At 67.9% G+C, this 55819-nt stretch carries 54 protein-coding genes, 4 tRNA genes and 2 pseudogenes (1 of these 60 cut by a window edge); 14 read left to right on the top strand and 46 right to left on the bottom strand.

The genetic code is table 11. The features are described 5' to 3' along the window. The 18 genes from rplR to rpsJ all read right to left on the bottom strand — a co-directional run. Nucleotides 1-275 carry the 5' portion of a 50S ribosomal protein L18 gene (gene rplR, locus ACIPJI_RS07030; RefSeq protein WP_005313533.1) on the bottom strand. 109 nt of this gene lie to the left of the window's left edge, so only the first 275 of its 384 coding nucleotides appear in the window; its start codon is at nt 273-275; its stop codon lies beyond the left edge, outside the window. Nucleotides 276-278: 3 nt separating this feature from the next. Continuing rightward, nucleotides 279-818 (bottom strand): 50S ribosomal protein L6, encoded by a 540-nt coding sequence (rplF, locus tag ACIPJI_RS07025; RefSeq protein ID WP_005313535.1) that lies wholly within the window; start codon nt 816-818, stop codon nt 279-281. 21 nt (nt 819-839) lie between these two features. Next, nucleotides 840-1238, bottom strand: coding sequence for a 30S ribosomal protein S8 (rpsH, locus tag ACIPJI_RS07020; RefSeq protein ID WP_005313538.1), 399 nt, complete (start codon nt 1236-1238; stop codon nt 840-842). A gap of 209 nt (nt 1239-1447) precedes the next feature. Further along, nucleotides 1448-1633: a type Z 30S ribosomal protein S14 gene (locus tag ACIPJI_RS07015; protein ID WP_003956452.1), complete on the bottom strand. Its 186-nt coding sequence runs from the start codon at nt 1631-1633 to the stop codon at nt 1448-1450. A 5-nt stretch (nt 1634-1638) separates the two neighbouring features. Further along, the gene (rplE, locus tag ACIPJI_RS07010) at nt 1639-2196 is read right to left on the bottom strand and encodes a 50S ribosomal protein L5 (RefSeq protein WP_018847497.1); all 558 of its coding nucleotides are present in this window, start codon (nt 2194-2196) and stop codon (nt 1639-1641) included. Then, on the bottom strand, nt 2196-2519 hold the full coding sequence (gene rplX, locus ACIPJI_RS07005; RefSeq protein WP_159688581.1) for a 50S ribosomal protein L24: 324 nt from the start codon (nt 2517-2519) through the stop codon (nt 2196-2198). The genes rplE and rplX overlap by 1 nt, the downstream gene beginning before the upstream one ends. Nucleotides 2520-2521: 2 nt before the next feature. Then, nucleotides 2522-2890, bottom strand: coding sequence for a 50S ribosomal protein L14 (rplN, locus tag ACIPJI_RS07000; RefSeq protein ID WP_003956455.1), 369 nt, complete (start codon nt 2888-2890; stop codon nt 2522-2524). 108 nt (nt 2891-2998) lie between these two features. Next, nucleotides 2999-3283 carry a 30S ribosomal protein S17 gene (rpsQ, locus tag ACIPJI_RS06995; protein ID WP_005313575.1) on the bottom strand — a complete coding sequence of 95 codons (285 nt, stop codon included), beginning with the start codon at nt 3281-3283 and terminating at the stop codon, nt 2999-3001. Further along, nucleotides 3283-3507 (bottom strand): 50S ribosomal protein L29, encoded by a 225-nt coding sequence (gene rpmC, locus ACIPJI_RS06990; protein WP_017949657.1) that lies wholly within the window; start codon nt 3505-3507, stop codon nt 3283-3285. The genes rpsQ and rpmC overlap by 1 nt, the downstream gene beginning before the upstream one ends. Further along, on the bottom strand, nt 3507-3926 hold the full coding sequence (gene rplP, locus ACIPJI_RS06985; protein ID WP_005313579.1) for a 50S ribosomal protein L16: 420 nt from the start codon (nt 3924-3926) through the stop codon (nt 3507-3509). Before rplP ends, rpmC begins: the two co-directional genes overlap by 1 nt. Before the next feature lie 5 nt (nt 3927-3931). After that, the gene (gene rpsC, locus ACIPJI_RS06980; RefSeq protein WP_005313583.1) at nt 3932-4762 is read right to left on the bottom strand and encodes a 30S ribosomal protein S3; all 831 of its coding nucleotides are present in this window, start codon (nt 4760-4762) and stop codon (nt 3932-3934) included. After that, a complete protein-coding gene (rplV, locus tag ACIPJI_RS06975) occupies nt 4762-5109 on the bottom strand; it encodes a 50S ribosomal protein L22 (RefSeq protein WP_004571827.1) in 348 nt (115 codons plus the stop codon). Before rplV ends, rpsC begins: the two co-directional genes overlap by 1 nt. Nucleotides 5110-5152: 43 nt before the next feature. Then, complete coding sequence (rpsS, locus tag ACIPJI_RS06970; protein ID WP_003956461.1) at nt 5153-5434, bottom strand: 30S ribosomal protein S19; 282 nt, start codon at nt 5432-5434, stop codon at nt 5153-5155. Between the two features lie 12 nt (nt 5435-5446). Further along, the gene (gene rplB, locus ACIPJI_RS06965; protein WP_005313586.1) at nt 5447-6283 is read right to left on the bottom strand and encodes a 50S ribosomal protein L2; all 837 of its coding nucleotides are present in this window, start codon (nt 6281-6283) and stop codon (nt 5447-5449) included. A gap of 52 nt (nt 6284-6335) precedes the next feature. After that, nucleotides 6336-6659 (bottom strand): 50S ribosomal protein L23, encoded by a 324-nt coding sequence (gene rplW / locus ACIPJI_RS06960; protein WP_005313587.1) that lies wholly within the window; start codon nt 6657-6659, stop codon nt 6336-6338. After that, nucleotides 6659-7309 carry a 50S ribosomal protein L4 gene (gene rplD / locus ACIPJI_RS06955; RefSeq protein WP_037773993.1) on the bottom strand — a complete coding sequence of 217 codons (651 nt, stop codon included), beginning with the start codon at nt 7307-7309 and terminating at the stop codon, nt 6659-6661. The genes rplW and rplD overlap by 1 nt, the downstream gene beginning before the upstream one ends. A gap of 5 nt (nt 7310-7314) precedes the next feature. Next, nucleotides 7315-7959, bottom strand: coding sequence for a 50S ribosomal protein L3 (rplC, locus tag ACIPJI_RS06950; protein WP_005313592.1), 645 nt, complete (start codon nt 7957-7959; stop codon nt 7315-7317). Between the two features lie 14 nt (nt 7960-7973). Beyond that, the gene (gene rpsJ / locus ACIPJI_RS06945) at nt 7974-8282 is read right to left on the bottom strand and encodes a 30S ribosomal protein S10 (protein ID WP_003948644.1); all 309 of its coding nucleotides are present in this window, start codon (nt 8280-8282) and stop codon (nt 7974-7976) included. A 564-nt stretch (nt 8283-8846) separates the two neighbouring features. On the opposite strand from rpsJ, the gene ACIPJI_RS06940 reads away from it, so the two are divergent. The 3 genes from ACIPJI_RS06940 (at nt 8847) to ACIPJI_RS06930 (ending at nt 15624) form a co-directional block, all read left to right on the top strand. Continuing rightward, on the top strand, nt 8847-10487 hold the full coding sequence (locus ACIPJI_RS06940) for an RNA ligase family protein (protein ID WP_402244902.1): 1641 nt from the start codon (nt 8847-8849) through the stop codon (nt 10485-10487). A 3-nt stretch (nt 10488-10490) separates the two neighbouring features. Next, nucleotides 10491-13244, top strand: a complete 2754-nt coding sequence (locus tag ACIPJI_RS06935) for a poly(A) polymerase (RefSeq protein WP_402244900.1) — start codon at nt 10491-10493, stop codon at nt 13242-13244. Between the two features lie 229 nt (nt 13245-13473). Continuing rightward, nucleotides 13474-15624 (top strand): PIG-L family deacetylase, encoded by a 2151-nt coding sequence (locus ACIPJI_RS06930; RefSeq protein WP_402244898.1) that lies wholly within the window; start codon nt 13474-13476, stop codon nt 15622-15624. A 119-nt stretch (nt 15625-15743) separates the two neighbouring features. Here the strand turns inward: ACIPJI_RS06930 and tuf are convergent, their stop codons facing one another. The 14 genes from tuf to ACIPJI_RS06860 form a co-directional block, all read right to left on the bottom strand. Then, nucleotides 15744-16937, bottom strand: coding sequence for an elongation factor Tu (tuf, locus tag ACIPJI_RS06925; protein ID WP_005313609.1), 1194 nt, complete (start codon nt 16935-16937; stop codon nt 15744-15746). A gap of 154 nt (nt 16938-17091) precedes the next feature. Continuing rightward, nucleotides 17092-19218: an elongation factor G gene (fusA, locus tag ACIPJI_RS06920; RefSeq protein ID WP_356620550.1), complete on the bottom strand. Its 2127-nt coding sequence runs from the start codon at nt 19216-19218 to the stop codon at nt 17092-17094. A gap of 38 nt (nt 19219-19256) precedes the next feature. After that, nucleotides 19257-19727, bottom strand: a complete 471-nt coding sequence (gene rpsG, locus ACIPJI_RS06915) for a 30S ribosomal protein S7 (protein ID WP_100108597.1) — start codon at nt 19725-19727, stop codon at nt 19257-19259. 2 nt (nt 19728-19729) lie between these two features. Then, nucleotides 19730-20101 carry a 30S ribosomal protein S12 gene (gene rpsL / locus ACIPJI_RS06910; RefSeq protein ID WP_003948652.1) on the bottom strand — a complete coding sequence of 124 codons (372 nt, stop codon included), beginning with the start codon at nt 20099-20101 and terminating at the stop codon, nt 19730-19732. A 575-nt stretch (nt 20102-20676) separates the two neighbouring features. After that, nucleotides 20677-24576, bottom strand: coding sequence for a DNA-directed RNA polymerase subunit beta' (locus ACIPJI_RS06905; RefSeq protein ID WP_307707788.1), 3900 nt, complete (start codon nt 24574-24576; stop codon nt 20677-20679). A 97-nt stretch (nt 24577-24673) separates the two neighbouring features. Further along, nucleotides 24674-28159: a DNA-directed RNA polymerase subunit beta gene (gene rpoB / locus ACIPJI_RS06900; protein WP_037773997.1), complete on the bottom strand. Its 3486-nt coding sequence runs from the start codon at nt 28157-28159 to the stop codon at nt 24674-24676. Nucleotides 28160-28711: 552 nt separating this feature from the next. Continuing rightward, nucleotides 28712-29095, bottom strand: a complete 384-nt coding sequence (gene rplL / locus ACIPJI_RS06895; protein ID WP_005313624.1) for a 50S ribosomal protein L7/L12 — start codon at nt 29093-29095, stop codon at nt 28712-28714. A gap of 109 nt (nt 29096-29204) precedes the next feature. Continuing rightward, nucleotides 29205-29735 carry a 50S ribosomal protein L10 gene (gene rplJ, locus ACIPJI_RS06890; protein ID WP_005313626.1) on the bottom strand — a complete coding sequence of 177 codons (531 nt, stop codon included), beginning with the start codon at nt 29733-29735 and terminating at the stop codon, nt 29205-29207. A gap of 265 nt (nt 29736-30000) precedes the next feature. Further along, nucleotides 30001-30891 carry a DUF6612 family protein gene (locus ACIPJI_RS06885; RefSeq protein ID WP_356620549.1) on the bottom strand — a complete coding sequence of 297 codons (891 nt, stop codon included), beginning with the start codon at nt 30889-30891 and terminating at the stop codon, nt 30001-30003. A gap of 154 nt (nt 30892-31045) precedes the next feature. Then, nucleotides 31046-31774, bottom strand: coding sequence for a 50S ribosomal protein L1 (gene rplA, locus ACIPJI_RS06880; RefSeq protein WP_005313630.1), 729 nt, complete (start codon nt 31772-31774; stop codon nt 31046-31048). 80 nt (nt 31775-31854) lie between these two features. Further along, entirely contained in the window at nt 31855-32289 is a 435-nt protein-coding gene (gene rplK, locus ACIPJI_RS06875; RefSeq protein WP_005313632.1) for a 50S ribosomal protein L11, read from the bottom strand. Nucleotides 32290-32456: 167 nt separating this feature from the next. Continuing rightward, the gene (gene nusG / locus ACIPJI_RS06870; RefSeq protein WP_402244893.1) at nt 32457-33329 is read right to left on the bottom strand and encodes a transcription termination/antitermination protein NusG; all 873 of its coding nucleotides are present in this window, start codon (nt 33327-33329) and stop codon (nt 32457-32459) included. Nucleotides 33330-33401: 72 nt separating this feature from the next. Beyond that, on the bottom strand, nt 33402-33689 hold the full coding sequence (gene secE, locus ACIPJI_RS06865; RefSeq protein ID WP_159688599.1) for a preprotein translocase subunit SecE: 288 nt from the start codon (nt 33687-33689) through the stop codon (nt 33402-33404). Nucleotides 33690-33797: 108 nt separating this feature from the next. Continuing rightward, nucleotides 33798-33870, bottom strand: a tRNA-Trp gene (locus ACIPJI_RS06860). Between the two features lie 228 nt (nt 33871-34098). Here ACIPJI_RS06860 and ACIPJI_RS06855 point away from each other — a divergent pair. Both ACIPJI_RS06855 and ACIPJI_RS06850 read left to right on the top strand, forming a co-directional pair. Then, the gene (locus ACIPJI_RS06855; protein ID WP_005313638.1) at nt 34099-35325 is read left to right on the top strand and encodes a pyridoxal phosphate-dependent aminotransferase; all 1227 of its coding nucleotides are present in this window, start codon (nt 34099-34101) and stop codon (nt 35323-35325) included. Nucleotides 35326-35445: 120 nt separating this feature from the next. Beyond that, a complete protein-coding gene (locus tag ACIPJI_RS06850) occupies nt 35446-36474 on the top strand; it encodes an adenosine deaminase (RefSeq protein WP_356620548.1) in 1029 nt (342 codons plus the stop codon). Between the two features lie 67 nt (nt 36475-36541). Here ACIPJI_RS06850 and ACIPJI_RS06845 read toward each other — a convergent pair whose 3' ends face one another. Then, on the bottom strand, nt 36542-37156 hold the full coding sequence (locus ACIPJI_RS06845; protein WP_356620547.1) for a TetR/AcrR family transcriptional regulator: 615 nt from the start codon (nt 37154-37156) through the stop codon (nt 36542-36544). 91 nt (nt 37157-37247) lie between these two features. Between ACIPJI_RS06845 and ACIPJI_RS06840 the strand changes: the two genes are divergently transcribed. Beyond that, nucleotides 37248-37880: an NAD(P)-dependent oxidoreductase gene (locus ACIPJI_RS06840; RefSeq protein ID WP_402244889.1), complete on the top strand. Its 633-nt coding sequence runs from the start codon at nt 37248-37250 to the stop codon at nt 37878-37880. Between the two features lie 119 nt (nt 37881-37999). Here ACIPJI_RS06840 and ACIPJI_RS06835 read toward each other — a convergent pair whose 3' ends face one another. Next, complete coding sequence (locus tag ACIPJI_RS06835; protein ID WP_356620545.1) at nt 38000-38392, bottom strand: nuclear transport factor 2 family protein; 393 nt, start codon at nt 38390-38392, stop codon at nt 38000-38002. Between the two features lie 150 nt (nt 38393-38542). Here ACIPJI_RS06835 and ACIPJI_RS06830 point away from each other — a divergent pair. After that, nucleotides 38543-38941: pseudogene (locus tag ACIPJI_RS06830) on the top strand (IS5 family transposase); the annotation flags it as partial. Between the two features lie 15 nt (nt 38942-38956). On the opposite strand, the pseudogene ACIPJI_RS06825 reads toward ACIPJI_RS06830, so the two are convergent. The 9 genes and pseudogenes from ACIPJI_RS06825 to ACIPJI_RS06785 all read right to left on the bottom strand — a co-directional run. Then, nucleotides 38957-39661 (bottom strand): annotated as a pseudogene (locus ACIPJI_RS06825) (IS256 family transposase); the annotation flags it as partial. A gap of 68 nt (nt 39662-39729) precedes the next feature. Further along, nucleotides 39730-40785 carry a UDP-N-acetylmuramate dehydrogenase gene (locus ACIPJI_RS06820; protein WP_307707783.1) on the bottom strand — a complete coding sequence of 352 codons (1056 nt, stop codon included), beginning with the start codon at nt 40783-40785 and terminating at the stop codon, nt 39730-39732. A 67-nt stretch (nt 40786-40852) separates the two neighbouring features. Further along, nucleotides 40853-42232 carry an MFS transporter gene (locus ACIPJI_RS06815; protein ID WP_402245769.1) on the bottom strand — a complete coding sequence of 460 codons (1380 nt, stop codon included), beginning with the start codon at nt 42230-42232 and terminating at the stop codon, nt 40853-40855. Nucleotides 42233-42401: 169 nt separating this feature from the next. Beyond that, nucleotides 42402-42962, bottom strand: coding sequence for a TetR/AcrR family transcriptional regulator (locus tag ACIPJI_RS06810; RefSeq protein ID WP_356620542.1), 561 nt, complete (start codon nt 42960-42962; stop codon nt 42402-42404). A gap of 145 nt (nt 42963-43107) precedes the next feature. Continuing rightward, nucleotides 43108-43536, bottom strand: a complete 429-nt coding sequence (locus tag ACIPJI_RS06805; RefSeq protein ID WP_402244887.1) for a MaoC family dehydratase — start codon at nt 43534-43536, stop codon at nt 43108-43110. Beyond that, nucleotides 43536-43988 (bottom strand): MaoC family dehydratase N-terminal domain-containing protein, encoded by a 453-nt coding sequence (locus ACIPJI_RS06800; protein ID WP_159688618.1) that lies wholly within the window; start codon nt 43986-43988, stop codon nt 43536-43538. Before ACIPJI_RS06800 ends, ACIPJI_RS06805 begins: the two co-directional genes overlap by 1 nt. A 115-nt stretch (nt 43989-44103) precedes the next feature. Beyond that, nucleotides 44104-44268 (bottom strand): 50S ribosomal protein L33, encoded by a 165-nt coding sequence (rpmG, locus tag ACIPJI_RS06795; RefSeq protein ID WP_003956487.1) that lies wholly within the window; start codon nt 44266-44268, stop codon nt 44104-44106. 86 nt (nt 44269-44354) lie between these two features. Then, nucleotides 44355-44427 (bottom strand) — tRNA-Met (locus ACIPJI_RS06790). A gap of 46 nt (nt 44428-44473) precedes the next feature. Continuing rightward, nucleotides 44474-44546 (bottom strand) — tRNA-Thr (locus tag ACIPJI_RS06785). Between the two features lie 332 nt (nt 44547-44878). Between ACIPJI_RS06785 and ACIPJI_RS06780 the strand changes: the two genes are divergently transcribed. The 3 genes from ACIPJI_RS06780 to ACIPJI_RS06770 all read left to right on the top strand — a co-directional run bounded on the left by ACIPJI_RS06780 (nt 44879) and on the right by ACIPJI_RS06770 (nt 47537). Continuing rightward, on the top strand, nt 44879-46111 hold the full coding sequence (locus ACIPJI_RS06780) for an amidohydrolase family protein (protein ID WP_307707779.1): 1233 nt from the start codon (nt 44879-44881) through the stop codon (nt 46109-46111). A 124-nt stretch (nt 46112-46235) separates the two neighbouring features. Next, a complete protein-coding gene (locus ACIPJI_RS06775) occupies nt 46236-46892 on the top strand; it encodes an SDR family oxidoreductase (RefSeq protein ID WP_307707778.1) in 657 nt (218 codons plus the stop codon). A 135-nt stretch (nt 46893-47027) separates the two neighbouring features. Then, the gene (locus ACIPJI_RS06770) at nt 47028-47537 is read left to right on the top strand and encodes a GyrI-like domain-containing protein (protein ID WP_402244883.1); all 510 of its coding nucleotides are present in this window, start codon (nt 47028-47030) and stop codon (nt 47535-47537) included. A 980-nt stretch (nt 47538-48517) separates the two neighbouring features. On the opposite strand, the gene ACIPJI_RS06765 is transcribed toward ACIPJI_RS06770, so the two are convergent. Continuing rightward, nucleotides 48518-49870, bottom strand: coding sequence for a PQQ-binding-like beta-propeller repeat protein (locus ACIPJI_RS06765; RefSeq protein ID WP_402244882.1), 1353 nt, complete (start codon nt 49868-49870; stop codon nt 48518-48520). A 1348-nt stretch (nt 49871-51218) separates the two neighbouring features. Between ACIPJI_RS06765 and ACIPJI_RS06760 the strand changes: the two genes are divergently transcribed. The 3 genes from ACIPJI_RS06760 to ACIPJI_RS06750 all read left to right on the top strand — a co-directional run bounded on the left by ACIPJI_RS06760 (nt 51219) and on the right by ACIPJI_RS06750 (nt 52583). Further along, nucleotides 51219-51446, top strand: a complete 228-nt coding sequence (locus tag ACIPJI_RS06760) for a hypothetical protein (protein ID WP_402244880.1) — start codon at nt 51219-51221, stop codon at nt 51444-51446. A 264-nt stretch (nt 51447-51710) separates the two neighbouring features. Next, nucleotides 51711-52244: a hypothetical protein gene (locus ACIPJI_RS06755; protein ID WP_402245767.1), complete on the top strand. Its 534-nt coding sequence runs from the start codon at nt 51711-51713 to the stop codon at nt 52242-52244. Nucleotides 52245-52334: 90 nt separating this feature from the next. Beyond that, the gene (locus tag ACIPJI_RS06750) at nt 52335-52583 is read left to right on the top strand and encodes a hypothetical protein (protein WP_402244879.1); all 249 of its coding nucleotides are present in this window, start codon (nt 52335-52337) and stop codon (nt 52581-52583) included. A 133-nt stretch (nt 52584-52716) separates the two neighbouring features. On the opposite strand, the gene ACIPJI_RS06745 is transcribed toward ACIPJI_RS06750, so the two are convergent. Further along, nucleotides 52717-53532: a class I SAM-dependent methyltransferase gene (locus ACIPJI_RS06745; protein WP_356620537.1), complete on the bottom strand. Its 816-nt coding sequence runs from the start codon at nt 53530-53532 to the stop codon at nt 52717-52719. Between the two features lie 1369 nt (nt 53533-54901). Next, nucleotides 54902-54983 (bottom strand) — tRNA-Tyr (locus ACIPJI_RS06740). 194 nt (nt 54984-55177) lie between these two features. Here ACIPJI_RS06740 and ACIPJI_RS06735 point away from each other — a divergent pair. Beyond that, nucleotides 55178-55666, top strand: coding sequence for a YajQ family cyclic di-GMP-binding protein (locus ACIPJI_RS06735; RefSeq protein WP_189466956.1), 489 nt, complete (start codon nt 55178-55180; stop codon nt 55664-55666). Nucleotides 55667-55819: the final 153 nt, after the last annotated feature.

Here is a 55819-nt window from a genome sequence, read left to right as displayed (position 1 = left end):
GCGCGCTCGGCGACCAGGGAACCGACCTGCTTGGCCTGGGCGCTCTTGTCGCCCTCGCCACCACGGATCGAGGTGTCCAGGGTCGACGCCGAAGCGAGCGTGTGGCCCGCGATGTCGTCGATGACCTGGGCCACGATGTGGCGGTTGGAACGCGTCACGACCAGGCGCGGACGCTCCGGCGTACCGGAGACGTTCTTGCGGACGCGGATGTGGCGGCGCTTGATGGCGGCGCGCTTGTACGCGTCACCCTTGGCAATCTTCACACCGTATGCCATGGCTTACTTACCCGCCTTTCCGACCTTGCGGCGGATGACCTCGCCCGCATACTTCACGCCCTTGGCCTTGTACGGGTCGGGCTTGCGCAGCTTGCGGATGTTCGCGGCGACCTCGCCGACCTTCTGCTTGTCGATGCCCTCGACCGAGAACTTGGTCGGCGACTCGACCTTGAAGGAGATGCCTTCCGGCGCCTCCACCAGGATCGGGTGGCTGTAACCGAGCTGGAACTCCAGGTTGGAGCCCTTCGCGGCGACGCGGTAACCGACACCGCTGATCTCGAGCGCCTTGGTGTATCCCTGGGTCACACCGGTGATCATGTTCGCCACCAGCGTGCGGGACAGGCCGTGCAGGGCCTTGTTCTGACGCTCGTCGTTGGGACGGGTGACGTTGAGCACGCCCTCCTCGCCCTTAACAATCTCGATCGGCGCAGCGACGGTGTGCGTGAGGGAGCCCTTCGGACCCTTCACCGCGACCGTGCGGCCATCGATGGTGACGTCCACACCGGCGGGAACCTGGATGGGGAGCTTGCCGATTCGCGACATTAGCTTTTCCTCCGTTCCCGACTACCAGACGTAGGCGAGGACTTCCCCACCCACGCCCTTCTTCTGCGCCTGCTGGCCGGTCAGGAGACCGTGGGACGTGGAGATGATCGCCACGCCCAGGCCGCCGAGAACCTTCGGCAGGTTGGTGGACTTCGCGTAAACACGCAGACCCGGCTTGGAGATGCGCTTGATGCCGGCGATCGAACGCTCACGGTTCGGGCCGAACTTCAGCTCGAGGACGAGGTTCTTGCCGACCTCGGCGTCCTCGACCTTCCAGCCGGTGATGAAACCCTCCTGCTGGAGGATCTCGGCGATGTGCGACTTGATCTTGCTGTGCGGCATCACCACGGAGTCGTGGTACGCCGAGTTCGCGTTACGCAGACGCGTCAGCATGTCTGCGATCGGATCAGTCATGGTCATGAATTGGCCTTCGGCCTCTCTCGCCGGGGTTTCCTGTATGCGCCATCCCTCTCCCCACACTGGGGCGGGACGGGTGCGGCGCGGGGACCTACGGCGTAGTAAGTCGTACGGGCGGCAGACGCCCAACCCTCCTAGCCTAAGCCATGGAGAGAAGGGCCCCTGCCAACCCTCTGCTTACCGAGAGACTCCGGTTGTCCCGATTAAGGGGACTACCAGGAGCTCTTGGTCACGCCCGGCAGCTCGCCACGGTGAGCCATCTCACGAAGGCACACGCGGCACAGGCCGAACTTGCGGTACACGGAGTGCGGGCGGCCGCAGCGCTGGCAGCGGGTGTACGCACGCACACCGAACTTGGGCTTACGAGCAGCCTTGGCAATAAGAGCCTTCTTCGCCATCTCGCTTACGCCTCCTTGAACGGGAAGCCGAGGTGACGCAGAAGGGCTCGGCCCTCGTCGTCGTTGGTCGCCGTGGTGACCACGGTGATGTCCATACCCCGGACGCGGTCGATCTTGTCCTGGTCGATCTCGTGGAACATGACCTGCTCCGTGAGACCGAAGGTGTAGTTGCCACGGCCGTCGAACTGCTTGGGGGACAGACCACGGAAGTCGCGGATGCGCGGAAGCGCGAGCGACAGGGTGCGGTCCAGGAACTCCCACATGCGGTCGCCACGAAGCGTGACGTGGGCACCGATCGGCTGGCCCTCACGCAGCTTGAACTGCGCGATGGACTTGCGGGCCTTGGTGACGGCCGGCTTCTGGCCGGTGATCGTGGTGAGGTCGCGAATCGCGCCGTCGATCAGCTTGGAGTCGCGGGCGGCGTCGCCCACACCCATGTTGACCACGATCTTGACGAGGCCGGGGACCTGCATGACGTTCTCGTAGGAGAACTCCTCACGCAGCTTGCCCGCGATCTCCTCGCGGTACTTCGTCTTCAGACGCGGAGTGGTGGTGGTAGCCATCAGATGTCCTCACCCGTCCGCTTGGCAACGCGGATCTTGTTGCCCTCGTCGTCGAAGCGGAAACCGACGCGGGTCACGACCTTCTTGCCGTCCTTCTCCACGACGAGCTGAACATTGCTCACGTGAATGGGGGCCTCGGTCGTGACGATGCCACCGGTCTGCGAACCACGAGCGGTCTGGCCGGCCTTGGTGTGCTTCTTGACCCGGTTGACACCCTCGACCAGGACGCGGTCCTCGCGGGGGAAGGCCTGAATGACCTTGCCCTGCTTGCCCTTGTCCTTACCGGTGATGACCTGAACCAGGTCGCCCTTCTTGATCTTCATGCTTACAGCACCTCCGGCGCGAGCGAGATGATCTTCATGAACTTCTTCTCGCGCAGCTCACGGCCCACCGGGCCGAAGATACGGGTGCCGCGAGGGTCGCCGTCGTTCTTCAGAATGACGGCGGCGTTCTCGTCGAAGCGGATGTACGAGCCGTCCTGACGACGACGCTCCTTGACGGTGCGAACGATGACCGCCTTGACGACGTCACCCTTCTTCACGTTGCCACCGGGGATCGCGTCCTTGACGGTGGCGACGATGACGTCACCGATGCCCGCGTAGCGGCGACCGGAGCCACCGAGAACACGGATGCAAAGGATCTCCTTGGCACCAGTGTTGTCGGCGACGCGCAGTCGCGACTCCTGCTGGATCACGTCTATCTCCTGATTGTCTGCCGGTTCCCGGCGGGGGCTCTCCTCTTACGAGGAAAGACCCCCACCGAGCCTGGCGGAACGAACTCGAAGGGTTACCCCTTCAAGCAATTACTTGGCCTTCTCGAGGATCTCGACGATGCGCCAGCGCTTGGTCGCCGACAGCGGACGCGTCTCCATGATGAGGACGCGGTCGCCGACGCCGGCAGCGTTCTGCTCGTCGTGCGCCTTGAGCTTGTTGGTACGGCGGATGACCTTGCCGTACAGCGCGTGCTTCACGCGGTCCTCGACGGCGACGACGACGGTCTTGTCCATCTTGTCGCTGACGACGAGACCCTCACGGGTCTTGCGGAAACCGCGGGCGGTCTTGTCTTCAGTCACATTGCTCTCGCTCATCAGGCGCTCTCCACCGTCTCGATGCCCAGCTCGCGCTCACGCATCAGGGTGTAGATCCGCGCGATGTCCTTGCGGACGGCCTTCAGCCGGCCGTGGTTCTCGAGCTGACCGGTCGCCGCCTGGAAGCGGAGGTTGAACAGCTCTTCCTTGGCCTCGCGGAGCTTGGCAACAAGCTCCTCGTTGCCCAGCTCGCGCAGCTCGGACGCCTTGGTACCGGCCGACATCACGCTTCACCTGCCTCGCGCTTGACGATCCGGCACTTCATCGGCAGCTTGTGGGCCGCGCGAGTCAGAGCCTCACGTGCAATCTTTTCGTTCGGGTAGGACAGCTCGAACATGACCCGGCCCGGGTGCACGTTCGCGACCCACCACTCGGGGGAACCCTTACCGGAACCCATGCGGGTCTCGGCGGGCTTCTTGGTCAGCGGGCGGTCCGGGTAGATGTTGATCCAGACCTTGCCGCCACGCTTGATGTGGCGGGTCATCGCGATACGAGCCGCCTCGATCTGGCGGTTGGTCACGTACGCCGGAGTCATGGCCTGGATGCCGTACTCGCCGAACGCAACCGTCGTACCACCCTTGGCCATACCGCGGCGCTTCGGGTGGTGCTGCTTGCGGTGCTTGACCCTACGGGGGATCAGCATTTCGGTCAGGCCTCCGTTCCGGTGCTCTCAGCAGCCGGAGCGGCGGCGGGAGCGTCGGCCTTGGGGGCCTCGGCAGCCGGAGCCTGCTGCGGCTTGCGACCGCGACCGCCACGCTCGCCACCGCGGCCACCACGGGCCGGGCGGTCAGCGCCACCACGGGCCGGGCGGTTGCCGGCGCGGGCAGCAGCGTTCTCGGCGCGGACCTCGGCGATGTTCTTGACGTCGCCCTTGTAGATCCAGACCTTCACGCCGATGCGGCCGAAGGTCGTCTTGGCCTCGAAGAAGCCGTACTCGACGTTCGCGCGCAGCGTGTGCAGCGGCACACGACCCTCGCGGTAGAACTCCGAGCGGGACATCTCGGCGCCGCCGAGACGGCCGCCACACTGGATCTTGATGCCCTTGGCGCCGGCCTTCATCGCCGACTGCATGCTCTTACGCATGGCGCGGCGGAAGGAGACGCGGGAGGACAGCTGCTCGGCAACGGCCTGGGCCACGAGCTGAGCGTCGACCTCGGGGTTCTTGACCTCGAGGATGTTCAGCTGGACCTGCTTGCCCGTGAGCTTCTCGAGGTCGCCGCGGATGCGGTCGGCCTCGGCGCCACGGCGGCCGATGACGATGCCGGGACGCGCGGTGTGGATGTCCACCCGCACGCGGTCACGGGTGCGCTCGATCTCGACCTTCGAGATGCCCGCGCGCTCCATGCCGGACGTCATCATCCGACGGATGGCGACGTCTTCCTTGACGTAGTCCTTGTACAGCTTGTCGGCGTACCAGCGGGACTTGAAGTCCGTGGTGATACCGAGCCGGAACCCGTGCGGGTTTACCTTCTGGCCCATTACCGGGTTCCTTCCTTGCTGCTGACGACCACGGTGATGTGGCTGGTCCGCTTACGGATCCGGTAGGCACGGCCCTGAGCACGCGGACGGAACCGCTTCAGGGTCGGACCTTCGTCCACGTACGCCTCGCTGATGACCAGCGAAGAGGCGTCGGTGTGGTCGTAGTTGTGCGCGGCGTTGGCAATGGCGCTGTCCAGCACCTTGCCGACCGGCACGCTCGCGGCCTGCGGGGCGAAACGCAGGACCGCCTGAGCCTCCGTGGCATCCATGCCACGGATGAGGTCCACCACTCGGCGGGCCTTCATGGGCGTGACGCGGATGTACCGCGCCTGGGCCCTGGCTTCCATGGTTGTCCCTTCGGTGTAAGTCATTAGTCGTTCCACCCCGCGGTTAGCGGCGCTTCGACTTCCGGTCGTCCTTGACGTGGCCGCGGAAGGTGCGAGTCGGCGAGAACTCGCCGAGCTTGTGGCCGACCATGGACTCGGTGACGAACACCGGGACATGCGTCTTGCCGTTGTGCACCGCGATCGTGTGGCCCAGCATGGCCGGGACGATCATCGAGCGACGGGACCAGGTCTTGATGACGTTCTTGGTGCCGGCTTCGTTCTGTACGTCCACCTTCTTGATCAGGTGGTCGTCGACGAAGGGCCCCTTCTTGAGACTGCGCGGCATCTAAACCCGCTCCTAGCGCTTCTTGTTCGTCTTGCGGCGGCGGACGATGTACTTGTTGCTCGCCTTCTTGGGAGAACGAGTACGACCCTCCTTCTGACCCCACGGGGAGACCGGGTGGCGACCACCGGAGGTCTTGCCCTCACCACCACCGTGCGGGTGGTCAACCGGGTTCATCGCGACACCGCGGACGGTCGGGCGAACGCCCTTCCAGCGCAGACGGCCGGCCTTGCCCCAGTTGATGTTCGACTGCTCGGCGTTGCCGACCTCGCCGACCGTGGCGCGGCAGCGGATGTCGACCAGGCGAATCTCGCCGGACGGCATACGCAGGTGGGCCATCTGGCCCTCCTTCGCCAGCAGCTGCACGGAGGCACCCGCGGAGCGGGCGAACTTCGCGCCGCCGCCGGGCCGCAGCTCGATGGCGTGGATGGTCGTACCGACCGGGATGTTGCGCAGCGCCAGGTTGTTACCGGGCTTGATGTCGGCGCCGGGGCCGTTCTCGACCCGGTCGCCCTGGCTCAGGCCACGGGGGGCGATGATGTAGCGCTTCTCGCCGTCTGCGTAGTGCAGAAGCGCGATGCGCGCGGTGCGGTTGGGGTCGTACTCGATGTGAGCGACCTTCGCCGGAACGCCGTCCTTGTCGTGACGACGGAAGTCGATCACGCGGTAGGCGCGCTTGTGGCCACCGCCCTGGTGACGGACGGTCACACGACCGGTGTTGTTACGGCCGCCCTTGCTGTGCAGGGGGCGGACCAGCGACTTCTCCGGCGTGGACCGCGTGATCTCGACGAAGTCGGCGACGCTGGAGCCACGACGGCCCGGAGTCGTCGGCTTGTACTTGCGGATACCCATTGTCTCTCAGTCCTCGGAAACTATTCCGAAATCTGGACGATCTCGACCGCCGTCAGGCGGTCGGACCGCCGAAGATGTCGATACGGTCGCCCTCGGCAAGGGTCACGATGGCGCGCTTGGTGTTGGCGCGCTTGCCGAAACCGGTGCGGGTGCGCTTGCGCTTGCCCTGACGGTTGATCGTGTTGACCCCGGTGACCTTGACCGAGAAGACCGCCTCGACGGCCTGCTTGATCTGGGTCTTGTTGGAGCCAGGCGCGACGATGAAGGTGTACTTGTTCTCGTCGAGCAGGGCGTAGCTCTTCTCGGACACAACCGGCTTGACGAGAACGTCGCGCGGGTCCGTGAAGGTCTTGCTGGTTACGGTCGCCTCGGACATCAGACGTCGCTCCCTTCGGTCTCAGCGGCCTTGGGGCCAGACACGAAGGACTCGAAAGCGGCCTTGGTGAAGACCACGTCGTCGGAGACGAGCACGTCGTACGTGTTCAGCTGGCCCGGCTCCAGGATGTGCACCTGGGGCAGGTTGCGGGCGGACAGCCACGCGGCCTCGTCGGCGCGGTCGACGACCAGGAGCAGGTTCTTGCGCTCACTGATCTTGCCGAACAGCGTCTTCGCTGCCTTGGTGGAGACCTCGCCCTCGACCACGCCGGAGACGACGTGGATACGGGAGTGACGGGCCCGGTCGGTGAGGGCACCGCGCAGGGCGGCGGCCTTCATCTTCTTCGGGGTCCGCTGCGAGTAGTCACGCGGCACGGGGCCGTGGACGACGCCACCGCCGGCGAACTGAGGCGCACGGGTCGAACCCTGACGGGCGCGGCCGGTGCCCTTCTGGCGGTAAGGCTTCTTGCCACCACCGCGGACCTCGCCACGCGTCTTGACCTTGTGCGTGCCCTGACGGGCAGCGGCCAGCTGCGCGACGACGACCTGGTGGATCAGCGGGATGCTGACCTTGGCGTCGAAGATCTCGGCCGGGAGCTCAACGGTCCCGGACTTGTCGCCCGCGGGCGACAGGATGTCAATGGTGCTCATAGTCCTCAGGCCCCCTTGGCCGCAGTGCGGACCAGGACCAGGCCGCCGTTCGGACCAGGAACTGCGCCCTTGATGAGGAGCAGGCCCTTCTCCGCGTCAACGGCGTGAACGGTCAGGTTCTGGGTGGTGACCCGCTCGTTGCCCATGCGGCCCGCCATGCGGAGGCCCTTGAACACGCGGCCCGGGGTGGCGCAGCCACCGATGGAGCCGGGAGAGCGGTGCTTGCGCTGGGTGCCGTGACCGGCGCCGAGGCCCTTGAAGTTGTGACGCTTCATGACACCGGCGAAGCCCTTGCCCTTGCTCTTGCCCGTGACGTCGACCTTGACGCCGGACTCGAACACCTCGGCAGTGATCTCCTGGCCCAGCGTGTACTCGCTGGCGTCAGGGGTGCGGAGCTCCACCAGGTGGCGGCGGGGGGTCACGTCGGCCTTGGCGAAGTGGCCCTTGAGGGGCTTGTTCACCTTGCGAGGGTCGATCTCGCCGAAGGCGATCTGGACCGACTCGTAGCCGTCGATGTCATTCGTACGGACCTGGGTAACGACACAGGGCCCGGCCTTGACGACGGTCACCGGGACGACACGGTTGTTCTCGTCCCAGACCTGGGTCATGCCGAGCTTCTCGCCCAGGACGCCCTTGATCTGCTTTGCCATCTCTTCCGCGCCTCTCAGAGCTTGATCTCGATGTCAACGCCGGCCGGAAGGTCCAGGCGCATCAACGAGTCAACGGTCTTGGGCGTCGGGTCGAGGATGTCGATCAGGCGCTTGTGCGTGCGCATCTCGAAGTGCTCGCGCGAGTCCTTGTACTTGTGCGGCGACTTGATGACGCAGTACACGTTCTTCTCAGTGGGCAGCGGCACCGGGCCTGCGACCGACGCACCAGTGCGGGTCACCGTCTCGACGATCTTCTTCGCCGAAGAGTCGATGACCTCGTGGTCGTAGGCCTTGAGCCGGATGCGGATCTTCTGTCCCGCCATGGCTACTCAGTAGTCCTTTGTCTAGTGAAACGCTCTGGTACTCGGTGGGTCTTGCTCTCTTCTCCGACCCACGCGGTCGGGCGTGTCGCACTCCCTCTACGAAGATCTCCCGAAGGATTTCCCAACCAAGGGGTGCGGCCTGCGACCGCGTATCGGGGGAAGAGCTCCCGCCGAGCGCCTGGCCGGTACCCCGCTGACACTTCCCGGAAGATTCCCGTACGTCCGACCCGAAGGTCGACGAGTACTGTGGGACTCGCTTCCGGTCCTCCCGGCGGGAGGCGCGCAGCATCGGCACTCAACCGAGCAACCCGGACAGTCTGCCACACACTCCCGCGCCCTGGCCAATCGAGCCGAGAACACTACCCCGCGGGGGTTAAGTGTCAAACAACGGCGCGCAGAACCCCAGTCCGGACGGCGGCCCGGCGGCCCGGTTCACCTGTCGCCCGACCTCCCCCGGAGGACGGCCGAACCGGCGCGAGCTCATGAGCGATATTCGGTCGAGTCGGGCTCCTCGCCGCTCCTAAGGTGGCCGGACAGTCATTCGACACGGGGGCCGGTTCTGTCATGCGCACGCACTATCCACGCACGGCTCATCTGCCGTGGTCGCCCGGTGCGACCTCGGACGACGTGCGCGTCGCGGATCTCGACGGGCTGCGCGGGCGAGAGGTCGTCGTCACCGAGAAGCTCGACGGGGAGAACACCACGCTGTACCGCGACGGGCTGCACGCCCGGTCGCTGGACTCCGCCCATCATCCGTCCCGGGCGTGGGTGAAGGCGCTGCAGGGACGCGTCGCGCACGGCATCCCGGAGGACTGGCGGGTGTGCGGGGAGAACATGTTCGCCCGGCACTCGATCGCCTACGACGACCTGGAGAGCTACTTCTACGGGTTCTCCGTGTGGGACGAACTCGGCTGGTGCCTGGACTGGGACCGGACCGTCGCGTTCCTGCGCGACCTGGGCGTCCCCGTACCGCGGGTGCTGTGGCGCGGGGTGTTCGACGAGCGGTCGCTGCGGGCCCTGAAGCTGGACCTGGGCCGGCAGGAGGGGTTCGTCGTCCGCACCGCCGACGGCTTCATGGCCGAGGAGTTCGGGCAGCGGGTCGCCAAGTGGGTGCGGGCCGGGCATGTGCGGACCGATACGCACTGGATGCACGCGGCCGTCGTACCGAACGGGCTCGGCCCGGGCGCCGCGCTGTGGGACGTACGGTCCGGGGCCGCGCCGGACCCCCGGGCGCTGGGCGTGGGCGACGGTGACGCCGAGGCCGTGGCGCGGCTGGACACCGGCGGCCGCACGGGGGACGCCCGGCTCGCCGGCGTACTGGCGGCGATGCTGCACCGGGAGCGGCGGTCCGCGCTCGCGCCCCGCCTGGCCCCCCTGCTCGGCCTGCCGCTCGCGCGGCGCGTCGCCGACCTGGTCGGGCTGCAGGCCGGCCTGCAGCGGCCGTACCCGGACGAGCAGCGCCGCGCCGGGCTCGTGCGGATGTCGTACGCCGCCGATCTCGGCGTGCTGCACGCGGTGGCCGCGGCGACCGCCGGGACGGCGGAGGCGCGGGAGCAGGTGGAGTGGTCCGCGCTGCACGCCGCGGACGTCGCGCCCCTCGACGGGCTCACGGAAGCGTTCGCCGATCTGGACGACGACGCGGCGGCCCGCTGCCGGGCCGAGGCCCGCGAGGCGTACGCCGAGGGCCGCATCGGCAGCGCGGCGGAGGCCACCGCCGCGACCTGGAGATGGCGCTCGGGCGACTTCCCCCGGCTGATCCATCTCGTGGGCCCGTCCGGCAGCGGCAAGAGTTCCTTCGCGCGGGGCCTCGGCGGAGTGGACACGCAGGTGTCCCTCGACGAACTGCGCCGCGCCCGCGGATCGCGTGCCGACCAGAGGGCCAACGGCGACGTGCTCCGCGAAGGGCTCGACCTGCTGGACGCCGCCCTGGCGCGCGGCGGGACCGTGGTGTGGGACGCCACGTCCCTCAATCCCCACCAGCGTTCGCTGGTGCACGCGGTGGCCCGCCGCCGTGACGCGCTGACGACCCACGCCGTGCTGCTGGTCGACGAGGACGAGCTGGCGCGGCGCAATCTGGAAAGAGAGCACCCCGTGCCGCCGCAGGTGCTGACCTCGCAACTGCACCGGTTCGTCCCCCCGTACCCGGGCCAGGCGCACCGCACCTGGTACATCGGGGCGAGCGGGACCGTCGAGGAGGAGGCGTAGACCGTGCGTACCAGCGAGGAGATCTACCACCGGGTCCGCTGGGACGCGCGCTTCGACCCGGCCCGCTTCGTGATCGGCGTGCGCCGGCGTGAGGCGGCACCCAAGCGCATGCCGCTGTCGGCCTTCGTGCCGGGCGGGGACATCCCCTGGCACCGGGTGCTGTTCTTCGAGGCGGACGGCGAGCTGGTGTGGGACCGGGCCACGGGCGTGGACCGGATCGACGACACCGAGGCCGGGCGGGTGCGTGAGGCGCGCCGGTTGCGGGCGCCGTTCTTCGAAGCACGGACGCCGTACGCGTGGGACGGGGACGGCTGGGTGCCGGCGCACGCCCCCAAAGGCACCGCGGGGAGCCTGCGCGTCCTGACATGGAACACGCTGTGGGACCGCTACGACTCCGACCGCATCGCCACCGCCGTGCGCCGCCCCCTGCTGATCGACGCCCTCCGCGAGGCGGACGCGGACGTCGTCGCGCTCCAGGAGGCCGAGCCCGAGCTGCTCGTCATGCTGCTGCGCACGCCGTGGGTACGGGACACGTACACGGTGGCGACCGACCCCGGCGGCCGTGACGTCGACGAGTGCGGGCTGCTGCTGCTCAGCCGGCTGCCCGTACGGGAAGCGGGCCACCACGTCCTCGGGCCGCACAAGGCGGTGACGGCGATCGTCGTGGAGACCGGCAGCGGTCCGGTGACCGTGGCCGCGACCCACCTCACCAGTGACCACTCCGAGGACGGCGCCGCCCGCCGGAACGCGGAACTGGCCCGGATCGCCGAAGGGTTGGCGGGCATCGACGGGGACGTCGTGCTCATGGGTGACTTCAACGACGGCACGGACGCACCGCAGACGACGCTCGGCATGCGCGACGCCTGGAGCGATGCGCACGGACACGGTGACGCGACCCCCACCTTCGACCCGGCCGCCAATCCGCTGGCCGCGGTCTCGTCCCTGACCGGGCGGGCGTCCCGGCTGGATCGCGTACTGCTCCGGTCGGACGTGCTCCAGGTCGACTCGGCCGTCCTGCGCGGGGACGTCCCGGGCCCTGAGGGGCTGCACATCTCCGACCACTACGGCGTGGAGGTCGCCCTGAGCCCCGCGAGGGAGGAAGGCCGCGTCCTCGACGTACGGCCGACGGCACGTACGGCCGTGGCCTGGCTGCCGCCCGCCGGGGTGTGGCGACCGATCCAGGACGTCCGCCGCGAACACGACCCGCAGATCCACCGCTGGCCGCCGCACGTCAACCTGCTCTTCGGGTTCGTGCCGGAGTCCGCCTTCGAGGAGGCCGCCCCGCTGCTCGCGGAGGCGGCCGCGGGCGTCGCCCCCTTCGACGCCCGGCTGGAGGGCGTGCACAGCTTCGGGCACCGCGAGGACGCGACCGTGTGGCTCGACCCGGCGGCGGCCGGCGAGCAGCCGTGGCAGGAGCTGCGCCGCGCCCTGGAGCAGCGGTTCCCCCGCTGCCGCGGCCGACGGGAGGGTTTCACCCCGCACCTGAGCCTGGGCCGGACCCGCGATCCGCAGCCTCTGGTGGCCGAGTGCGCGTCCCGGCTCGGCGGCGTGTCCGTCGGGGTCGGCGAGCTGGTGCTGCTCTCGCGCCGAGCGGGCGAGCCGATGCGGGTACGGGCGACGGTCGCGCTCGGAACGGGCGAGGTTCGGTGGGTGCCGGAGGCTCCGGGCACGCCGGAGGTGCCCGGCCCGCCGGAGGACGAGCGCGTCGCCGACGACGTGCGGGTGCGGGCCGAGCGGGCACTCGCGGACGGGTGCGTGCACCTCGTCGGTTCGCGGCGCGCGGGGTGCGCCCTTCCCGGCGCCGATCTGGACCTGGTCGCCGCCCTGCCGGGCACACCCGAACTCGTCGGCGTACGAGCCCGGTTGACGGCTGCGCTGCCCGAAGCGACGGACGTGCGGGAGGTGGTCGGGGCACGTGTCCCCGGCCTGCGGCTGAGCGTCGGCGGCCTCTCCGTGGACCTCGCCGTCGTCGCCACCGGTGCGCTCGACCCGGCACAAGCGGTCGTCCGCCGGGCGGAGCTGAGCGAGGACGCGGCAGTCGCGCTCAGCGCGGTGAGCGATGCCGACGCGCTCCTCGACGAGGTCGCGGGCCGACGGGAGGCGTTCAGGAACCTGGCCCGCCAGGTCAAGGCATGGGCGAAGGCCCGCGGGCTGGACTCCGCTCCGTTCGGCGGGCTGCCGGGCCTCGCCTGGTCGGTGCTGGCGGCGCGTACCGTCCGCGAGGCCGGCGACCTGCCGCCCGGCGATCTGCTCCGCCACTTCTTCGCGACCTGGGCGGCCTGGGACTGGCGCGAGCCGGTCGGCGGCCCGGCGCGCCCGGATCTGCCGGTCACGGTCATGACCCCGACCGCTCCGGTGCGCCCCTGCTCCGACCAGGTCACCGCGGGCATGCGCGACCTGATCACGCAGGAACTGTTCCGGGCCTGGGAGCTCCTGGACGGCCACTCCCCCGAACCGCTGCTCGCCCCTCCCCCGATGCACCGCCGGCACGCGACCTGGGCGGTCGTGACCGTGGCCCCTGGGGACGAGGGCCGCGTCCGCGGCCGGATGCGGGCGCTGCTGGCGGCGCTGCCGCAGCCCGGTGTCCACGCATGGCCGCGCCCCTTCGCCGGCTCCCCCGTGCGCTACGCCGTCGGCCTCGGCCCCACCCCGCCGGACCCGGCCGGACTGGCGGATCTCACCGCCCCCTGGCTCAGAGGTCTGACCGGCACGACGGTCGAGCACGCGCTGTGCGGTGAGGTACCGACTCTCGTGTGACGTGCCCACGCTCGCGGGACGGACGGCCGCCGCGCGCCGAAGCCGGCCCCCCGACGTCGCGAGTCAGATCGAACACATGGCGAACATCCAGGCAACCCTCGGCAGCCGCGCCCCGTCTAGTTGATCGCGGCTGTCGGCTCGACCGGCCCGGCCGCCACATGGGGATTTCACAGTACGCAGACGGGGGCACCGCCCGGCCGCTGCGGGGGGACCGGACGGAGCACCACAAGTGGAAGACAGAGCTGTGTCAGGGCTGCGCCCGAGCAGGTCCCGGCCCCGGCGGCGCACCATCGTCGCCGCCCTCGGCGCACTGGCCGTGGCCGGCTCGGCCACCGCCCTCACATCGTGCTCCGTGCCCGCGCCACGGCGCACCGGGCCCGTCACCGATCCCGCGCCCGGCATCGCCATAAGCGACTCACGGCCCGCCCGGCTGATGCAGATACTGGCGCACCCCGACGACGACCTGTACTTCATGAACCCGGACACCCAGCGGATGCTGGACTCCGGCGTCCCCCTCGTCTGCGTGTACGTCACGGCGGGCGAGGCCGACGGCGTCAACAAGGCACCGGGGCGGCCCCGTCCCCCCGCGGACAAGAGCGCGTACTCGTCCGCCCGTCATCAGGGCCTGCGGCAGGCGTACGCGACCCTGCTCGGCCTGCCCAAGTACACGGACTGGCAGAAGGGCACAACGACGCTGCGCGGCGGCCGGCGGGCGGAGATCAACAGCCTGGCCGTCGGCCCCCGGCGCGTCGACCTGATCTATCTCAACCTCGCCATGCACACCACCCGCCATGCCCGGCTCGGTTTGCCGAACCTGTGGCGGGACCGGGTGCTGGAGCTGCCGACCGTCGTCGCCGACGACTCCCCGGTGCGCAGGATCGAGAGTTACGACTACGACCGGCTCGTCGACGTCCTCGTCGGGCTGATGGACCGCTACCGGCCCACCGTCGTGCAGACCCTGGACCCTGATCCCGACATCCAGCACAGCGACGAGGTCACCCGTAAGAAGGACAGCGAACAGCGCGGCTACTCGGACCACGGGGACCACACCGCCGTGGCCTCCTTCAGCTGGGCGGCGATGGCCCGGTGGGTGGCCGAGTCGGCCCGCGACGGCGGCGAGATACCGGCGTTCGTCGCCACCTCCTTCCGCGGCTACTACAACCGGCACTGGCCGAAGAACCTGCCGGACAGCGTGCTGCGGCGAAAGGCCGGCCATCTGGTGCCGTACGGCGGGGAGGCCGACTGGAGCTGCGGCAACAGCGGCGGATGCGGCGACTACAACGTGGGCGGCGACCGGCCCCTGACCAACAAGAAGGGCTGGGTCCGTTCCACCCACTACCGCTATCCCGGCCCGCGCACGGCCCTCGCCGCAGAACCGGACGGACGGCTGGCCGCGTACGGGGTGCTGGGGCTGCGCGCGGTGCGCTGGCGGGAGACGGAGGCCGGGAGCGGCCGGTGGGGGCAGCCCGCCGACCTCGGCGGCGGCCCTCTCGCGCCGACGCTGGGCCAGGCGGCGCTCGGTGACGGACGGCAGCTCCTCTTCGCCCTGCGCTTCTCGGCGATCAGCGGTCACGGTGGCGACAACGCCCGGGAGATAGTGCTGCTGGAACAGCGCTCCGCGGGCGGACCCTTCCTCGCTTGGCGCGGTCTGGGCAACCCCGAGCGCCATGACGACCGGGGCCGGCGGATCGGGGTGCCGGTGGCCGTCACCGCGCACGACGGGCGGGTTCACCTGTTCGTGCGCAACGCGGACAAGGGCGTGAGCACACGGGTCCGGGAAACGGACGGCCGCTGGAGCGGCTGGCGGACCCTCGACGGCAGCGCCGAGATACAGGACGGGCTGACCGCCGTCGTGGACGCGGCCGGCCGAGTCCATCTGTTCGGCGCGGGCTTCGCCACCGTTCACCACTGGAGCCAGGACGCCCCAGGCCTGCCCCTCACCCACCGCCCCGGCGCAGACCTGCCGGCCGCCGTCGACACACCCGCCGCGCTCGCGAAGGCCGACGGTTCCGTGCATCTGCTGTACCGGACGGAGCGGCCCTGGAAGCGGGCGGCCCCGCGGGACTCCCGTGGCAGCGCCTCCTCCGCCCTCACCCGCTTCAGCTCGGACGGCAGGCTGCTCCCCGCCGTCCGCTTCGACGGTTACGGACCCCTCGCCACGGCCGGTGACCCCGAGCGTGCCGTCCTGCTGGGCCTGGATCTGCTGGGCCGGGTGCAGTTGCGGCACGAGGGCCGGCTGGTGACCCGTACCGCAGGGGCCGTGGCGCTGGACACGCCCACGCTGGACGTCACCCCCGCCGGGAAGGTCAGGGTGGTCGGCATGGGCCCGGACGCGCACCCGTGGACCTGGTCGCCCGGGACTGCCACGGCGACCGGCTGACCGGCCACGTCCGGCGGGCACGGGCCCACCCGGTGCCCGCCGGACATGACGAAGGGCCCCGCACCTGACGGTGCGGGGCCCTTCTTGCAGCTCAGCGAGCTACCAGGTCAGAGCAACAATTACTTGTTGATCTTGGTGACCTGGCCGGCGCCCACGGTCCGGCCACCCTCACGGATGGCGAACTTGAGGCCCTCCTCCATGGCGACGGGCTGGATCAGCTCGACGGTCATGGTGGTGTTGTCGCCCGGCATGACCATCTCGGTGCCCTCGGGGAGGGTCACGACGCCGGTCACGTCCGTGGTACGGAAGTAGAACTGCGGGCGGTAGTTGTTGAAGAAGGGGGTGTGACGGCCACCCTCGTCCTTCGACAGGATGTAGGCCTGGGCCTCGAAGCTGGTGTGCGGCGTGACCGAACCCGGCTTGATGATGACCTGGCCGCGCTCGACGTCCTCGCGCTTGATGCCACGGAGGAGCAGACCGACGTTCTCGCCCGCCTGGCCCTCGTCGAGCAGCTTGCGGAACATCTCGATGCCGGTGACCGTGGTGGTGGTCTTCTCGGTCTTGATACCGACGATGTCGACGGTCTCGTTGACCTTGAGGACACCACGCTCGATACGACCGGTGACGACGGTGCCACGACCGGTGATCGTGAAGACGTCCTCGATCGGCATCAGGAACGGCTTGTCGACGTCACGCTCGGGCTGCGGGATCGCCTCGTCGACGGCGGCCATCAGGTTCAGGACCGACTGGCCCCACTCCTTGTCGCCCTCGAGAGCCTTGAGCGCCGAGACCTTGACGACGGGAACGTCGTCGCCCGGGAACTCGTACTCGGAGAGGAGCTCACGCACCTCGAGCTCGACGAGCTCCAGGATCTCCTCGTCGTCCACCATGTCGGCCTTGTTCAGGGCGACGACGATGTACGGAACGCCGACCTGGCGGGCCAGGAGCACGTGCTCCTTGGTCTGCGGCATCGGGCCGTCGGTCGCGGCGACCACGAGGATGGCGCCGTCCATCTGCGCCGCACCCGTGATCATGTTCTTGATGTAGTCCGCGTGACCGGGGCAGTCGACGTGCGCGTAGTGACGCGACTCAGTCTGGTACTCGACGTGCGCGATGGAGATGGTGATACCGCGCTGGCGCTCCTCAGGAGCCTTGTCGATCTGGTCGAAGGCCGAGGCCTCGTTCAGGTCCGGGTACGCGTCGTGCAGCACCTTGGTAATGGCGGCCGTGAGGGTCGTCTTACCGTGGTCGATGTGACCGATGGTGCCGATGTTGACGTGCGGCTTAGTCCGCTCGAACTTCGCCTTCGCCACTGGGGTCCTCCTGTGGAGTGGTTCTGTACGCCTTACTCATCGGCGCCAGGTGATCTTTGCTGGGATGCCGGGGCCCGGGGGCATTCCCGCCGTGATGCGACTGGAATGCCCCTGGAGGCTCCGGTGACAAGCCTAAAGCGTGAACTCGGGAGAGTTACTCGCCCTTGGCCTTCGCGATGATCTCCTCGGCGACGTTCCGGGGAACCTCGGCGTAGGAGTCGAACTGCATCGAGTAGCTTGCGCGACCCGAAGTCTTGCTGCGGAGGTCTCCGACGTAGCCGAACATCTCCGAAAGCGGCACCAGACCCTTGACGATCCGGGCGCCCATCCGCTCCTCCATGGCCTGAATCTGACCACGGCGGGAGTTGATGTCACCGATGACCTCGCCCATGTAGTCCTCGGGCGTGGTGACCTCTACGGCCATCATCGGCTCGAGCAGCACGGGGCTGGCCTTACGCGCGGCCTCCTTGAAGGCCTGCGAACCGGCGATCTTGAACGCGAGCTCGGAGGAGTCGACCTCGTGGTAGCCACCGTCGAGAAGAATGACGCGAACGCCCGTCATCTCGTAGCCGGCCAGGATGCCGAACTGCATGGCCTCCTGCGCGCCCGCGTCCACCGAGGGGATGTATTCCTTGGGGATGCGGCCACCGGTGACCTTGTTCACGAACTCGTACGAGGCGTCGCCGCCCTCGATCGGCTCGATCGCGATCTGCACCTTGGCGAACTGACCGGTACCACCGGTCTGCTTCTTGTGCGTGTAGTCGTGGCGCTCGACGCCCTTACGGATCGTCTCACGGTATGCCACCTGCGGCTTACCGACATTCGCCTCGACCTTGAACTCACGGCGCATACGGTCGACCAGCACCTCGAGGTGCAGCTCGCCCATACCACCGATGATGGTCTGGCCGGTCTCCTCGTCCGAGTGAACCTGGAAGGAGGGGTCCTCCTCCGCGAGACGCTGGATGGCGACACCCAGCTTCTCCTGGTCACCCTTGGACTTGGGCTCGATCGCGACCTGGATGACCGGCGCCGGGAAGTCCATGGACTCCAGGATCACCGGGTTCTTCTCGTCGCACAGCGTCTCACCGGTGGTGGTCTGCTTCAGGCCCATGACGGCGACGATGTCGCCGGCGCCCACCGACTCGATCTCCTCACGCTTGTTCGCGTGCATGCGGTAGATCTTGCCGATGCGCTCCTTCTTGCCCTTGACGGAGTTCAGCACCGCGGTGCCGGAGTCCAGGCGACCGGAGTAGATCCGGACGAAGGTGAGCTTGCCGAGGTGCGGGTCGCTCGCGATCTTGAACGCGAGGGCCGACAGCGGCTCGTCGTCGGACGGCTTGCGCTTGACGACCGTCTCCGGGTCCTTCACGTCGTGGCCCTCGATGGCCTCGACGTCCAGGGGGGAGGGGAGGTAGCGCACGACCGCGTCGAGCAGGGGCTGAACGCCCTTGTTCTTGAAGGCGGTACCGCAGAACACCGGGGTGACCGTGGTGTCCTTGGAGACGCCGGACGCGATGGTGATACGACGGATCGCGGCGTACAGCTGCTCCTCGGAAGGCTCCTGGCCCTCGAGGTACAGCTCCATGATCTCTTCGTCGTTCTCGGCGACCGTCTCGAGGAGCTTGCCGCGCCACTCGTCGGCAGCCTCGGTGTGGGTGGCCGGGATGTCGACGACGTCGTACATCTCGCCCTTGGTGGCCTCGGCGGACCACACGAGGGCCTTCATACGAACCAGGTCGACGACGCCCTTGAAGTCGGCCTCGGCACCGATCGGCAGCTGCATGACGATCGGCGTCGCGCCCAGGCGGTCGCTGATCATGTCGACACAGCGGTGGAACTCGGCACCGGTGCGGTCGAGCTTGTTGACGAAGCAGATACGCGGAACACCGTAGCGGTCCGCCTGGCGCCAGACAGTCTCGGACTGGGGCTCGACACCGGCGACACCGTCGAACACCGTGACGGCACCGTCGAGGACACGAAGCGAACGCTCCACCTCGACGGTGAAGTCGACGTGACCCGGGGTGTCGATGATGTTGATGGTGTGATCGACGTCCTCGAGCGGCCAGTGACAGGTCGTCGCGGCGGACGTGATCGTGATGCCGCGCTCCTGCTCCTGCTCCATCCAGTCCATCGTGGCAGCGCCGTCGTGGACCTCACCGATCTTGTAGCTCACACCGGTGTAGAACAGGATGCGCTCGGTGGTCGTCGTCTTGCCCGCGTCGATGTGGGCCATGATCCCAATGTTGCGGACCTTGGCCAGGTCAAGCGAAGTGGTGGCCATAAGGCTCAATCTTCTCTCGGTCTCGATGTGGGTAGCGACTACCAGCGGTAGTGCGCGAAGGCCTTGTTGGACTCGGCCATCTTGTGCGTGTCCTCACGCTTCTTGACCGAAGCGCCGAGGCCGTTGGAGGCGTCGAGCAGCTCGTTCATGAGGCGCTCGGTCATGGTCTTCTCGCGACGGGCGCGGGAGTAACCGACCAGCCAGCGCAGCGCCAGCGTGGAGGCGCGGCCGGGCTTGACCTCGACCGGGACCTGGTAGGTGGCGCCACCGACACGGCGGGACTTGACCTCGAGCGCCGGCTTGACGTTCTCGAGGGCGCGCTTCAGCGTGATGACCGGGTCGTTGCCGGTCTTCTCGCGGAGGCCTTCCATGGCGCCGTAGACGATGCGCTCAGCGGTGGAACGCTTGCCGTTGAGCAGAATCTTGTTGATGAGCGAGGTCACCAGAGGAGAACCGTAAACCGGGTCGATGATGACCGGGCGCTTCGGGGCGGGGCCCTTACGAGGCATTCTTACTTCTCCTTCTTGGCGCCGTAGCGGCTGCGGGCCTGCTTGCGGTTCTTGACACCCTGGGTGTCGAGCGAACCGCGGATGATCTTGTAACGAACACCCGGCAGGTCCTTCACACGGCCACCACGCACGAGCACGATGGAGTGCTCCTGCAGGTTGTGTCCCTCACCCGGGATGTAGGCCGTGACCTCGATGCCGGAGGTCAGACGCACACGCGCGACCTTACGCAGGGCCGAGTTCGGCTTCTTCGGGGTGGTCGTGAACACACGCGTGCAGACGCCGCGGCGCTGAGGGGAACCCTCGAGTGCGGGCGTCTTGTTCTTCTCGACCTTGTCCTGCCGGCCCTTACGGACCAGCTGCTGGATCGTAGGCACTACTTCTCCGGTTTCTGTGTGCCGTCAGTGAAGCTAACCTGGAACGTCGCCGACCCACGCGGTCGGGTGTGTCGAATACTGCGGACCTCCGCCGCCAAGCGGAAGAAGCGCAGATTGCGGTGGCCGGTATCTGACTCGCCATGCGGTTGAAGACACGCACACGAGCCCAGGCACACCCCAGGCACAAGGTCTGAGCGTACCTACCGCATCCACTCCGGTCAAAACAAATGCCCAGGGGCCGGATCCGCACGCGGGGCCGGGGCTGATTTGCAATGGTTTTCGGCCATCTTGGCGGAGGTGTCCGGCCTGGCCGCCGGTGCCTGTGCGGATCGCCGGTCACCGGGTGGAGGCTCCTCCGGCACGGGGGGGCGGAAGCCGTCCGCCTGAGCCCCTCCAGCCACGCCTGCCGCCGCGCGAGCCGCTCCGCAGCTGCCGTCCCGTCGGCCCGGAGAGCCGCGCCTGGGGCTGTCGCGCACCACGTCCGCCCGCGCCGGCTCCGGCCCACGAAGAAGCGCGAGGAAACACGAAGAAGGGCGGCCACCCCGCACGGGGTGACCGCCCTTCCTCACGACCTACTACTGGTTGTACGGACCGTAGTCGTAGTCCTCCAGCGGAACGGCCTGGCCGGAGCCCGTGCCGAACGGCGAGTAGTCGATGTCGTCGTAGCCGACGGCCGAGTACATCGCGGCCTTGGCCTCCTCGGTCGGCTCGACCCGGATGTTGCGGTAGCGGGACAGACCCGTACCGGCCGGGATGAGCTTACCGATGATGACATTCTCCTTGAGGCCGATCAGGGAGTCGGACTTGGCGTTGATCGCCGCGTCCGTCAGAACCCTGGTCGTCTCCTGGAAGGACGCCGCCGACAGCCAGGACTCGGTCGCCAGCGAGGCCTTGGTGATACCCATCAGCTGCGGACGGCCGGAGGCGGGGTGACCGCCCTCGGTGACCACACGACGGTTCTCGGTCTCGAACTTCGAGCGCTCGACCAGCTCGCCCGGCAGCAGCTCCGCGTCGCCGGACTCGATGATCGTCACACGGCGCAGCATCTGCCGGATGATGATCTCGATGTGCTTGTCGTGGATCGACACACCCTGCGAGTTGTAGACCTTCTGGACCTCGCCGACCAGGTGGACCTGGACCGCGCGCTGGCCGAGGATGCGGAGCACGTCGTGCGGGTTGGTGGCACCCACGGTGAGCTTCTGGCCCACCTCGACGTGATCGCCCTCGCCGACCAGCAGACGGGCACGCTTCGAGATCGGGAACGCCGTCTCGTCGCTGCCGTCGTCCGGAGTGACGACGATCTTCTTGGTCTTCTCGGTCTCCTCGATACGGACGCGGCCGGCCGCCTCCGAGATCGGGGCGACACCCTTGGGCGTACGAGCCTCGAAGAGCTCGACGACACGGGGCAGACCCTGGGTGATGTCGTCACCGGCCACACCACCGGTGTGGAAGGTACGCATCGTCAGCTGCGTGCCGGGCTCACCGATGGACTGGGCGGCGATGATGCCGACCGCCTCACCGATGTCGACCAGCTTGCCGGTCGCGAGCGAACGGCCGTAGCAGTACGCACAGGTGCCGACCGCGGACTCACAGGTCAGGACCGAGCGGGTCTTGACCTCCTCCACACCGGCCGCGACGAGCGCGTCGATGAGCACGTCACCGAGGTCGACGTTGGCAGGCGCGATGACCTTGCCGTCGACGACGACGTCCTCGGCGAGCATCCGGGCGTAGACAGAGGTCTCGACGTCCTCGGTCTTGCGCAGGGTGCCGTCGGCGCCACGCTCCGCGATCTTGAGCTTGAGGCCACGGTCGGTGCCGCAGTCCTCCTCGCGGATGATGACGTCCTGCGAGACGTCCACCAGACGACGGGTCAGGTAACCCGAGTCGGCGGTACGCAGGGCGGTGTCCGCCAGACCCTTACGGGCACCGTGCGTGGAGATGAAGTACTCCAGCACGGACAGACCCTCGCGGAAGGACGCCTTGATCGGACGCGGGATGGTCTCGTTCTTGGCGTTGGACACCAGACCACGCATACCGGCGATCTGACGCATCTGCATCATGTTTCCACGAGCACCCGAGTTGACCATCATGAAGATGGGGTTGGTCTTCGGGAAGTTCGCGTTCATCGCCTCGGCAACCTCGTTGGTCGCCTTGGTCCAGATCGCGATGAGCTCCTGGGTGCGCTCGTCCTTGGTGATCAGACCGCGCTCGTACTGCTTCTGGACCTTCTCGTCCTGCTCCTCGTAACCCTTGACGATCGCCTTCTTCGCCTCGGGAACGACGACGTCGGAGATGGCCACGGTGACACCGGAACGGGTCGCCCAGTAGAAGCCGGCCGCCTTCAGGTTGTCGAGCGTCGCCGCCACGATGACCTTGGGGTAGCGCTCGGCCAGGTCGTTGACGATCTCGGAGAGCTGCTTCTTGCCCACCGAGTAGTCGACGAACGGGTAGTCCTCGGGCAGCAGCTCGTTGAAGAGCGCGCGGCCCAGGGTCGTCCGCAGACGGAACGAGTCACCCTGCTGCCACTCCGGCTCGCCCTCTTCCTGCGCCGGCGGGGTCCAGCCGCGCGGCGGGATGGTGCCGACCGGGAAACGGATGTCGATCTTCGCCTGGAGCGAGAGCTCCCGGGCGTCGAACGCCATGATCGCCTCGGCGGTGGAACCGAAGGAACGGCCCTCACCGATGACCTTGCGCTCCTCCTCGTCCGTGGTCAGGAAGAAGAGGCCCAGCACCATGTCCTGGGTCGGCATGGTGACCGGACGGCCGTCGGCCGGCTTGAGGATGTTGTTCGAGGACAGCATCAGGATGCGGGCCTCGGCCTGCGCCTCCGCGGAGAGCGGCAGGTGCACGGCCATCTGGTCACCGTCGAAGTCCGCGTTGAACGCGGTGCAGACGAGCGGGTGGATCTGGATGGCCTTGCCCTCGACCAGCTGCGGCTCGAAGGCCTGGATGCCGAGGCGGTGCAGCGTGGGCGCACGGTTCAGCAGCACCGGGTGCTCGGCGATGACCTCTTCGAGGACGTCGTACACCACGGTGCGGCCACGCTCGACCATGCGCTTGGCCGACTTGATGTTCTGCGCGTGGTTCAGGTCCACCAGGCGCTTCATCACGAACGGCTTGAAGAGCTCCAGCGCCATGGCCTTGGGCAGACCGCACTGGTGCAGCTTCAGCTGGGGGCCGACGACGATGACGGAACGCGCCGAGTAGTCGACACGCTTACCGAGCAGGTTCTGACGGAAACGACCCTGCTTACCCTTCAGCATGTCGCTGAGGGACTTCAGCGGACGGTTGCCGGGGCCCGTGACCGGGCGACCACGACGGCCGTTGTCGAAGAGGGCGTCGACCGCCTCCTGGAGCATCCGCTTCTCGTTGTTCACGATGATCTCGGGGGCACCGAGGTCGAGCAGACGCTTCAGACGGTTGTTGCGGTTGATCACACGGCGGTACAGGTCGTTCAGGTCGGAGGTCGCGAAGCGGCCACCGTCCAGCTGCACCATCGGACGAAGGTCCGGCGGGATGACCGGCACGCAGTCGAGCACCATGCCCTTGGGGCTGTTGGACGTCTGCAGGAACGCGGAGACGACCTTGAGGCGCTTGAGCGCACGGGTCTTCTTCTGGCCCTTGCCGGTGCGGATGATCTCGCGGAGACGCTCGGCCTCCTCGTTCAGGTCGAAGGACTCCAGGCGCTTCTGCAGCGCCGCGGCACCCATCGAGCCGTCGAAGTACGTACCGAAGCGGTCACGCAGCTCGCGGTAGAGCAGCTCGTCACCCTCGAGGTCCTGGACCTTGAGGTTCTTGAAGCGGTTCCACACCTCGTCGAGACGGTCGATCTCGCGCTGGGCGCGGTCACGCAGCTGCTTCATCTCGCGCTCGGCACCCTCGCGCACCTTGCGGCGCACGTCGGCCTTGGCGCCCTCGGCCTCGAGCTCGGCCAGGTCGGTCTCGAGCTTCTTGGCACGGGCCTCGAGGTCGGCGTCGCGGCGGTTCTCGACCTGCTGGCGCTCGACGGAGACGTGGGCCTCCAGCGACGGCAGGTCGCGCGTGCGGCGCTCCTCGTCCACGAACGTGATCATGTACGCGGCGAAGTAGATGACCTTCTCGAGGTCCTTCGGCGCCAGGTCCAGCAGGTAGCCCAGACGCGACGGGACACCCTTGAAGTACCAGATGTGGGTCACGGGAGCGGCGAGCTCGATGTGGCCCATCCGCTCACGCCGCACCTTGGCGCGGGTGACCTCGACGCCACACCGCTCACAGATGATGCCCTTGAAGCGGACACGCTTGTACTTGCCGCAGTAGCACTCCCAGTCCCGGGTAGGACCGAAGATCTTCTCGCAGAAGAGTCCGTCCTTCTCGGGCTTGAGCGTGCGGTAGTTGATGGTCTCGGGCTTCTTGACCTCGCCGTGGGACCAGGTCCTGATGTCGTCCGCGGTGGCAAGGCCGATCCGCAGCTCGTCGAAGAAGTTGACGTCGAGCACTGTGCGTCAATCCCTCTTTCGGGGTCGTGTCTCAATCATGGTCTGAACGGTCCCGGGGATGGCGGGGGCTCTTTCGTGGGAGCCCCCGCCAGGCCCGTCAGACCTCTTCGACGCTGCTCGGCTCACGCCGGGACAGGTCGATACCGAGCTCCTCCGCGGCGCGGAAGACGTCCTCGTCCGTGTCGCGCATCTCGATGGACATACCGTCCGAGGAGAGCACCTCCACGTTGAGGCAGAGCGACTGCATTTCCTTGATGAGCACCTTGAAGGACTCGGGAATGCCGGGCTCGGGGATGTTCTCGCCCTTGACGATGGCCTCGTAGACCTTCACGCGGCCGGTCACGTCGTCGGACTTGATGGTCAGCAGCTCCTGGAGCGCGTAGGCCGCTCCATAAGCCTCGAGTGCCCACACCTCCATCTCTCCGAACCGCTGGCCACCGAACTGGGCCTTACCACCCAGCGGCTGCTGGGTGATCATCGAGTACGGACCGGTCGAACGGGCGTGCAGCTTGTCGTCGACCAGGTGGTGGAGCTTGAGGATGTACATGTACCCGATCGAGATCGGGTCCGGGAACGGCTCGCCGGAGCGGCCGTCGAACAGGTTGGCCTTGCCGGACGACTGGACCAGGCGGTCGCCGTCGCGGTTGGGGATCGTGGCGTCGAAGAGGCCGGCGATCTCGTCCTCACGCGCACCGTCGAAGACCGGGGTCGCGACGTTGGTGCCGGGAGCGACCTGGTCGGCGCCGATGGCCTGCAGGCGCTGCGCCCAGTCGTCCGCCAGCCCGGAGACGTCCCAGCCGCGGCTGGCGAGCCAGCCGAGGTGGATCTCCAGGACCTGTCCCGGGTTCATTCGGGACGGGACACCCAGCGGGTTGAGGATGATGTCGACCGGGGTGCCGTCCTCCAGGAACGGCATGTCCTCGATCGGCAGGATCTTCGAGATGACGCCCTTGTTGCCGTGACGGCCGGCGAGCTTGTCACCGTCGGTGATCTTGCGCTTCTGGGCCACGTAGACGCGGACCAGCTGGTTGACGCCCGGGGGAAGCTCGTCGCCCTCCTCGCGGTCGAAGACGCGCACACCGATGACCTTGCCGGTCTCGCCGTGCGGCACCTTCAGCGAGGTGTCACGGACCTCACGCGCCTTCTCACCGAAGATCGCGCGGAGCAGACGCTCCTCCGGGGTCAGCTCGGTCTCACCCTTGGGCGTGACCTTGCCGACCAGGATGTCGCCGGCGACGACCTCGGCACCGATACGGATGATGCCGCGCTCGTCGAGGTCCGCGAGGACCTCCTCGGAGACGTTCGGGATGTCCCGGGTGATCTCCTCGGGGCCGAGCTTGGTGTCACGGGCGTCGACCTCGTGCTCCTCGATGTGGATCGAGGAGAGGACGTCGTCCTGCACGAGGCGCTGCGACAGGATGATCGCGTCCTCGTAGTTGTGACCCTCCCACGGCATGAACGCCACGAGCAGGTTCTTGCCGAGCGCCATCTCACCGTTCTCGGTGGCGGGGCCGTCGGCGAGGACCTGGCCCTCGATGACGCGGTCACCCTCGGAGACGATGACCTTCTGGTTCACCGAGGTGCCCTGGTTGGACCGGGAGAACTTCGCGATGCGGTACGTGGTGTACGTGCCGTCGTCGTTCGCGACGGTGACGTAGTCGGCCGAGACCTCCTGGATGACACCGTCCTTCTCGGCCTTGATGACGTCGCCGGCGTCGGTGGCACAGCGGTACTCCATGCCGGTGCCGACGAGCGGGGCCTCCGCCTTGATGAGCGGAACGGCCTGGCGCATCATGTTCGCGCCCATGAGGGCACGGTTGGCGTCGTCGTGCTCGAGGAACGGGATCATGGCGGTCGCCACCGACACCATCTGGCGCGGCGAGACGTCCATGTAGTCGACCTCGGTCGGCGGCACGTAGTCGACCTCGCCGCCCCGACGGCGGACCAGCACGCGCGCCTCGGTGAAGCGCAGCTCGTCGCTCAGGGTGGCGTTCGCCTGGGCGATGACGAAGCGGTCCTCCTCGTCGGCGGTCAGGTAGTCGACCTCGTCGGTGACCTGGCCGTCGGTGACCTTGCGGTACGGGGTCTCGACGAAGCCGAACGCGTTGACCCGGCCGTAGGACGCGAGCGAGCCGATCAGACCGATGTTCGGGCCTTCGGGGGTCTCGATCGGGCACATGCGGCCGTAGTGCGACGGGTGCACGTCACGGACCTCGAAGCCGGCCCGCTCACGGGAGAGACCACCCGGGCCAAGAGCCGACAGACGGCGCTTGTGGGTGAGACCCGACAGCGGGTTGTTCTGGTCCATGAACTGCGACAGCTGGCTGGTGCCGAAGAACTCCTTGATGGAGGCGACGACCGGCCGGATGTTGATCAGCGTCTGCGGCGTGATCGCCTCGACGTCCTGGGTCGTCATGCGCTCACGCACGACGCGCTCCATACGAGCCAGACCCGTACGGACCTGGTTCTGGATGAGCTCGCCGACGTTGCGCAGACGGCGGTTGCCGAAGTGGTCGATGTCGTCGGTCTCGACGACGATCTGGGTGCCCGACTCGCCGACCGTCTCGGTCTCGCCGGCGTGCAGCTTGACCAGGTACTTGATGGTGGCGATGACGTCGTCGGTGGTGAGAACGCCGGCGTCCAGCGGCTCGTCCGCGCCGAGCTTCTTGTTCACCTTGTAGCGGCCGACCTTGGCGAGGTCGTAGCGCTTCGGGTTGAAGTAGAGGTTCTCGAGCAGCGTCTGGGCCGCCTCGCGCGTCGGGGGCTCGCCCGGACGCAGCTTGCGGTAGATGTCGAGCAGCGCGTCGTCCTGGCCCTGGGTGTGGTCCTTCTCCAGGGTGGCGCGCATGGACTCGTACTCGCCGAACTCCTCGAGGATCTGCTCGGTGGTCCAACCGAGCGCCTTGAGCAGGACGGTCACGGACTGCTTGCGCTTGCGGTCGATACGGACACCGACCATGTCGCGCTTGTCGATCTCCATCTCCAGCCAGGCACCCCGGGACGGGATGATCTTGGCCGTGAAGATGTCCTTGTCGGACGTCTTGTCGATGTTGGAGTCGAAGTAGACACCCGGCGAGCGGACCAACTGCGACACCACGACACGCTCGGTGCCGTTGATGACGAAGGTGCCCTTGTTGGTCATGAGCGGGAAGTCGCCCATGAAGACCGTCTGGGACTTGATCTCGCCGGTCTCGTTGTTGGTGAACTCGGCCGTGACGAAGAGCGGGGCCGCGTACGTGAAGTCGCGCTCCTTGCACTCGTCGATCGAGTTCTTCGGGGGCTCGAAACGGTGGTCGCGGAAGGTCAGCGACATCGACCCGGAGAAGTCCTCGATCGGCGAGATCTCCTCGAAGATCTCTTCCAGACCGGACTTGGTGGGGACGTCCTGTCCGCTTTCGAGAGCCGCCTCGACACGAGCCTTCCATGCGGCATTGCCGAGCAGCCAGTCAAAGCTCTCGGTCTGCAGCGCGAGGAGGTTCGGAACCTCGAGGGGCTCCTTGATCTTTGCAAAGGAGATGCGCAGCGGGGCAGTGCTGGCGCCGTTGTTCGTATTCGCGGTCGAGGCGTTGCGCGAGGCGGCCAAGAGGGGGTCCTTCCGAGGGCTCGGACTCACTACGCGCGTACCGGTCCCGTGTCGTGAACGGAGGGAGAAACCCCAGCTAAGGGCTGTTCTTCATCCGAAGCTCAGACACGGGCATGCCCCTGGTGACGGGCAGAGGGCAGCTAACAGGCAGCGCAAAGGGTCAGTGTAGCCAGTTGGCACACTGATGTCCAGTGCGGGTTTTCGAGACCCTCGAGACCCTCGTTTTTCTCATCTCCGTGAACCCCATGCGCCGTGAGGCGCACATCGATACTGCCCGTTCGGTCGTCGATCCATGCCTCGGAACGTGGATCGCCTCGACGACGCGTCCTGAGAATTGCGCGCTGCGTGCGGTTCGTCAAGGCCCCCGCCCCTGAGCTGCTGCTCCGGGACCCTCTCGGCCGCCGTGAGGGGCGCACGGCGAAGATCACCATACTCCGAGACGGGAGAAGAACAAGGCACCCTCCGCCGGAACACCGAAGGGCGACCACCCGCTTGGGTGATCGCCCTTCCGTGTGTGCGCGTTACAGCGCGGGAGTCAGAAGACTCGCGAGGTCACTTGACCTCGACGGAGGCGCCGGCAGCCTTGAGGGACTCGGCAGCCTTCTCCGCGGCGTCCTTGGCGACCTTCTCGAGGACCGGCTTCGGGGTGCCGTCGACGAGGTCCTTGGCCTCCTTCAGACCCAGGGAGGTCAGCTCACGCACGACCTTGATGACCTGGATCTTCTTCTCACCGGCGCCGGTGAGGATGACGTCGAACTCGTCCTGCTCGGCCTCGGCCTCGGCCGGGGCGGCAGCAGCGCCACCGGCGGCAACGGCGACCGGGGCGGCGGCGGTGACGTCGAACTTCTCCTCGAAGGCCTTCACGAACTCGGAGAGCTCGATGAGGGTCATCTCCTCGAACTGCGCAAGCAGGTCGTCCTGGGACAGCTTCGCCATGATGGCGTCCTTCCACTCATTCGGCAGGTGCCGTGTGTACATGTGAGGCGGGCGTACGTTCGGCCCGCTGTGACCGTCGCCTCAGGCGGCGGTCAATGCGCGAGCCGAATTACTCGGCACCGCCCTGCTCGGCCTTCTTGGCACGAAGCGCCTCCGCGGTGCGGACGAACTTCGAGGGAAGCGCCTGGAAGAGCGCGGCAGCCTGGGACTGCTTGCCCTTCATGGCACCCGCCAGCTTGGCGAGCAGAACCTCGCGGGACTCGAGGTCCGCAAGCTTCTTGATCTCATCGGCGGACAGCGCCTTGCCATCAAGGACACCGCCCTTGATGATCAGGTTCGGGTTGTCCTTGGCGAAGTCACGAAGACCCTTCGCCGACTCCACCGGGTCACCGGTGATGAAGGCAACCGCCGTCGGACCAGTGAAGTGGTCGTCGAGCGAGTTGATCCCGGCCTCGTTGGCCGCAATCTTGGTCAGCGTGTTCTTCACCACGGCGTACTGGGCGTTCTCACCGAGCGAACGGCGCAGCTCCTTGAGCTGAGCCACGGTGAGACCCCGGTACTCGGTCAGCACGGCGGCGTTCGAGCTGCGGAACGACTCCGTCAGCTCGGCCACCGCGGCAGCCTTGTCGGGCCTTGCCATGAGCGTCGGCCTCCTTCCGGGTGATGAGGACCGCTCAGAAGGGGCCGAACAAAACGAAACGCCCCGGCGCAGGCGCACGGGGCTGAGCTCGACCGGAATTGCTTCCGGGAACTTTCCACAGTCACCTGCGCAGGACGTCCGCTACTGAGCGGATCCTTCGGCCACCGGACCCTCGGAAGGAGAGCACGGCAACGACCAGCGGTCTTTGGCTTCTTCGGAAGAGTACGCGAACGCAACCCCGCCAGGCAAATCCGCCGGATTCGCGTCAGGCGCCCCCCGCGTCCTTCATCAATTCGGCGAGATCGACGGTCTCGGCGGCAGGCGGAGCCGTCACGGTCACCGGCTTGTTGACCGAGAGGATCTTGATCATGAGATCCATCGCGCCCTCGTCGGTGGTGCCCCGGGTGCGGACCTGCTTGGTCTGGTCGTTCTCGTCGACCCAGAGGTCCATGGTGAGCCGGTCGACGCCGCTCTCCTCGTACTGCTCGATGGTCTGCTCGCGGCGCTTCCTGGTCTCGGCGTCCTCGTTCTTGAGGCTCTCACGCATCGAGTCGAGCGTGACGGTGCCCGTGAAGTGCGTGGTCTTCACGCCGTCGACGGTCTCCTCGCCCACCTTCTTCAGGTCCTTGGCGGCGGCGAGCGCCCCGGAGGCGTCGGTGGGATTCTGTCCGGCCTGGGAGGTCAGTCCGGCCAGCGGGTCCTGGCCGCCGGCCTCCTTGAGGGCCGCGAGGTCGAACTTCATCCACTTCTTGCCGGCCTCGAGCGGCTCCCCGCTGTTCAGGTACATCGCCTCGCCGACGAGGCGGACCTCCATCTCGCCGCTCTCGCCCCCGCCGGCCATTTTCATCTCCATGCTCATGGCCAGCGGCTTCATGCTCATGGAGGCCTGGGCGTCGATGGAGTTGCTGCCGGCGACAGTGCCGCTCATGGAGTAGCTCAGCGAGGTGAGCTCCTCGTTCTTCTCCGCGGCGCGTGTGATCGCTGCGGCCGGCTCGACCTCCGCGGGCTTCTGGTGGGGCGCCGCGGGCTTCGAGGACCCGGAGGCCTGCCCCTTCCCGGACGACGGCTTGCCGTCCTCGTCGGTGCACGCCGCCGTGCCGAACATCAGCACCCCGGCCAGCACCATGCCGGCCGTCTTCCGGAACGTCGCTTTCACGATCCCCCCATGGGATTCCGTCCTGCTCTGATCATTCCCGGCGAGCCTAGCGCCCGCCCCCGACAGCGGCCCACGAAAAATCCGGCCTCCGCGGCTCGAGGAGCTGCGGAGGCCGGATTCAGGAGACGCGATGCCCGCGACTGCCGTCCAGGGATCAGACGGCGGCCGGGTCCTCCTCGACGAGGAGGTTGCGGGTGCGGTTGGAGTCCAGCGGGATGCCGGGGCCCATCGTCGTGGTCAGGGTCGCCTTCTTGATGTAGCGGCCCTTCGCGGCGGACGGCTTGAGACGGAGGATCTCCTCCAGCGCCGCCGCGTAGTTCTCGACCAGCTTCGTCTCGTCGAAGGAGACCTTGCCGATGATGAAGTGCAGGTTCGAGTGCTTGTCGACGCGGAACTCGATCTTGCCGCCCTTGATCTCGTTGACGGCCTTGGCGACGTCCATCGTGACGGTGCCGGTCTTCGGGTTCGGCATCAGACCACGCGGACCGAGCACACGGCCGAGGCGGCCGACCTTGCCCATGAGGTCCGGGGTGGCGACGACCGCGTCGAACTCGTTCAGGCGGTTGCCCTTGGAGATCTCGTCGATCAGTTCGTCGGAGCCGACGATGTCGGCGCCCGCGGCTTCCGCGGCCGCAGCACGGTCACCGGTCGCGAAGACCAGGACCCGGGCGGTCTTGCCGGTGCCGTGCGGAAGGTTGACGGTGCCACGGACCATCTGGTCGGCCTTACGCGGGTCAACGCCCAGACGGAAGGCGACCTCGACGGTGCCGTCGAACTTGGTGGCGGCGGTGTCCTTGGCGAGACGGACAGCCTCGAGCGGGGCGTAGTTACGCTCCCGGTCGATCTTGGCGTCCGCAGCGCGGAGAGTCTTGCTGCGCTTCACTTCTGCTCCTGATGTGTTGAGCGTGGAGTCGTGGTGCGGACCAGCGCTTGGTCCTACCACTGGGGCTTACGAGGGGGCTGTCAGCCCTCGACCGTGATGCCCATGGAACGGGCGGTGCCGGCAATGATCTTCGACGCGGCGTCGAGGTCATTGGCGTTCAGGTCGGGGAGCTTGGTCGTGGCGATCTCGCGGACCTGGGCAGCCGTCAGCTTGGCGACCTTGGTCTTGTGCGGCTCGCCGGAGCCCTTGTCCACACCCGCGGCCTTGAGGATCAGCTTGGCGGCCGGCGGAGTCTTGGTGATGAAGGTGAAGGAACGGTCCTCGTAGACCGTGATCTCCACCGGCACGACCATGCCACGCTGCGACTCGGTCGCGGCGTTGTAGGCCTTGCAGAACTCCATGATGTTGACGCCGTGCTGACCCAGGGCGGGGCCGACCGGCGGAGCCGGGTTGGCCGCACCGGCCTGGATCTGGAGCTTGATAAGCCCCGTGACCTTCTTCTTCTTGGGAGGCATTGCTCTCTCCGGGTCCTAGTGAGAGTTATCCGCCTGCCACCCGATCATCCGGATGGAGGCATACCGCACAACGATAACGGGTATCCATGCGCGGCCAAAAACCGAGCAGGTCAGACAGCCTGCGAGAGGCGGTCTGACCTGTTCGGAAACCTGGTGTCCAGAAGGAACTAGTTCTTCTGGATCTGGTCGAAGCTGAGCTCGACCGGGGTCTCGCGGCCGAAGATCTCGACAAGGCCCTTGACCTTCTTCGAGTCGGCGTTGATCTCGTTGATCGTGGCCTGCAGCGTCGCGAACGGGCCGTCGGTGACGGTGACCGAGTCGCCGACCTCGAAGTCCAGCACCTGGACCTCGACCTTGCGGGCCGGAGCCGGCTTGCCCTCGGCCTCTGCGGCTTCGCGGGCGGCCTTCTCCTCTGCCTCCGGGGCGAGCATCTTGACGATCTCGTCCAGGGTCAGCGGGTACGGGTCGTAGGCGTTGCCGACGAAGCCGGTGACACCGGGGGTGTTACGGACGACGCCCCAGGACTCGTTCGTCAGATCCATGCGGACGAGAACGTAGCCGGGCAGCTTGTTCTGCCGGACGTTCTTGCGCTCGCCGTTCTTGATCTGGACGATCTCTTCCTCGGGGACCTCGGCCTGGTAGATGAAGTCCTCGACGTTCAGCGAGACGGCACGCTGCTCCAGGTTGGCCTTCACGCGCTTCTCGTAGCCCGCGTAGGTGTGGATCACGTACCACTCGCCCGGGAGGCCACGGAGCTCGTCACGGAGGGCGGCGACCGGGTCGACGGGGGCCGCCGGCTCCTCGTCGGCCTCTTCCGCGCTCTCCTCGGGAGCCTCGGCGTCCTCGGAGCCGGCCTCGTCCTCGTCGACGTTCTCGACGTGCAGGGCCTCGTCCTCGGCCGGCTCACCGGCGGCGTCGTCGGCAGCCTCTGCCTGGTCCGGCTCCTCAGCGTCCGACGCCTCGACGATGTCGAGCTCGTCCTCAGGGGACTCGAAGCTCTCGCCGGAACGGTCGGCGTCGTTCAGGTTCGGGTCAGACACGATGGCTTCTTCCTGGATACAGATGGGGTGGAACATGCGAAAGGGGCGCCGATTGCCGGCGCCCTCCGCGGATCAGCCGAAGACGTACTTGACTGCTTCCTGGAAGCCATAGTCAATCACGGTCACGAGGCCGATCATGATGACGACGAAGATAATCACCACTGTGGTGTACGTCGTCAGTTGATGACGAGTCGGCCAGACGACCTTGCGCAGTTCGGCGACGATCTGGCGGTAGAAGAGAGCCAGGCGACCCAGCGGGCCCTTCTTGCCGCGCTTGCCGCCCTTGCGGGTCTTCTTCTTCGACTCCGGCGTCTCGTCCTCGGCATCAGGCATGTCGATGGAGCCTACGGCGTCCGTCACGATCTCTCACCTGATTCCCGGGTCGTGGCCGTGCCGCGCCCGGTGGAGCCGCACGGCGGTGCATAGAAGTACGTACATGCGCACACAGCCTGGCGAAGGTGTGTGTAGCAGGGCCGGAGGGACTTGAACCCCCAACCGCTGGTTTTGGAGACCAGTGCTCTACCAATTGAGCTACGACCCTTTGTGACTCCCCCAACCTACCGCATCCGTCCGGGTGCACTAAGTGCCCTGCTCGGACTTGGCTGGTGAGGGCCAACAGCCAGTGAGTGTACGTGTTCCCAGGCCCGGCGTCGAACACAAAGCCCGGCCGCCCCCGTCCGGGTCCTTCCGCGGTCCGCCGCAGGTCCATGTTGTCCGCCCTTCGAAACCTGTGTGCCCGGTCCTTCCGGCGTCTGGGAGCATGGCCCGTATGAGCGCTGCAACCCCTCCCACCGAGCGCCGGGTCTCCGCGCGCATCGGCGCGATCTCCGAGTCCGCGACCCTCGCCGTCGACGCCAAGGCCAAGGCCCTCAAGGCCGCCGGGCGTCCGGTGATCGGCTTCGGCGCCGGTGAGCCCGACTTCCCGACCCCCGACTACATCGTCGAGGCCGCCGTCGAGGCCTGCCGCAATCCGAAGTACCACCGCTACACGCCCGCCGGCGGTCTGCCGGAGCTGAAGAAGGCCATCGCGGAGAAGACGCTGCGCGACTCCGGGTACGAGGTGGACCCGGCCCAGATCCTGGTGACCAACGGCGGCAAGCAGGCGATCTACGAGGCGTTCGCCGCGATCCTCGACCCGGGCGACGAGGTCATCGTCCCGGCGCCGTACTGGACCACGTACCCCGAGTCGATCCGTCTCGCGGGCGGCGTGCCCGTCGATGTCGTGGCCGACGAGACCACCGGCTACCGCGTTTCCGTGGAGCAGCTGGAGGCCGCGCGTACCGAGAAGACCAAGGTCGTCCTCTTCGTCTCGCCGTCCAACCCGACCGGCGCCGTGTACAGCGAGGCCGACGCGCGCGCGATCGGCGAGTGGGCCGCGGAGCACGGTCTGTGGGTGCTGACCGACGAGATCTACGAGCACCTGGTCTACGGCGACGCGACGTTCACCTCGCTGCCCGCCCTCGTCCCGGCACTGCGTGAGAAGTGCATCGTCGTCAACGGTGTCGCGAAGACGTACGCCATGACGGGCTGGCGCGTGGGGTGGATCGTCGGCCCGAAGGACGTCGTGAAGGCCGCTACCAACCTGCAGTCGCACGCGACGTCGAACGTCTCCAACGTGGCGCAGATCGCGGCCCTGGCCGCCGTCTCCGGCGACCTGGACGCCGTCGCGAAGATGCGGGAGGCGTTCGACCGCCGGCGGCAGACGATCGTGCGGATGCTCAACGAGATCGACGGTGTGGTCTGCCCGACCCCCGAGGGCGCCTTCTACGCCTACCCGTCGGTGAAGGGTCTGCTGGGCAAGGAGATCCGCGGCCGTCGTCCGCAGTCCTCCGTGGAGCTCGCCGCCCTGATCCTCGACGAGGTCGAGGTGGCGGTCGTTCCGGGCGAGGCCTTCGGCACCCCCGGTTACCTGCGGCTTTCCTACGCGCTGGGCGACGAGGACCTGGCCGAGGGTGTCTCCCGGATCCAGAAGCTGCTGGCCGAGGCCCGCGACTGATCCCCTCCCTCGTGTGACGGGCCCCCGGCTTCGGCCGGGGGCCCGTTTCTGTGTTCGGGGCAAGAACCCGATCGGGGAAAGGGGCTGCCCCGTTCCGGTCGTCTTTGGCAGGATCACTCAATGGAGCGCGAACGAGACGTCAGCCTGCTGCCGAAAGCCCATCTGCACCTGCACTTCACCGGGTCGATGCGGCCCACCACTCTTCTGGAGCTCGCCGACAAGCACGGCGTGCATCTCCCGGAGGCGCTGACCGGGGGCGAGCCGCCGAAGCTGCGCGCCACGGACGAGCGCGGGTGGTTCCGCTTCCAGCGGTTGTACGACATGGCCCGCTCCTGCTTGCGCGACCCCGAGGACATCCAGCGGCTGGTACGTGAAGCCGCCGAGGAGGACATCAGGGACGGCTCGGGCTGGCTGGAGATCCAGGTCGACCCGACCTCGTACGCGCCGCGGCTCGGCGGTCTGATCCCGGCGCTGGAGATCATCCTCGACGCCGTGGACACGGCCTCCAGGGAGACCGGGCTCGGGATGCGCGTGCTGGTCGCGGCGAACCGGATGAAGCACCCGCTGGACGCCCGGACCCTCGCCCGGCTGGCGGTGCGCTACGCGGACCGCGGCATCGTCGGATTCGGGCTCTCCAACGACGAACGGCGGGGCATGGCGCGGGACTTCGACCGCGCCTTCGCCATCGCCCGCGAGGGCGGGCTGCTGGCGGCCCCGCACGGCGGCGAGCTGACCGGACCCGCGTCCGTGCGGGACTGCCTCGACGACCTGCGCGCCTCGCGGATCGGCCACGGTGTGCGGGCGGCGGAGGACCCGAGGCTGCTGCGCAAGCTCGCCGAGAGGGGCGTGACCTGCGAGGTCTGCCCGGCCTCCAACGTGGCGCTCGGCGTCTACGAGAAGCCGGAGGACGTGCCGCTGCGGACGCTGTACGACGCCGGGGTCCCCATGGCGCTCGGCGCGGACGATCCGCTGCTGTTCGGCTCCCGGCTGGCGGCCCAGTACGAGCTGGCCCGCCGCCACCACGCCTTCACGGACCAGGAGCTCGCGGAACTGGCCCGCCAGTCGGTGCGGGGTTCGGCGGCGCCCGAGGGCATCAGGGAAAAGCTGCTGGCGGGGATCGACGACTGGCTGGTGTCTGCGCCGGCCTGAGGCGCGCCGCTCGGCCCTCGCGCGGCGGTGACACCGCTCCCGTTGAGCGGTGCACCGGCGACCTCGCTCAGCGGGGGTCGCCGGTGACCGCGATACCTCGCAGCAGGGTGCGCGCGAGACCCGCCGCGAATTCGTCGAGCGGCTGCGGCGGCCGGTGGCCCGCGGTCATGTCGTAGGCGAAGGCGCGCTGCGCGCAGGCCCCCAGGAGCAGGGACGCTGCGGCGTAGGTGTCGGCGTCCGCGCTGATGCGGCCGGCGGTCCGTTCCGCGCGCAGATACGCGTCGAGGCCCTCGATGGGCTTGTGCGGCCCCGTCCCCATCTCGCGCATGGCCTCTTCGTGCCGGCGCTTGAGGCGGGGCTCGGCGTACAGCGACGCGGCCATGGGGAAGGTCTTCTCGTAGAAGAGGGCCGCTTGGCGGGCGATGTCGGTGAGGTTCTCCTCGACGCTCGCGCCGCCCGGATCGGCGGCCAGCTCGGCCAGTAGCGGGCCCAGCTTCGGCAGCCTTTCCTGGAGCACGGTCACGAAAAGCTCCTCCTTGCCGGTGAAGTGCTTGTAGAGCGCCGCCTCCGAGCAGCCGGCCGCCTTGGCGATCTCCTTCGTGGTGGTTCGGGCGAGGCCGATGGAGAGCATCAGGTCTCGCGCCGCGTCGATGATGCGGACGCGGGTGGGCTTCTGTTCCATGCGCGCTCCAAGACCGGGCTTGACGGGTGGGTGAGTACACACCCACCCTAGGGGTGAGTGAACACTTACCCACCCGAGGAGGGTGTGCACCATGAGGCTCACAGTGTTCGGCGCGACCGGCGGCATCGGCGGGCAGATCGTCAGGCAGGCCGTGGCGGCCGGCCATCAGGTGACGGCCGTGGTCCGCGATCCGGCGCGTTTCACGGTGACCGGGGAGCGGCTCGAGGTCGTCCGCTCCGGTCTGGACGACCCGCAGGCCCTGCGCGAAGCCGTGGCCGGGCAGGACGCGGTGCTCTCCGGTCTCGGCCCCCGCAGGAGGTCCGACGCCGGGATCGCGGCCCGGCTCACCCGATCGGTGCTGGCCGCGATGGAGGCCGAGGGGACGCGGCGGCTGCTGGTCGTCAGCGCGGCGCCGCTCGGCAGCGCACCGGAGCGGGAGCCGCTGCGGGACCGCGCCATGATGTCGGTCGTGGGGGCGGTGCTGAAGCCGGTCTACGACGATCTGCGGGTCATGGAGGGCGAGCTCGCGCAGAGCGCGGCCGACTGGACCGCCGTGCGGCCGCCGAGGCTGCTCGACAAGCCGCTGACCGGCCGGTACCGCGTCGCGGTCGGCGGCAATCCGCGCAGCGCCAGGGTGATCGGCCGGGCGGACGTGGCGCACGCGATGCTCGCGATGACCGACGACCCCGCCATGCTCCGGCAGGGCGTCGGCGTCGCCTATTAGGCCCTGTCCGGTGGATCTTGGCCGGGTCTACGACGCCTGGCGCGGGTACCGGACTTCCGCGAACGCCGGACCGCGACCGTGCCGGGGGCGGTCCTGCGCGTGGCAAACGGGCGGCGTCTCTACGACCAGAACGCGTCGTACGCCTTCTGGTCGGACCACAGCCCCCAGGCTTCGGTGATCCGGCCCTCCCGGATGTGGAAGATGATCGTCTCGTTCATGTCCAGCTCTTTGCCCTCTCGTGACGCGGTGACGTGGAGCAGGGCGATCGTGTGCTCGTCGTTGGCGAGCACATCGTGGAGCTGGGGGCGGTAGGTGCCGCCTGTCAGCTCGAATTCCCGTTGGAACAGAGCGAAGGCGGCGTCGCGCCCCCGGTAGTCGCCGGCCAGCGGACCGTGGCCGCCGAGATGCCACACCACATCCGGGTGGAACACCTCCGCCAGCGCCTCCATATCGCCAGCCGAAAACGCCTCCAGAGCCCGGTGAAACACCCCGATATTCGGGTGATCGGCCATGGCAGCCTCCTTTGATCTCCCTACGAACCTAGGTCGGATCCGGCCGGCGGGACTCAGGCACACCGGCTTCGCCGGCCCCGCCACCTGATCGGACGCCCGCCCCAGAATCTGACCGGTCGGTCATGTCTACTTCATGTCGGCGTCGTTGATGTGGACAAGAGGCGGGGTGACCTGACGGATGCCGCGTGGGAGCGGCTGCGACCGTTCCTGCCGGTCAGTAACAGGCGCTGTGGCCGGTGGCGAGACCACCGGCAGGTGATCGACGGGATTCTGCACAGGGTGCGGACGGGCGTTCAGTGGCGTGACCTGCCCGAACGGTTCGGCCCGTGGAAGACCGTCTATGAACGCCACCGGCTGTGGTCCGCGGACGAAACGTGGGAGCGCCTGCTCGAGCAGGTCCAGGCCGCGGTCGACGGGGCCGGTGAGATCGACTGGGACATCTCGGTCGACTCCACCATCGTCCGCGCTCACCAGCATGCGGCCTGCGCTCGGACCGACCCGCCCCAGGCACCCGCGTCAAAGGGTGAACGCGCAGGCAGAAGACCAGGAGAACCGCTCCAGGACGGCTTCCTCGGTCGGGGCCGTGTAGACGGGCTTGAGAAGCTTGGCGATCTTGTCCCAGTCCTGACGGGCTGCATAGCGGAAAGAGTTCCGCAGCAGATGCAACCACGCAGGTCTGCACGATGGTCCGCGGCCAGACCGTCTCCACTGCCTCGGGCAGGCCCTTGAGCCCTTCGCAGACCAGCATGAGCACGTCGCTGACACCGCGGTTCTTGATCTCGGTAAGGATATGGAGCCGGTGCTTGGCGCCCTCGCCGCCGTCACCGGCCCACAGCCCGAGGATCTCCCGCCGGCCCTCGACTGTGACGGCCAGGGCCACATACATGGGCCGGTCGGCGACCGCGTCATCGCGGATCTTCACGTGGATGGCGTCGATGAAGACGACCGGGTCGAAGGGTCGGCTCTGCCATTCGGCCATGCCCTCCAGCACCTTGTAGGTAATGGTGGAGATGGTCCGGCGGGAAACGTCGGCCCATAGACCTCGGCCAGGTGGGCCTGGACCTCGCCGGTGGTGAGGCCCTTCGCGGCCTGCGAGATGACCATCTCGTCGACACCGGTCAGGCGCTCCTGCCGCTTCTTGACGATCTTCGGCTCGAAGGAGCCGTCGCGGTCGCGGGGCCCGGTTATCTCCACCGGGCCGACGTCGGTCCGGACCGTCGTGGAGCGTGTGCCGTTGCGGGAGTTGCCACCGTCCTTGCCCGCCGGATCTCGTACGAGGTCTTGGGCTCGCAGGTCCTGAGCTGTCAGGTCCTGTCAGGTCCCGGGTGTGCGGAGCCTCAGAGGCTGACGCCGACCGTGACCGGCTCGTTGACCAGCGTCACGCCGAACGCGTCGCGCACGCCGTCCACCACCTCGCGTGCCAGGGCCAGCAGATCCTCCGTCGTGGCCTGACCGCGGTTGGTCAGCGCGAGCGTGTGCTTGGTGGAGATGCGTGCGGGCCCGGAGCCGTAGCCCTTGGTGAATCCGGCCTTGTCGATCAACCAGGCGGCCGACGTCTTGGTGTGCCCGTCGCCCGCCGGGTAGGCGGGCGGGGCGACGCCGTCGCCGAGCCGGTCGCGCACGCGGGCCAGGAAGGTCTCGTACTCGGCGGCGGTGAGGATCGGGTTGGTGAAGAAGGAGCCGGCCGACCAGGTGTCGTGGTCGTCGGCGTCGAGCACCATGCCCTTGCCCGCGCGCAGGGCGAGCACGGTCTCACGGGCGGCGGCGGCCGGGACCCGGTCGCCGACCTCGATCCCGAGGGCACGGGCGGTCTCGGCGTACTTCACGGGCGCGGACAGGCCGCCGGCGTCCTCGAGCTCGAAACGGACGCGCAGCACGACATAGCGGTCGGGTTCCTGCTTGAAGCGGCTGTTGCGGTAGGAGAAGCCGCACGCGGCGTTGGGCAGGACCACCGTCTCGCCGCTGCGGCGGTCGTACGCGACGACCTCCGTGATCGTCGACGAGACCTCCTGGCCGTAGGCGCCGACGTTCTGGATCGGGGTCGCGCCCGCGGAGCCGGGGATGCCGGCCAGGCACTCGACGCCGCCGAGCCCCGCTTCCACGGTGCGGGCGACGGCGTCGGACCAGGTCTCCCCCGCGGCCAGTTCCAGGCGCGTCCCGTCGAGGTCGAAGCCGCTGGTCGCGATGCGCAGTGCGGTGCCGTCGAAGCCCTTGTCGCCGATGACGAGGTTGCTGCCGCCGCCGATGATCAGCAGCGGCGTACCGGCCTCGTCCGCCTCGCGCACGGCGGCGATCACCTCGTCGTCGGTGGTGGCGACCACGAGGCGGGTCGCGGGGCCGCCGAGCCGGAAGGTGGTCAGGGGGGCGAGGGGGGCATCGTGAAGTTCCTGCACGGGGACAAGAGTACGGTCCGTGGCCCCGGCGTCCCGGCGGGGCCACGGACCGTACGGGTACGCGGGCTCAGACCGCGACGGGTGTGCGGTCGCCGTCCGTGGTCCCGGCCGGGGAGCCGGACAGTGTGCCGTCCGGCCTGGTACGCCCGCCGGGGATCAGCAGGGCCACCAGGGCGGCGACGGCCAGGGCCCCCGCGCCGATCCACACCGCGGGGACCGTGCCGTCGGAGAAGGCCTGCGGCGACTCGTAGCCGCCCTGGGCCGCGAAGACCGCGCCGAGCACCGCGATACCGAGCGCGCCGCCGACCTCCCGGAGGGCGTTGTTCGCGCCTGAGGCGATGCCCTGCTCCGACGGGCGGACGCTGGACATGACCACACTGGCGGCGGGCGCGAAGTACAGAGCCATGCCGACGCCGCTGATGACGAGTGCGGGCAGCTGGGCCGCGTAGGAGACACCGGGCTCGAGCACCAGCGCGAAGAGCGCGAGGCCGATGGCCTGGAGCGCCAGGCCGGCGGTGACGACCGGGCGCCCGCCGATCCGGTCGGACAGGAGACCCGCGACGGGTGCGACGAGCAGCGACATGCCGGTCCAGGGCAGCATCCGCAGCCCGGCCTCGGTGGGCGAGTAGCCGGCCACACCCTGGAGGAACTGGCTCAGCAGGAAGATCGAGCCGAACATGCCGAGGAACATCAGCAGGCTCGCGACGTTGATCCCGAAGAAGGCCCGGCTGCGGAAGAGACGCATCGGCAGCATGGGCTTCTTCGCGACGGAGCCGTACCGGGCGAAGGCGACCAGGAGCACGGTGCCCGCGATCAGGCAGAACAGGATCCGGGGGCTGGTCCAGCCGTCGGCGTTGCCGTTGACCAGCGCGTAGACGATGCCGAACAGGCCTCCGCTGACGAGCAGGGTGCCGGGGACGTCGAGCCGGGCGTCCGGGGCGTAGGACTCGCTCAGGCGCAGGCGGGCGAGCGGCAGCAGGAGAAGTCCGATCGGGACGTTCAGCCAGAAGATCCACTGCCATGAGATGTGCTCGGTGAGAGAGCCGCCGATCAGCGGGCCGGTGGCGACGGCCACACCGGTCACGGCGCTGAAGATGCCCAGCACGGCCCCGCGGCGGGCGGCCGGGACGGCGGCGGTGAGCAGCGTCAGCGTGAGCGGCATCATGATCGCCGCGCCGACGCCCTGTACGGCGCGGGCGGCGATGAGGGCGTCTATGCCGGACGCGAGCGCGGCCGCGGCGGACGCGCCGGTGAAGATCGCCAGGCCGGTGATGAACAGCCGGCGACGGCCGAAGCGGTCCCCCAGGGCCGCACCGAACATCAGCAGGACCGCGAAGGTGAGCGTGTAGGCACTCACCGTCCACTCAAGATCTTCCAGGCCGCCGCCCAGGTCCTCGCGGATGGAGGGGAGGGCGGTGGTGACGACGAGGTTGTCGAGTGCCGCCATGAAGCCGGCGACGCTGGTGATGACGAGTGCCCAGACGGCGCCGGTGCGCCGTGCGGGCTGCTGGTGCTGGTGCTGGTTCACTGTGCTCCCCCAGAGGGTTAGTTATCGATGACTAACTTTCACGGGCAAGGGCGTACGCCGACGAGCCGGAACGGGACGCGGAACCGCCTCACTCCTGGACGGGCCGCGCAGCGAGGTAGAAGCCGGACCAGATGCGGTGCTCGGCGGGGAAGCCCATCGAGACGAGGACATTGACGAGCATCCCGTAGGCCAGGAAGGTCGTGGTCTCGTTCACGTCGGCACCGAGATGCAGATGGACGGCGTCCCACAGTTCCACCCAGCCGGCTCGAACCTGCTCGCCGAATTCGTGGTCGCCCGCCGCCTCCGCGGCCGCCACGGCGACGTACATCTGCATCTGCATCAGCAGCTTCTCGGGGTCGTCCGCGATGAGGCGCTGGTACGCGGCGGCCATCGCGCCGAGCGCCTCCTCACCCTCGAGCCCTTCCGCGGCCGAGCTGAAGACACGCCGGGTGTCCTCGAGACACCGGGAGGACGCGGCGAGGAAGATGGCCTGCTTGTTCGGGAAGAGGCGGAAGAGGTACGGCTGCGAGACGCCGACGCGCTTGGCGATGACCTCGGTCGAGGTGCCGTTGTACCCGGCGCGGGAGAATTCGGTGATCGCGGCACGGATCACGCTCTCGCGTCGCTCTTCTGCACTCATCCTGACCATGAAGCGAAGTTATTGGCCAATCACTAACTTGTCAAGGGCGGACGCAGACTTCGCGCCGGATGTGTCCGCACGGGTGCACGCGTAAGGGGCGCCCCCCACGGAGGGGCGCCCCTTACGTCGCTTGCGCCTGCCCAGCTGCGGGCCCTCAGGCGAGCTGCACGACGGCGCGGGACATGCCCAGCACCTTCTGGCCCTCGCTGCTCGCGACCAGGTCCACGCGGACCCGGTTGTCGTCCAGCTTCGCCGCGACCTTGGCGCTGACCTCGATCAGCGCGCCCTTGTCGTCGTTCGGGACGACGACGGGCTTGGTGAAGCGGACGCCGTACTCGACGACCGCGCCCGGGTCGCCCACCCAGTCGGTCACGACCCGGATCGCCTCGGCCATGGTGAACATGCCGTGCGCGATCACGTCCGGCAGCCCGACCTCTGTGGCGAACTTCTCGTTCCAGTGGATCGGGTTGAAGTCGCCGGACGCGCCCGCGTACTGCACCAGCGTGGCGCGCGTCACGGAAAAGGACTGCGCCGGCAGTTCGGCGCCGGCCTCGACGTCCGCATAAGAGATCTTCGCTGCCATCACGCCTCCTCGGCGGCGCGGGCCACCAGCTTCGTCCAAGCGGTCACGACGAGTTCACCGCTCTCGTCGTGCACGTCACCACGCACGTCCAGGATGTCGTTGCCGGCGAGGGACTTGATGGCCTCGATCGTCGAGGTGACCGAGAGCCTGTCGCCCGCCCGTACCGGCCGCGCGTACGCGAACTGCTGCTCGCGGTGCACCACGCGGCTGTAGTCCAGCCCCAACTGCGGGTCCTGGACGACCTGCTCGGCGGCGCTGAAGGTGATCGTGAAGGCGAACGTCGGCGGAGCGATCACATCCGAGTGCCCGAGCGCGCGGGCGGCCTCACGGTCGGTGTAGGCGGGATTCGCGTCCCCCACCGCAGCGGCGAACTCCCGGATCTTCTCCCGGCCCACCTCGTACGGCGCGGTGGGCGGATACGTCCGCCCCACGAACGACTGGTCGAGCGCCATGGACTGGTCCCTCCTGATATTGATCACAACTGAATGCCGGCCACCGGACGAACGGCGGTACGGCAAACGACACGAGGCCGCCCCCAAAGGGGACGGCCTCGTATACGAGCCTTATTCAGCGCGTTTCGCGGTGCGCCGTGTGCGAGTTGCAGCGCGGGCAGTGCTTCTTCATCTCAAGACGGTCCGGGTTGTTACGCCGGTTCTTCTTGGTGATGTAGTTCCGCTCCTTGCACTCCACGCAGGCCAGCGTGATCTTCGGGCGGACGTCGGTGGCAGCCACGTGAGTGCTCCTTGGACGGATAGGACGGATGAACGCATAAAAGAGTAGCCGATCGGAGGACCGACCCCACAATCGGCTACTGTGTGTAGCGGTGACCGGACTTGAACCGGTGACACAGCGATTATGAGCCGCTTGCTCTACCGACTGAGCTACACCGCTGCGATGCAGGGTTCCCTCGCCCGAAGGCGAGGTCACTCGACATCAGAGCCCCAATACGGAATCGAACCGTAGACCTTCTCCTTACCATGGAGACGCTCTGCCGACTGAGCTATTGGGGCGAGCGATGAAGACATTACACGGTCCCTCGCCGATCGCCCAAATCCGTTTCCATGCGCCGGGCCGGCCCTCCTTCCGGCCCGCCCGCACGGCCCGCGGTCCGGCCCCGCGCACCCGCCCTCCGCAGCCCCGCGACGGCACCCCGCCCGTCCCGTACGCCACTTACGACCACGCCGGTACGACTATTGCGCTCCTCCTCGAAGCGCACCGCGAGCGCCCCTACGCTCGACGCACGCTGTGTGATCCTCTCCGGCTCCCACGCGACGGCTCCCACACCGCCCGGGCAGTGTGTGCGACCGCCGTCCGAGCCCGACCCGCCCCACCCAGGAGCGCGATGCCCGACAGCCAGCCGCAGCCGCCCGGCGGCGCCACCGCGGACACCGCCGCGCTGCTGCTCTGCGGCGCGAGGCTCACGGACGGTCGCACGGTCGACGTACGACTCAGCGGCGGCCGCATCGAGGCCGTCGGCACCGCGGGAAGCCTCCCGCCGCACTCCGCCCGGGTGGACCTGACGGGCTTCCTCCTGCTGCCGGCACCCGCCGAACCGCACCTCCACGGCGACACGGCACTCAGCGCGGAGACCCCCGGCCCCGTCTCGTACGACAGCGAGGACGTCCAGCGGCGCGCCACAGAGGCCGCGCTGCTCCAGCTGGGCCACGGGGCGACGGCGCTGCGCTCGCACGTACGGATCGGGGACGTCCAGGGCCTCGGCCCGCTGGAGGCGGTGCTCCAGGCCAGGCGGTCCCTGCGCGGCCTCGCCGATCTGACCGCCGTCGCCGTGCCGAGGCTGCTGACGGGGGTGGCCGGCGCCGACGGCCTGGCCCTCTTGCGGGACGCGCTGAAGATGGGTGCCGGCGTGGTGGGCGGCTGCCCCGACGCGGACCCCGATCCCACCGGATACGTGGAGACGGTCCTGGGGATCGCCGCCGAGTACGGCTGCCCCGTCGACCTGCACACCCACGGTGACGACCCGGCACGGCTGGCGCGCCTCGCGGCCATGGCCGGCGGGCTGCGGCCCGGCGTCACCGTCGGGCCCTGCGCCGGGCTCGCCCGGCTGCCCAGGGACATCGCCTCCCGGACCGCGGACCAGCTGGCGGCGGCCGGCGTCACCGTCGTCTCCCTGCCGCAGGGCGGCTGCTCCGGCGTCGAACAGCGCGGCAACGCACCGGTCCGGCTGCTGCGGGCGGCGGGCGTGCGCGTCGCCGCGGGCAGCGGGGCGCTGCGGGACGTGTGCAACCCGGTGGGCCGCGGGGATCCGCTGGAGGCCGCGTATCTCCTGTCGTCGCAGGCGGGGATGCGGCCCTCGGACGCCTACGGCTGTGTCGCCGGCACGGCGCGGGAGGTGATGGGACTGCCCCCGGTACGGGTCGAGGCCGGCTTCCCCGCGGAACTGCTCGCGGTGCGCGGGGAACGGATCTCGGGCGTGCTGTCGCTCGCGTACAGCCGGATCGTCATCCACCGCGGACGGGTGGTCGCCCGCACGAGCGCGGTGCGCGAGTACTGCGACTCCGCGGCGGCCGTCGCCCTCGAACTGCCGCGCCAGGGGCGGCCGGACCCGGGGCCTTGAGAGGGTCCACCCGCGGTACGGCCGGGGCACCGAAGCGGAGGCGGGTGCGCGTTCCGGCCATCGCGGGGCGTGTCCCCTTGCGGTCCCTGCGCATGCTCGGTGCTTCGGACGTAACGTCGTATGCATGCGCATTGTCATCGCAGGAGGACACGGTCAGATCGCGCTCCGTCTCGAGCGGCTGCTCTCCGCCGGCGGACACGAGGTCGCGGGCATCATCCGCGATCCGAAGCAGGGGGACGACCTGCGGGCCGTCGGCGCCGAACCGGTGTTCCTCGATCTGGAAACGGCCTCGGTGGAACAGGTCGCGGCCGTGCTTCAGGGCGCGGACGCCGCCGTGTTCGCCGCGGGAGCGGGCCCCGGCAGCGGCACCGAGCGGAAGGACACGGTCGATCGCGGCGCGGCTGTGCTCTTCGCCGACGCGGCCGAACGGACGGGCGTACGGCGGTACATCGTCGTCTCCTCCATGGGCGCCGACGCCGAGCACAAGGGTGACGACGTCTTCGACGCCTACCTGCGGGCGAAGGGCGCGGCGGACGACTACGTACGGTCCCGCCCGGGTCTGGAGTGGACGATCCTGCGGCCCGGCACGCTGACCAACGACGCGGGTAACGGCCTGGTGCGGCTGGAGGTCTCGACGGGACGCGGCATGGTCCCGCGGGACGATGTGGCGGCGGTGCTCGCGGAGATGGTGGAGACACCGGCCACCGCGGGACTGACGCTGGAACTGGTCAGTGGTTCGACGCCCGTCACCGTCGCGGTGAAGGACATCGCGGGGAACTGACCGAGTCGCCGCCGGCCGGACGTTCGCCGGATCCCCCGCCTGAATCCCCGTCGTGGGTCCATGTGAGGAACCCCACGGCGGACCACGCGATGAACCCCGCGATGAATCCCCGTTGCCCAGAGGGTCCTTGAGGTCATGAGCAATCACACACAGGAAGTCCGGCCGGTGGTCGTGGAGCGCGGCGAACAGCTCTACGCCTACGTCCGCGGCTCCGTACGCATGGACGCGTTCGCCCTGATCGCCGACCGGCTGCCCGAACTCATCAACTGGCTTGCGGGCAACGGCGCGGAGTTCGCCGGAGCGCCGTTCTTCCGTTTCAACACCATCGACGTGGACGGTGAGTCGGTCGTCGAGGCCGGCATGCCCGTCGTCTCCGCCCCGGAGCCCGAGGGAGACATCGGCGTGGCCGTCCTGCCCCCCGGCCGCTACGCGACGGTCACCCACGTCGGTCACCCGGACCAGCTGGCCGGTGTCGTCACGGCGATGCACGAGTGGGCGGGGCGGGAAGGCCTCGAGTGGGACATGACGATGGTCGACGGGGTCGAGCACTGGGCGTGCCGGACGGAGACGTACAAGACGGATCCCCGGGTGGAGCCGGACATGTCCAAGTGGGAGATCGAGCTGGCGTTCCGCCTGGCCGACTGACGGGCGCGGTCGCCCGCACGACGACGGCCCCCGGCTCGTACGCGCCGCCCCGCCTCGGGCGGTCTGGCCTACGGGGCGGCGGCACCACGGGGGTCGTCGCGGCCGTCCTGAGGTAGGCCAGTAGGTGGCGCGGGGCGCCGAGGCTTGTGGTGCGGGGGCGGGAGGGAGGCTTGCGGGGCGGGGCGCCGAGGTCCACGGCAGTGCTGCCAGAGGCGGGCGGGCCTTGTTCGGCAGCTTGGACGACGATGGCCCCTGGCCTGCGTTTCCGCAGATCAGGGGCCATCTCTTCGCGTGGCGGCGCCAGGATTCGAACCTGGGTAGGCTAAGCCGACGGATTTACAGACTCCTGCTGCTCGCGCGCCCGCACCGCTTCTGACCTGGGGCGGAGCTAGCAGCGCACTGGGGGCGCGGACCTGCCGTCCACGTCTCGTCCACGGCGGGCTCGCAGAGGCACTAGAGGAGTCGCCTCCGGCGACACGACCCGGTGGTGCGGCTGCGCCGACATGCTGCAACACCGGTGCTGGTGTTGCAGCCGTCTTTGACCGGACAGCCCGGACACCTGTTCTCGGAGCTGTCCGGCCCATATCCGCTGGTCAGAGTCTTAGCCGGACAGTCGGACAGCTGGGACACCTCCTTACAGAAGGCCCGCCCAATGGCTTCGACTACACCGCGCTGTATTGATGCGACCGCCCGCCCCGCCAGTCAAGCATCCACGAAGCACGGCCGCGGACGCCAACGCCGACAACATGACGATGCGCTGCGGTGTCTATGTCCCTTCCGCGGTAGTGGCCTACGAAACCCGAAACCACGCCACCAACCTGGCACACGCGAGGGAAAGCGGCATTATCGCGACGACGACCGCAGGTACCTTGGCGTTGCCTGGGCCCAGAATTTCTCGCACTCCACGGCGACACGTTTGGCGGCCGGCTCCTATGTGCAAGTGACGCGCATTGGGTGAGCGAGTACACCAAATAAGGGTTTCACGGTATGCGATCGATGACGCCCAGCGCCGTCAGGTAGCTGTGAGACATGTCGTCAACGGTTCCCTGGGCTGTGTGTTTCCAGCGGACTTTTCCGTTCAAAGGGTCTAGCGCGGTTACGACATTACCGTCCGCAATGAGGATGGCGCCTTCAATCAGCACCGGTTTGGGGCTCTCTGAAGACGGTGTATTGAATTTCCACAGAGCCATTCCGCTGCTAGGCCATACAGCGGTGATCTCTGACCCGAATAGATAGAGGAGACCGAGAGCTTTTCCATGGCTATGCATGTAGGCTGAATGGCTGGCGCCTTCTCCTTGCCTCCATAGCTCCGCCCCGGTGCTCTTGGAGAATGCGCGCGCGCCTTCACTGCTCGGTACGTAGAGCGTTCCGCTGTTTTCTGTTGGGCGGCCGGATTCTGTGATCCTTTGGGTCCACAAGTCCTCTCCCGTGTGCACATCAAGGGAATGCAGGCCCCGCGAATCAGAGACAAGCAAGGAGGTCTCCGTCAGGAGCGCATCTTGAGCGTTCAGCCCTTCGGATGCGCGATTCCATCGCTGCTTGCCGGTCCTGCCATCCAGCGCACTCAGGCTGTTATCTCCGGCGATGTACAGGATTCCCTTTGCAGCGAACAATTCTTCACCGTCGGCCGTATCCTCCTCCCATTTTAGCGAGCCCGTGGCTAGGTTCGTAGCCATTACTGAAGTTCCGTCTGTGCTGAACAGCGTGTTGGCTTCTATCGCGTGCGTACGAAACCACCCGTCAACAAACCACTTCGCTTCCCCTGTCTGCTCATCAAGGGCGCAGACCCGTTCGCCGTTATCCACCAAGACCGTGTCGGAGGCAGCCCCGATAGGGGTGCCCACGCATTGTCGCTCTGTGGCGCTCCAGATTTCATCACCACTTGTTGCGTCGAGGGCGTAGAATCCGCTGGTTCGCCTCCCCGTTGCGAGTACGTAGATACGCAAACCCATGGTCTTGTGGCTGACTCGAAGAGTTCCAGGGGGATGGAAAGTCCATAGCTCCTTTCCGGTGGCTGGGTCCAAGGCGTTTAAGAACCCCGCATTGTCCGCCACATGGAATCTGTCGTCTGGGTTGGTCTTGGATAGCGCGGGACCGGTCCTTCGTTGGGTGGGTTTATCCCCCTCTAAGGGTCGATAAATATTTAGAGCGATAAACCCTCCAGCGATCAGCACAGCTAGCACGATGAGGAGTACGCCGAGGCTGAAACTTATGCCGAAAAAGTTGATCTGCCGCCCGGAACCGACGAAGACAGCGGCGTTTCCGTAGAAACTTGAACCCTTGAGGGAGTAACTGTGTTCGGGGTCGCGTTTACCCTTTACTTCCTCGCTCATTCGTCGCGTTGTTTCCAATGGTTCGTCTGAGAGTTTCCGTTGCCTATCATGAAAGAGGTCCGGTCGTGAAACTCGTTGTCGCGCACGACATTCGTGGCCTCTCCCTGAGGCCTGCTTTCCGTCCCAGGCGAAGGGCTGTCCGGGGCTGTTGACGAACGTGTGCCTTCGGTGTGGCGCCGAGAGAACCCTAGGTATATGGAGATCGCCAGGCCGATCGTGCCCATGAAGAAACCAAGGACGCTAGCTACCTTGTCTGCATCCTCCAAGCCGACGCGTATGAAGTACGCGCCCACACTGACCAAGCCCAGTGCAGTAGCTGATCCGCCCCAGAACCACCATCGCCGATGCGTCGCCATGTCGCCATGATGAAGCTTGAGTGGCCAAATGTCTGCACTAGTAGCTGAATGATCATCACAGGGTCCTGCTCGGGGGCGACTTCGCCCCAAGGTGATCTGGCACATCACCTGGGACAGAAACGCCACCGCGGCCAAGCCGGCCGACCTGGTTCCCTTCGAGAACCATGTTCGGTACTTCACCGGCGCGGGACGGCCTCCGCGCCGCATCTGCTCTGGGACCCGTTGACCGGCCGGATCGCCCAGTTCCATCCCGCACCTCGCGCAACAAGAGCGTCGTGGACACGCCCGGAGGCACCCGTACGAACCCCGGTAGTGAAGCTCTCTGCTTGACGAAGCGCTTGAGGTCAAGGACACCAAGGGCATGGCCGATCACCGCGCGGTGCGGCGGGCGCTCTACAGCTGGGCGTTCAACGTCAAGCGCTGGGATGAGGAACTGCCGGCCGACGTGAAGAGCATCCTCGCGTGGATCGAGCGAAAGTCCGTTCCGACGTCGTCCCTCTCGGATCGGCTGCTCGTACGCAAGGCCCTGGACGCCTGTGCCAGGCGTCTCGATGGAAAGGCGGCTGCGGGCACTTTCATCGCCAGAAAGCGAGCCATCTTCCATCCGGCGCTCGGGCTCGCCGTCGATGCCGAGCTGCTTACGGAGAACCCGCTTCCGTCGGTTCGCTGGAGCTCCCGAGCGTGTGGAAGAGGAGGTGGACCCGGAGTGCGTGCCGGACCCGGCTCAGGCAGCGGCGCTGCTGTGCGCCGTCCGGGCACAAGGTGCACGAGGTCGGCACCTGGAGGCGTTCTTCGGGTGCATCTACTACGCAGCATCTCGCCCCGGCGAGACGGTCGGGCTGAAACTGCGGGACTGTGAACTCCCCCGCCGGGGCTGGGGAATGCTGCGTCTGCGGGAGAGCCGGGCTCGCTCGGGCACGGCCTGGACGGACAGCGGAGAGGCACACGACCAGCGCGGGCTCAAGCATCGGTCACGCAAGGCGGTTCGGTACGTGCCCATTCCGCCTGAGCTGGTCGCGCTGCTGCGCTGGCACGTCGTCCGCTTCGGCACCGAACCCGACGGACGCATGTTCCGTACGGCCCGCGGCGGCATGGTGCAGGAGAGCGGCTACGGCGAAGTCTGGGCCCGCGCTCGCGGCGACGTCCTGTCGCCCGGCGAGCTCGCTTCGAAGCTGGCCAAGCGCCCGTATGACCTTCGCCACGCAGCGGTCTCGACTTGACTCAGCTCCAGTGTGGAGCCACAGCTCGTAGCCGAGCGCGCCGGCCACAGCGTCGCGGTGCTGTTCCGGGTGTACGCGAAGTTCCTCAAGGGCGGCGACCATGCAGCCAATGCCAAAATCTCTGCCCGCTTGCGCCAGCACAACGCCCAGCACGGATAGTGCGGCGGCCCACGCATGAGCATGGCGGCTCCTGATTGCCTCCCGCGGTCAGGAGCCGCCTGTCCACGGAGACGGCGTGGGGCCGATGGGGATTCTTGAAAACGGCTGTGGCGGACATTTCGTGACGGCCAGGAGCTGCTCGCCGAAGCGTACGAGCACCGCCGCGCCGCCTTGGAGGGCCTGTTTTGCGAGTGTGGGCTGACGCCGCCGTGGACGCTGTGCCCGATGACGACCGATCCGGTTGTCGCCCAGGAGTGGCTGACCTCCTGGATGGAAGTTCCAGGCGTGGAGGGTCTCGTCATCAAGGGCATGAGGCAGCGCTACCTGCCGGGTGCCAGAGGCTGGTTCAAGGTCCGCCGCCGTGAGACCACCGAGGCGATTGTCGACCTGGTGCGCGAGGACACGGTGCCGCTGAAGCCGGACTCTGCCGACGTCCAGGCCATGATGGCCCTGGAAGCGGGAGCACTGGCAGATGCCGTTGCCCGCCTGAGCCTGCTGCCGCGGTGCTCCTGGCTCCTGATCGCCTCGAACATCGACTGTCTCGTCGAGGCGGTCGGCCAAGAGACCGCCGACCGCCTCGCTGCCGTCGCCGAGCAGGCTGAACTCGCCCCGCGACCCCACCCGAACGTGCGCTGGTAGCAGCTGGCCGCCAGCACCAACAAGCGAGTGCCGAGCCCCGCCCAGCTGGACTACGCTGCGCGCTGTCGCCAGGGCGGAGGAAGGCGGACTGTGGCCAAGCGTACGAACGGTTCCGAGAAGAACCGCAAGGAGCCGCAGTCCGGCGTTGCGCGCCGGCTGTGGGCGTTCTCGGGCAACGAATGCGCCTGGGGCGACCCGCACTGCTCAACGCGCCTGGTCACGAAGGAGGGCGCCTGGATCGGCAAGATCGCCCACATCATCGGCGCCGAGCCCGGCAGCACCCGCACGAGGCATGGGACGGCACGGACGTCGAACATCTGCGGGACTTCGACAACCTGATGCTGCTGTGCGGAGTGCACCACGACCTTGACGCCTCCGCGGGGTCGTCCGCCGGACTCTGCGCACGTCAAGCGTTGCCGATGGGCATGGCGGGTCGGGGCAACGCTGGAGGAACAAGCAGAACCAGGGTCGGCTATCGATAGCGAGCCTGGAGCAGGGACTTCGCAAGTCCGATGCCGCCTCCGGGATACCAGTGACCGACCGGCCGTTCCTGGAAGTACGAGAACCGTCTTCCGGTCGCCTCCGCCCATGTCGGCAGCGCATCACTGCCGTGCGAGTTGTCACTGAGGACGACCGCCCGTTCACTGAGAAGTGGTGCCACAGCCTGGTACTCCGCGAATTCGTGTGTACGGGTGTGGCAACTATCGTGCAGGAAGAAGTCCACCGGGCGCGGCAACTTCGGGATGGCCTGGAGAGAGTCGGCAATGGTCAGCGTTGTGACCGTCGCGTATTCGCGCTGAATGAGGTAACCGGCGTTCGGGTTCACGTCCATCGTGGTGAGTCGGCCCTCTCCGTTGCGCAGGAGTGCGGCTGCGAGTACCACAGCGCCGAGCCCCTTGTCCGTGCCGGTCTCCACGACATGCAGGGGCCGCAGCGCACGGACGAGGGCGTACCAACCGAGCCGCTTGTGCAGACGTACCTCGGTGTCGGCCAGTCGGCGTCGGCTGCTGTCGAGAGTGGCGGCCTGGACATGGCGCTTCAACTGCTCGTCGTCCTCGGCCTCAGCCATGTACTTGCGGGCGTCGGTCACATGTACGTCGGCCACATCCGCGACCCACCAGGCAAGGTGCTCCAGATTCAGCGGCTCAAGATGGAAGGTGTAGTTGGTGTGCTCGCGAGAACGGACGAGCCAGCGACCGGACAGCGCCAGGATCCGAGCATCAAAACGCGCGACATGAGCGGCCCGAAACGGAAATGCAGCAAGGCGTGCAAATCTGGAATTTGCCACACTTCTTGAGAAAGAAGACACAGAGGCACCTTAGCTACTGAAGTTGAATGGGTGGTGTCGGCCTGACCGTGGATGCTCCTGTGGTTGTCAAGCCACTGGAGTGAGGCTGCTTTGAGTGATTCGTCCCGGCTGGTCATAGTATTCCTTGCGAGCGACGAACCGTTTGAGGCAGCGCATGATGTCCTTCTTGGACAACCCTTCCTTGGTCCGGCGTTCGACGTAGGCGCGAGGGTGAGGATGGGGCGGGGCGGGTGCGCGTCGCTCACCAGACACGAAGAGGCCCCGCGGAACAGCGCCCGCGGGACACTCGCACGTAACGGCTAACCTGCCCCCTTCCCGGTACTGCGCCCCTGAATGGCGGTCAGCCATCCCGCCGCACGCTGGAGGACGTACAGCCCGCAACCGCCGGGAGGCCACCACGCCGGACTGGCCACCGCAGCAGCCGCGGCCCGAGCCAGAACCACGGCGTCACAGACCACGCGCCGTCAAGGTTGCGCTGGCCATCCTGGGCGGCCTCGCAATCCTGTTCATCGGCGTAGGCATCGGACTCGCGGGGCAGGACGAGGAACCCGATGGGGGCGAACCTGATGAGGCTCGTTGAATTTCAGATATCGCCATCAGGGGCGAGCGGAACCTAGATCGACTCGAAGCTAGGGACCGCCGGTCCGATGCTGCCGTCCTCGTCCATGAACTCAGGGGTCCTGGGTGAACCGCAGAACGAAGTCGGTGAAGGTGCCGTCGAAGGTGACGCAGCCGGACTCGTGAGCAGCGGTGACGATCTTCCACTGATCAGGATGCGGATCACAGGGCAGAAAGAAATGCTCGTCTCCGCCTTGGTCGCAACTCCAGTAGATGGGCCCCCGCGCTCAGGGTGAATCGGGTACAGGAAGTCTTCGGGACTGCTCCGGCGAGATTCGTCGGCCCGCTCATGCTTCTCGCGCATGCGCTGCAAGTGGGGTGAGGCCCTGCGGGTGAAAGAGCACGAGCTCGTCGGATACGACGCCTGCCCCTTAGGCATCCATGAACGCCTTGAAGTCGCTAGGCAGCGGCGACCACACGTAGCTCTCCACGTCTGCCCAGTCGTCCGGCGAGCACACACGCGGGATAGCTGGGCCGAGCAGCTGCTTCAACTCGTCAATCGCTGCCATCTGCGCGCCCCCATTGACGTTCTCCGCTGGATGCAGCTCAACGTAGCGGCGGCGAAGCCTCTACCTGCAGGTGAGTGCTCGATAGCCGTCCACGCCCCGTCCACAACAGCTGGTAGAGAGCGTGCACGAACGAGACACAGGGAGACAGCCAGCCCTGTCGACGGCCCGACGACGATGGCCCCTGGCCTGCGTTTCCGCAGATCAGGGGCCATCTCTTCGCGTGGCGGCGCCAGGATTCGAACCTGGGTAGGCTAAGCCGACGGATTTACAGTCCGCTCCCATTGGCCACTCGGGCACACCGCCATGGGATGTCACCTGTGGAGGAACCGCTGTGGGGCGGTGCTCCGTGGCAACGACGTAAACGATACCTGATGCACCGGGGTGCTTCGCCACCGGATTGATCAGCGCCGGGGGCGGGTGCGGGTGGCTAGGCTTGACCGCGCGGTTCGGGGTGATCCGGCCGCACCCCACTCACCCGATACAAGGAGCCACAGGACATGGCCGACTCCAGTTTCGACATCGTCTCGAAGGTCGAGCGGCAGGAGGTCGACAACGCCCTCAACCAGGCCGCCAAGGAGATCTCGCAGCGCTACGACTTCAAGAACGTCGGTGCCTCGATCTCCTGGTCCGGCGAGAAGATCCTGATGCAGGCGAACTCCGAGGACCGCGTCAACGCGATCCTGGACGTCTTCCAGACCAAGCTGGTGAAGCGCGGCATCTCGCTGAAGGCGCTGGACGCCGGCGAGCCGCAGCTCTCCGGCAAGGAGTACAAGATCTTCGCCTCGATCGAGGAGGGCATCTCGCAGGAGAACGCCAAGAAGGTCGCGAAGATCATCCGCGACGAGGGTCCGAAGGGTGTCAAGGCGCAGGTCCAGGGCGACGAGCTGCGGGTCAGCTCGAAGAGCCGGGACGATCTGCAGGCCGTGCAGGCGCTGCTCAAGGGGCAGGACTTCGACTTCGCGCTGCAGTTCGTGAACTACCGCTGACGTCTGCGGGCGCGCCGGGGCGACCGGGGGCGGGGCGGCCCCGCCCCGCCCCCCCCCCCCCCCGCCCCCGGGGGGGCGGCCCGCGGCCCGCCCCCCCCCCCAAAAACCGCGGGTTTTAACAAAAACCCCCCCACCCGCGGGCCCCGGGGGGCC

This window comes from Streptomyces sp. NPDC086835 (genome assembly GCF_044745705.1).
GTDB lineage: Bacteria > Actinomycetota > Actinomycetes > Streptomycetales > Streptomycetaceae > Streptomyces.
This window is presented reverse-complemented; position numbering and strand designations above follow the sequence as displayed.

Excerpts from the sequence above, each read along its gene's own strand:
- ACIPJI_RS06940 (WP_402244902.1), top strand. The coding sequence starts at position 8,847 with ATGCGCACGCACTATCCACGCACGGCTCATCTGCCGTGGTCGCCCGGT.
- rplE (WP_018847497.1), bottom strand. The coding sequence starts at position 2,196 with ATGGCTACCACCACCACTCCGCGTCTGAAGACGAAGTACCGCGAGGAG.
- rpsJ (WP_003948644.1), bottom strand. The coding sequence starts at position 8,282 with ATGGCGGGACAGAAGATCCGCATCCGGCTCAAGGCCTACGACCACGAG.
- ACIPJI_RS06765 (WP_402244882.1), bottom strand. The coding sequence starts at position 49,870 with ATGAGCGAGGAAGTAAAGGGTAAACGCGACCCCGAACACAGTTACTCC.
- rplP (WP_005313579.1), bottom strand. The coding sequence starts at position 3,926 with ATGCTGATCCCCCGTAGGGTCAAGCACCGCAAGCAGCACCACCCGAAG.
- rpsC (WP_005313583.1), bottom strand. The coding sequence starts at position 4,762 with ATGGGCCAGAAGGTAAACCCGCACGGGTTCCGGCTCGGTATCACCACG.
- ACIPJI_RS06810 (WP_356620542.1), bottom strand. The coding sequence starts at position 42,962 with ATGGTCAGGATGAGTGCAGAAGAGCGACGCGAGAGCGTGATCCGTGCC.
- ACIPJI_RS06780 (WP_307707779.1), top strand. The coding sequence starts at position 44,879 with ATGCCCGACAGCCAGCCGCAGCCGCCCGGCGGCGCCACCGCGGACACC.
- rplC (WP_005313592.1), bottom strand. The coding sequence starts at position 7,959 with ATGGCAAAGCAGATCAAGGGCGTCCTGGGCGAGAAGCTCGGCATGACC.
- rplK (WP_005313632.1), bottom strand. The coding sequence starts at position 32,289 with ATGCCTCCCAAGAAGAAGAAGGTCACGGGGCTTATCAAGCTCCAGATC.
- rpmC (WP_017949657.1), bottom strand. The coding sequence starts at position 3,507 with ATGTCGGCCGGTACCAAGGCGTCCGAGCTGCGCGAGCTGGGCAACGAG.
- ACIPJI_RS06850 (WP_356620548.1), top strand. The coding sequence starts at position 35,446 with ATGGAGCGCGAACGAGACGTCAGCCTGCTGCCGAAAGCCCATCTGCAC.
- rplB (WP_005313586.1), bottom strand. The coding sequence starts at position 6,283 with ATGGGTATCCGCAAGTACAAGCCGACGACTCCGGGCCGTCGTGGCTCC.
- ACIPJI_RS06835 (WP_356620545.1), bottom strand. The coding sequence starts at position 38,392 with ATGGCCGATCACCCGAATATCGGGGTGTTTCACCGGGCTCTGGAGGCG.
- ACIPJI_RS06855 (WP_005313638.1), top strand. The coding sequence starts at position 34,099 with ATGAGCGCTGCAACCCCTCCCACCGAGCGCCGGGTCTCCGCGCGCATC.
- rpsQ (WP_005313575.1), bottom strand. The coding sequence starts at position 3,283 with ATGAGCGAGAGCAATGTGACTGAAGACAAGACCGCCCGCGGTTTCCGC.
- rplF (WP_005313535.1), bottom strand. The coding sequence starts at position 818 with ATGTCGCGAATCGGCAAGCTCCCCATCCAGGTTCCCGCCGGTGTGGAC.
- rpsS (WP_003956461.1), bottom strand. The coding sequence starts at position 5,434 with ATGCCGCGCAGTCTCAAGAAGGGGCCCTTCGTCGACGACCACCTGATC.
- rplX (WP_159688581.1), bottom strand. The coding sequence starts at position 2,519 with ATGAAGATCAAGAAGGGCGACCTGGTTCAGGTCATCACCGGTAAGGAC.
- rplJ (WP_005313626.1), bottom strand. The coding sequence starts at position 29,735 with ATGGCAAGGCCCGACAAGGCTGCCGCGGTGGCCGAGCTGACGGAGTCG.
- ACIPJI_RS06845 (WP_356620547.1), bottom strand. The coding sequence starts at position 37,156 with ATGGAACAGAAGCCCACCCGCGTCCGCATCATCGACGCGGCGCGAGAC.
- rplL (WP_005313624.1), bottom strand. The coding sequence starts at position 29,095 with ATGGCGAAGCTGTCCCAGGACGACCTGCTTGCGCAGTTCGAGGAGATG.
- ACIPJI_RS06805 (WP_402244887.1), bottom strand. The coding sequence starts at position 43,536 with ATGGCAGCGAAGATCTCTTATGCGGACGTCGAGGCCGGCGCCGAACTG.
- fusA (WP_356620550.1), bottom strand. The coding sequence starts at position 19,218 with ATGGCCACCACTTCGCTTGACCTGGCCAAGGTCCGCAACATTGGGATC.
- rpsH (WP_005313538.1), bottom strand. The coding sequence starts at position 1,238 with ATGACCATGACTGATCCGATCGCAGACATGCTGACGCGTCTGCGTAAC.
- rpsG (WP_100108597.1), bottom strand. The coding sequence starts at position 19,727 with ATGCCTCGTAAGGGCCCCGCCCCGAAGCGCCCGGTCATCATCGACCCG.
- ACIPJI_RS07015 (WP_003956452.1), bottom strand. The coding sequence starts at position 1,633 with ATGGCGAAGAAGGCTCTTATTGCCAAGGCTGCTCGTAAGCCCAAGTTC.
- ACIPJI_RS06770 (WP_402244883.1), top strand. The coding sequence starts at position 47,028 with ATGAGCAATCACACACAGGAAGTCCGGCCGGTGGTCGTGGAGCGCGGC.
- ACIPJI_RS06800 (WP_159688618.1), bottom strand. The coding sequence starts at position 43,988 with ATGGCGCTCGACCAGTCGTTCGTGGGGCGGACGTATCCGCCCACCGCG.
- rplV (WP_004571827.1), bottom strand. The coding sequence starts at position 5,109 with ATGGAAGCCAGGGCCCAGGCGCGGTACATCCGCGTCACGCCCATGAAG.
- rplD (WP_037773993.1), bottom strand. The coding sequence starts at position 7,309 with ATGAGCACCATTGACATCCTGTCGCCCGCGGGCGACAAGTCCGGGACC.
- ACIPJI_RS06775 (WP_307707778.1), top strand. The coding sequence starts at position 46,236 with ATGCGCATTGTCATCGCAGGAGGACACGGTCAGATCGCGCTCCGTCTC.
- ACIPJI_RS06840 (WP_402244889.1), top strand. The coding sequence starts at position 37,248 with ATGAGGCTCACAGTGTTCGGCGCGACCGGCGGCATCGGCGGGCAGATC.
- ACIPJI_RS06735 (WP_189466956.1), top strand. The coding sequence starts at position 55,178 with ATGGCCGACTCCAGTTTCGACATCGTCTCGAAGGTCGAGCGGCAGGAG.
- ACIPJI_RS06815 (WP_402245769.1), bottom strand. The coding sequence starts at position 42,232 with ATGGCGGCACTCGACAACCTCGTCGTCACCACCGCCCTCCCCTCCATC.
- rplW (WP_005313587.1), bottom strand. The coding sequence starts at position 6,659 with ATGTCCGAGGCGACCGTAACCAGCAAGACCTTCACGGACCCGCGCGAC.